37 protein-coding genes, 2 tRNA genes and 3 pseudogenes (1 of these 42 running past the window's edge) are annotated in these 41,107 nt (G+C 32.2%); 23 read left to right on the forward strand and 19 right to left on the reverse strand.

What is annotated here, in order from left to right; translation table 11 throughout:
• The 8 genes from pyrR to EVJ46_04035 all read left to right on the forward strand — a co-directional run.
• Positions 1-157 carry the 3' end of a bifunctional pyr operon transcriptional regulator/uracil phosphoribosyltransferase PyrR gene (gene pyrR, locus EVJ46_04000; protein ID RZD17396.1) on the forward strand. It extends 365 nt beyond the left edge of the window, so only the last 157 of its 522 coding nucleotides appear in the window; the start codon falls outside the window, past its left edge; the stop codon is at positions 155-157.
• An 84-nt stretch (positions 158-241) separates the two neighbouring features.
• Positions 242-1,168: an aspartate carbamoyltransferase catalytic subunit gene (locus tag EVJ46_04005; protein RZD17397.1), complete on the forward strand. Its 927-nt coding sequence runs from the start codon at positions 242-244 to the stop codon at positions 1,166-1,168.
• 65 nt (positions 1,169-1,233) lie between these two features.
• Entirely contained in the window at positions 1,234-2,511 is a 1,278-nt protein-coding gene (locus tag EVJ46_04010; protein ID RZD17398.1) for a dihydroorotase, read from the forward strand.
• A 112-nt stretch (positions 2,512-2,623) separates the two neighbouring features.
• Complete coding sequence (carA, locus tag EVJ46_04015) at positions 2,624-3,766, forward strand: carbamoyl-phosphate synthase small subunit (GenBank protein RZD17399.1); 1,143 nt, start codon at positions 2,624-2,626, stop codon at positions 3,764-3,766.
• Between the two features lie 19 nt (positions 3,767-3,785).
• Complete coding sequence (locus tag EVJ46_04020) at positions 3,786-4,691, forward strand: radical SAM protein (GenBank protein RZD17400.1); 906 nt, start codon at positions 3,786-3,788, stop codon at positions 4,689-4,691.
• 27 nt (positions 4,692-4,718) lie between these two features.
• Positions 4,719-8,213: a carbamoyl-phosphate synthase large subunit gene (carB, locus tag EVJ46_04025; GenBank protein ID RZD17401.1), complete on the forward strand. Its 3,495-nt coding sequence runs from the start codon at positions 4,719-4,721 to the stop codon at positions 8,211-8,213.
• 177 nt (positions 8,214-8,390) lie between these two features.
• Positions 8,391-8,825 (forward strand): transcription elongation factor GreA, encoded by a 435-nt coding sequence (gene greA / locus EVJ46_04030; protein ID RZD17462.1) that lies wholly within the window; start codon positions 8,391-8,393, stop codon positions 8,823-8,825.
• A 108-nt stretch (positions 8,826-8,933) separates the two neighbouring features.
• Complete coding sequence (locus EVJ46_04035) at positions 8,934-9,164, forward strand: NifU family protein (protein RZD17402.1); 231 nt, start codon at positions 8,934-8,936, stop codon at positions 9,162-9,164.
• Positions 9,165-9,342: 178 nt separating this feature from the next.
• On the opposite strand, the gene alr is transcribed toward EVJ46_04035, so the two are convergent.
• Positions 9,343-10,548 (reverse strand): alanine racemase, encoded by a 1,206-nt coding sequence (gene alr, locus EVJ46_04040; GenBank protein RZD17403.1) that lies wholly within the window; start codon positions 10,546-10,548, stop codon positions 9,343-9,345.
• A gap of 219 nt (positions 10,549-10,767) precedes the next feature.
• On the opposite strand from alr, the gene EVJ46_04045 reads away from it, so the two are divergent.
• From EVJ46_04045 to EVJ46_04065, 5 genes are all read left to right on the forward strand, one after another.
• Positions 10,768-12,168 carry a TldD/PmbA family protein gene (locus tag EVJ46_04045; GenBank protein ID RZD17404.1) on the forward strand — a complete coding sequence of 467 codons (1,401 nt, stop codon included), beginning with the start codon at positions 10,768-10,770 and terminating at the stop codon, positions 12,166-12,168.
• Between the two features lie 75 nt (positions 12,169-12,243).
• The gene (locus EVJ46_04050) at positions 12,244-13,665 is read left to right on the forward strand and encodes a hypothetical protein (protein ID RZD17405.1); all 1,422 of its coding nucleotides are present in this window, start codon (positions 12,244-12,246) and stop codon (positions 13,663-13,665) included.
• Between the two features lie 196 nt (positions 13,666-13,861).
• Positions 13,862-16,465: a hypothetical protein gene (locus EVJ46_04055; protein ID RZD17406.1), complete on the forward strand. Its 2,604-nt coding sequence runs from the start codon at positions 13,862-13,864 to the stop codon at positions 16,463-16,465.
• 216 nt (positions 16,466-16,681) lie between these two features.
• Positions 16,682-18,382 carry an ATP-binding protein gene (locus tag EVJ46_04060; GenBank protein ID RZD17407.1) on the forward strand — a complete coding sequence of 567 codons (1,701 nt, stop codon included), beginning with the start codon at positions 16,682-16,684 and terminating at the stop codon, positions 18,380-18,382.
• Positions 18,383-18,471: 89 nt separating this feature from the next.
• On the forward strand, positions 18,472-18,693 hold the full coding sequence (locus tag EVJ46_04065) for a hypothetical protein (protein RZD17408.1): 222 nt from the start codon (positions 18,472-18,474) through the stop codon (positions 18,691-18,693).
• Between the two features lie 107 nt (positions 18,694-18,800).
• Here EVJ46_04065 and EVJ46_04070 read toward each other — a convergent pair whose 3' ends face one another.
• The 10 genes from EVJ46_04070 to EVJ46_04115 form a co-directional block, all read right to left on the reverse strand.
• Positions 18,801-19,619 carry a hypothetical protein gene (locus EVJ46_04070; GenBank protein RZD17409.1) on the reverse strand — a complete coding sequence of 273 codons (819 nt, stop codon included), beginning with the start codon at positions 19,617-19,619 and terminating at the stop codon, positions 18,801-18,803.
• Positions 19,620-19,875: 256 nt separating this feature from the next.
• Entirely contained in the window at positions 19,876-20,262 is a 387-nt protein-coding gene (locus tag EVJ46_04075) for a hypothetical protein (GenBank protein ID RZD17410.1), read from the reverse strand.
• A 109-nt stretch (positions 20,263-20,371) separates the two neighbouring features.
• The gene (locus tag EVJ46_04080) at positions 20,372-21,421 is read right to left on the reverse strand and encodes a hypothetical protein (GenBank protein ID RZD17411.1); all 1,050 of its coding nucleotides are present in this window, start codon (positions 21,419-21,421) and stop codon (positions 20,372-20,374) included.
• Positions 21,422-22,684, reverse strand: a complete 1,263-nt coding sequence (locus EVJ46_04085) for a hypothetical protein (protein RZD17412.1) — start codon at positions 22,682-22,684, stop codon at positions 21,422-21,424.
• A gap of 5 nt (positions 22,685-22,689) precedes the next feature.
• Positions 22,690-24,351 carry a hypothetical protein gene (locus EVJ46_04090; protein ID RZD17413.1) on the reverse strand — a complete coding sequence of 554 codons (1,662 nt, stop codon included), beginning with the start codon at positions 24,349-24,351 and terminating at the stop codon, positions 22,690-22,692.
• 90 nt (positions 24,352-24,441) lie between these two features.
• Complete coding sequence (locus EVJ46_04095; GenBank protein RZD17414.1) at positions 24,442-25,026, reverse strand: prepilin-type N-terminal cleavage/methylation domain-containing protein; 585 nt, start codon at positions 25,024-25,026, stop codon at positions 24,442-24,444.
• 95 nt (positions 25,027-25,121) lie between these two features.
• On the reverse strand, positions 25,122-26,618 hold the full coding sequence (locus tag EVJ46_04100; GenBank protein RZD17415.1) for a hypothetical protein: 1,497 nt from the start codon (positions 26,616-26,618) through the stop codon (positions 25,122-25,124).
• Positions 26,619-26,645: 27 nt separating this feature from the next.
• Positions 26,646-27,113: a lytic transglycosylase domain-containing protein gene (locus tag EVJ46_04105; GenBank protein ID RZD17416.1), complete on the reverse strand. Its 468-nt coding sequence runs from the start codon at positions 27,111-27,113 to the stop codon at positions 26,646-26,648.
• Positions 27,098-27,835, reverse strand: a complete 738-nt coding sequence (locus EVJ46_04110; GenBank protein RZD17417.1) for a hypothetical protein — start codon at positions 27,833-27,835, stop codon at positions 27,098-27,100. The genes EVJ46_04105 and EVJ46_04110 overlap by 16 nt, the downstream gene beginning before the upstream one ends.
• A 109-nt stretch (positions 27,836-27,944) precedes the next feature.
• Positions 27,945-28,526: a type II secretion system protein gene (locus tag EVJ46_04115; GenBank protein RZD17418.1), complete on the reverse strand. Its 582-nt coding sequence runs from the start codon at positions 28,524-28,526 to the stop codon at positions 27,945-27,947.
• A 306-nt stretch (positions 28,527-28,832) separates the two neighbouring features.
• Here EVJ46_04115 and EVJ46_04120 point away from each other — a divergent pair.
• Positions 28,833-28,909, forward strand: a tRNA-Arg gene (locus tag EVJ46_04120).
• 275 nt (positions 28,910-29,184) lie between these two features.
• A pseudogene (locus tag EVJ46_04125) lies at positions 29,185-29,417 on the forward strand (hypothetical protein).
• Positions 29,418-29,735: 318 nt separating this feature from the next.
• Here EVJ46_04125 and EVJ46_04130 read toward each other — a convergent pair.
• Positions 29,736-29,936: a hypothetical protein gene (locus EVJ46_04130; protein RZD17419.1), complete on the reverse strand. Its 201-nt coding sequence runs from the start codon at positions 29,934-29,936 to the stop codon at positions 29,736-29,738.
• The gene (locus EVJ46_04135; GenBank protein ID RZD17420.1) at positions 29,933-30,496 is read right to left on the reverse strand and encodes a hypothetical protein; all 564 of its coding nucleotides are present in this window, start codon (positions 30,494-30,496) and stop codon (positions 29,933-29,935) included. The genes EVJ46_04130 and EVJ46_04135 overlap by 4 nt, the downstream gene beginning before the upstream one ends.
• A gap of 415 nt (positions 30,497-30,911) precedes the next feature.
• Here EVJ46_04135 and EVJ46_04140 point away from each other — a divergent pair, with 415 nt between their 5' ends.
• From EVJ46_04140 to EVJ46_04150, 3 genes are all read left to right on the forward strand, one after another.
• On the forward strand, positions 30,912-31,703 hold the full coding sequence (locus EVJ46_04140; GenBank protein RZD17421.1) for a class I SAM-dependent methyltransferase: 792 nt from the start codon (positions 30,912-30,914) through the stop codon (positions 31,701-31,703).
• 69 nt (positions 31,704-31,772) lie between these two features.
• Positions 31,773-31,967, forward strand: coding sequence for a hypothetical protein (locus tag EVJ46_04145; GenBank protein ID RZD17422.1), 195 nt, complete (start codon positions 31,773-31,775; stop codon positions 31,965-31,967).
• 238 nt (positions 31,968-32,205) lie between these two features.
• On the forward strand, positions 32,206-32,616 hold the full coding sequence (locus tag EVJ46_04150) for a hypothetical protein (protein RZD17423.1): 411 nt from the start codon (positions 32,206-32,208) through the stop codon (positions 32,614-32,616).
• A gap of 50 nt (positions 32,617-32,666) precedes the next feature.
• On the opposite strand, the pseudogene EVJ46_04155 reads toward EVJ46_04150, so the two are convergent.
• Positions 32,667-32,780, reverse strand: a pseudogene (locus tag EVJ46_04155) (type II toxin-antitoxin system VapC family toxin).
• Between the two features lie 28 nt (positions 32,781-32,808).
• Between EVJ46_04155 and EVJ46_04160 the strand changes: the two are divergent.
• Positions 32,809-33,093: a hypothetical protein gene (locus EVJ46_04160; GenBank protein RZD17424.1), complete on the forward strand. Its 285-nt coding sequence runs from the start codon at positions 32,809-32,811 to the stop codon at positions 33,091-33,093.
• Positions 33,094-33,095: 2 nt separating this feature from the next.
• Entirely contained in the window at positions 33,096-33,806 is a 711-nt protein-coding gene (locus EVJ46_04165) for a hypothetical protein (protein ID RZD17425.1), read from the forward strand.
• A 546-nt stretch (positions 33,807-34,352) separates the two neighbouring features.
• Here EVJ46_04165 and EVJ46_04170 read toward each other — a convergent pair.
• The 5 genes from EVJ46_04170 to EVJ46_04190 form a co-directional block, all read right to left on the reverse strand.
• Positions 34,353-34,541 (reverse strand): hypothetical protein, encoded by a 189-nt coding sequence (locus EVJ46_04170; protein ID RZD17426.1) that lies wholly within the window; start codon positions 34,539-34,541, stop codon positions 34,353-34,355.
• Between the two features lie 105 nt (positions 34,542-34,646).
• The gene (gene phnD, locus EVJ46_04175; protein ID RZD17427.1) at positions 34,647-36,599 is read right to left on the reverse strand and encodes a phosphate/phosphite/phosphonate ABC transporter substrate-binding protein; all 1,953 of its coding nucleotides are present in this window, start codon (positions 36,597-36,599) and stop codon (positions 34,647-34,649) included.
• Between the two features lie 277 nt (positions 36,600-36,876).
• Entirely contained in the window at positions 36,877-37,815 is a 939-nt protein-coding gene (locus EVJ46_04180; protein ID RZD17428.1) for a bifunctional enoyl-CoA hydratase/phosphate acetyltransferase, read from the reverse strand.
• Positions 37,816-37,839: 24 nt separating this feature from the next.
• The gene (locus EVJ46_04185) at positions 37,840-39,417 is read right to left on the reverse strand and encodes an acetate/propionate family kinase (protein ID RZD17429.1); all 1,578 of its coding nucleotides are present in this window, start codon (positions 39,415-39,417) and stop codon (positions 37,840-37,842) included.
• 43 nt (positions 39,418-39,460) lie between these two features.
• A complete protein-coding gene (locus EVJ46_04190) occupies positions 39,461-40,180 on the reverse strand; it encodes a hypothetical protein (protein ID RZD17430.1) in 720 nt (239 codons plus the stop codon).
• Positions 40,181-40,359: 179 nt separating this feature from the next.
• On the opposite strand from EVJ46_04190, the gene EVJ46_04195 reads away from it, so the two are divergent.
• The 3 genes and pseudogenes from EVJ46_04195 to EVJ46_04205 all read left to right on the forward strand — a co-directional run bounded on the left by EVJ46_04195 (position 40,360) and on the right by EVJ46_04205 (position 41,107).
• Positions 40,360-40,436 (forward strand) — tRNA-Arg (locus EVJ46_04195).
• Positions 40,437-40,580: 144 nt separating this feature from the next.
• Complete coding sequence (locus tag EVJ46_04200; protein ID RZD17431.1) at positions 40,581-41,027, forward strand: hypothetical protein; 447 nt, start codon at positions 40,581-40,583, stop codon at positions 41,025-41,027.
• Positions 40,999-41,107 (forward strand): annotated as a pseudogene (locus EVJ46_04205) (biphenyl 2,3-dioxygenase). The gene EVJ46_04200 and the pseudogene EVJ46_04205 overlap by 29 nt, the downstream one beginning before the upstream one ends.

Below are 41,107 nucleotides of genomic sequence, written 5' to 3' on the forward strand. Positions count from 1 at the left end.
GAGCATTAAATTGGCAGTTTTAATCGACAGAGGAGATAGAGAGGTTCCTATTTGCCCGGATTTTACAGGAAAAAAAATTAAAATATCGGATAAATATGATGTAAGAGTTGAATTAGATGGTAAAAATAAATTTATTGAAAAGATATTAAAGGTATAATATTTTATTTATGAATTAATTGCCGGATAATATTTTTTGTTTTGTTATATATTATATTTTTTTTAATAATGTAAAGCTAAAGCTATGGACTACGCTAAAAAAGACCTTATTTCTATTAATGACCTCAGTAAATCCGATATTCTTTATTTTATTGATACGGCAAAAGAATTCAAAAAAATTTCATTGCAGGATATTAAAAAAGTTCCTACAATGAGAGGCAAAACTATTCTTAACCTTTTTTTCGAACCTTCAACAAGAACAAAAACTTCCTTTGAGATTGCCCAAAAAAGACTTAGCGCAGACACAATTAATCTTTCTATCAGCCAAAGTTCTGTTGTAAAAGGAGAAAGTCTGAGCGATACCATCTTAAATTTGCAGGCTATGAAACCAGACGCTTTTGTCATAAGGCATTATGAATCTGGAGCACCGTTTTTTATTTCTAATATTACAGATGCCTCAGTTATTAATGCCGGTGACGGGATAAATGAACATCCTACTCAGTGTCTTTTAGATATTATGACTATTTTTGAACATAAAAAAGAAATTAAATCTTTAAAAATTGCGATTATAGGGGATATAGTTCATTCAAGAGTTGCCAGATCTGACATAGCAGGTTTGTCTAAATTAGGCGCAGAAATTTATCTTTACGGACCTCAAACTTTAATGCCAAGATTTATTAATTCCGATAATGTAAAAATAGCCGGCAGTATGGATAGTGCCGTTAAAGAAGCGGATGTTATAATTATGCTTAGAGTGCAAAAAGAAAGAACTGCTTTTTATTTTATTCCTTCAATAGAAGAATATAGAAATTATTTTAAACTAACGGAAGGAATTTTAAAATTGGCTTCGAAAGATGTTCTTGTTTTACATCCAGGTCCGGTAAATAGGGATGTTGAAATTTCAGGTTCAATTATAAATAGCGGCAAAACGGCTATTTTTGATCAGGTAGAGAACGGAATTGCAATAAGAATGGCTTGTTTATATATATTATTGGGCGGCAGGCATTCATAATTTCAGGATTATTAAATAAATATCGTTTAAATATAATAACTAATAGCTCTCTATACGTAAAATTTATGGAAAAATTATTAATTAAAAATGGAATCGTCGTAGACCCTTTCACTGATACGCAGGTTAAAAGAGATATTTATGTTGAAAACGGGGTGATAAAAGACGTTAAAAATGAAACTGTCGGCACAAAGGATATAAATATTATCAATGCCGATAATTTATTTGTTTTGCCCGGGTTAATCGATATGCACGTTCATCTGAGAGAACCTGGTTTTGAATACAAAGAAACGATTAAAACAGGTATGGAAGCAGCTATCGCAGGCGGATTTACCTCTATCTGCTGCATGCCAAATTCTAATCCTGCAAATGATTGCAAAGAAGTAAATTCGTTTATTATTAACAAGGCAAAATCTTTTGATTTATGTAACGTTTTCACTATAGGAGCGATATCCCGCGGCAATGAAGGTTTAAATCTTGCAAATATCGGAGATTTAAAAAATTCCGGAGCAGTAGCGATAAGTGACGACGGTATGCCTGTAGAAGACAGTTCTTTAATGGCAAGAGCCCTTTTATACGCAAAGACATTTGACATGCCGGTTATATCGCATAGCGAGGATATAAAACTGAGAGGAAAAGGAGTAATGAATGAAGGGATTACCTCTCATAAATTGGGCGTCAACGGGATTCCATCCGTTGCCGAAGAGATAGCTATTTTCAGGGATATAAAATTGGCTGAGTACTTTGGTGCTTCGCTTCATATTGCTCACGTTTCTACAAAAGGTTCCGTTGAATTAATTAAAATGGCAAAAAATAACGGAATAAATATAACATTTGAAACTTGTCCGCACTACTTTTCTATTACGGAAGAATCTTTATTGTCGTACAATACAAATGCAAAAATGAATCCTCCGCTGAGAACGCAGGAAGACGTCAATGCAATTAAAAATGCTCTAAGAGAAGGTCTGTTTGATGTTATAGCTTCCGACCATGCGCCTCATTCGGAAGACGAGAAAAACACGACATTAGACGAAGCGCCTTTCGGTATAATAGGATTAGAGACATCACTTGCTTTGACTCTGGGACTGTATCATGAAAAGTACCTATCTATGATTGATATCGCAAATTTAATGTCTTATAATCCGTCAAAAATTTTAAAACTGCAAAATAGAGGCGCAATTATAAACGGAAATGCAGGCGATATTACAATAATTAATCCAGAAAAGAAATGGACATATAAAAAAGAAAATATAAAATCGCTAAGTAAAAATTCCCCTTTTATCAATAAAAGCTTTAAAGGGGCTGCAATGTATGCTATAATAAACGGAAAGATTTTTAAATTATAAAAAAAGTACGCATGACTCTTAACTGTAATATCTAAGTTAATTTTCATAGTTATAATTATTATGAAAACCAATATAACCGGTACGTTAAACATTTAAAAATATCAAAACTGCCATGACATCTAATGCAAAGATCGCAGATAACGATAATGCAGGTAAAGAAAAAGCCGTCATAATGCTGGAGGACGGAACATCGTTTGAAGGTTATTATGAAGGCAAACCGATTGAATCTGGCGGGGAATTAGTATTTAATACCGCAATGAACGGCTATCAGGAGCTTATCACCGATCCCTCATACAATGGGCAGATAGTCATTATGACATATCCTATGATCGGGAATTACGGCATAAACAATGAAGATTTCGAATCTGAAAAAGCATGGCTTTCTGCATATGTTGCAAAAAATATTGTTTCCAAATATTCTCACTATACTGCGGTAAAGAGTTTAACCGATTTTCTTAATGAAAATAATATTCCTGTTATAACAGGCGTGGATACGCGCACATTAGCTATTTATCTTAGGGAAAAAGGTTCGACTAACGGATATATAGCCTTAAAATCAAAAGGCATAGATTACATAAAAGAAAAAGTAAAAAATGTGCCTAAAATGGAAGGTTTAAACTTAACGTCTAATGTTTCGGCAACCAAATTATATAAAAAATATGCAGAAAAACCTGAGTTCGATGTTACAATAATAGATTACGGTATTAAATACAGCACTATAGATTGTCTTAACGCTCTCAATGCAAATGTAACGGTAGTTTCGTACGACAGTTCAAAAGAATATGTGCTCGCTACAAATCCTGACGGAATACTTCTGTCTAACGGTCCCGGAGATCCAAAAACTCTTGCAGATGAAATAAAAACAATAAGAGAACTCATGGGGAAAAAACCTATTTTCGGAATTTGTCTCGGACATCAATTGCTTGCTCTTGCGTTAGGATTTAATACTTATAAACTTAAATTTGGACACCATGGCGTTAATCATCCAGTGAAAAATGTTAAAACTTCTAAAATAGAAATTACTTCGCAAAATCATGGTTTTTGCGTTGACATTAAAGACAGCCGTTCAAATGAAAATTTTAAAGATACTGAAATAACGCATGTAAGTTTAAACGATGGCACAGTCGAAGGCATTAAAAATGAATCGTTAAATGTATTTTCCGTTCAATATCATCCTGAAAGCTCACCCGGTCCGAATGATTCAAAATACTTATTCGAAGATTTTAAAAAATTATGTCTGAAAAACAAAATATAAAATAATTAATATACCAAAAATGACAGAAAAAGATTTTTTATATAAAATAAAATATCTTTATAAAATTGCCGAAAACTGCTCGCTATGTCCAAGATATTGCAATGCCAAAAGATTTCAAGCAGAAAAAGGTTTGTGCGGCGCTAAAGATAAATTGCGTATTGCAAGTTTTAATATACACAGAGGTGAAGAACCTTGTATTTCAGGGGAAAACGGTTCAGGCACTATTTTTTTTTCAGGCTGCTCTTTAAAATGTAAATTCTGTCAGAATTATCCGATAAGCAGATTTTATAACGGAAAAGATTATACCGTGTCAGAATTGAGCGATATAATGCTGGAACTTCAAAAAAGAGGAGCGCACAATATTAATCTGGTAACTTCGACGCATTTTATGCCGTTTATTGCAGATGCTTTATGCATTGCGAAAGATAAAGGTTTTATGATACCGGTTATTTACAACAGTTCCGGATACGAAACGGAAGAACTGATAGAAATATTAGACGGTATTATAGATATATATCTTCCGGATATAAAATATTCTAATAATAGGATTGCGCTTAAATATTCCGGAGTTGATAACTATGTTGAAGTCAACAGAAAAGCTTTAAAAAAAATATATAAACAAGCGGGAGAATTGCAGACTGATTTTAACGGTATCGCTATAAAAGGAATGCTTATCAGACATTTAATTTTGCCGGAAGGTATTTCAGGGTATCAGGAATCTTTTAAATTCATTGCTGAAGAGCTGTCGGAAAATATCCCAGTAAGTCTTATGAGTCAATATTTTCCGGCTTATAAAGCTTTTAATGACAATGCTGTAAGTAGAAAAATAACCGCAGAAGAATATATTGAAGCCATTGATTGTTTGTCTAATGCCGGTTTATACGGTTATTATCAAACAGATCTGATAAATGATTTAGCTATGTAGTTTAATGATTAACAGAAGGTATCTATTATGCCAAAACGAACAGATATAAAAAAAATTATGATTATAGGCTCAGGACCAATAATCATAGGACAGGCAGCAGAGTTTGACTATTCAGGAACACAGGGAGCAAAGGCGCTTGCTGAAGAAGGATACGAAGCGATATTGGTAAATTCTAATCCTGCCACCATCATGACGGATCCCGAGTACGCTTATAAAACTTACATAGAACCGCTTACCGCAGATTTTTTGGAAAAAATTATTGAAAAGGAAAGACCCGATAGTATTATTCCAACTCTCGGAGGGCAAACCGCCCTTAATTTGACTATTGAATTATATGAGAGAAAAATTATAGAAAAATTTGGTATAAAGATACTTGGAGCAAGCATAGATGCTATAAAAAAAGCCGAAGACAGAGAATATTTTAAAAAAAGCATGGAAAAGATTGGAGTTCCTGTATTACATGGCGGTTTTGCGCATGATATAGAAGAAGCATCCGCAGTGCTAAAACAGATAGGATTTCCGGTAATAATACGTCCTTCTTTCACCCTTGGAGGAACAGGCGGCGGCATTGCCTATAATATTGAAGAATTTAAAGAATATGCTCAGAGAGGTATCAACGCAAGTCCTACAAATGAGATTCTGATAGAAAAATCTATTATAGGTTTTAAAGAAGTTGAACTTGAGGTGATGACCGATAAAAATAAGAATACGATTATAATCTGTTCTATTGAAAATTTTGATCCTATGGGCATTCATACCGGAGATTCGATTACAATCGCCCCTGTTCAAACATTAAATAATAAAGACTTGCAAAAAATAAGAGACTGGACAATAAAAATAATGAGCGAAATTGGCGTAGAAACCGGAGGAGCCAATGTGCAATTCGCGTTGGACCCTAATTCTGACGACGCTTATGTGATAGAAATGAATCCGAGAGTTTCAAGAAGTTCAAGTTTAGCTTCCAAGGCAACAGGTTTTGCAATTGCTAAAATAGCAGCAAAATTGGCTGTAGGATATACCCTTGACGAACTGCCTAACGATATAACAAAAAAAACCATGGCATGTTTTGAACCTGCCATAGATTATGTCGTTACTAAAATTCCGCGTTTTACTTTTGAAAAATTCCCGCAGACGGATTCTTCTTTAACAACCCATATGAAATCAGTCGGTGAAGTCATGGCTATAGGCAGAACTTTTTGCGAATCGCTTCAAAAGGCGGCAAGGTCATTGGAGAACGGATATTATGGGATTGAATCATTATATGGTCTTGATCTGCTGTATGATTGCCAAAATAAGTCTGAATTAATTTTTCACTCAATAAATGACGCAGAAAATATAGACGTTCGAGGTCAGACTGTTTTAAAGGCGTCAGAATCGGCAGATAAATGCTTAGATATAAAAAACATAATAATAGGGCTTTTCGGCGTAAAAGAAGAAATAAAAACTTTAATTAAAAATGCAGATTACAGAAGACTTTTATTGATAACTGATTCTTTAAGGGCTGGTTTTACTGTTGATGAGGTTTATGAATTTTCAAAAATCAACAGATGGTTTCTCGAACAAATACAACAGATTGTAGATTTTGAAAAAAAATTGTTTCTGTGCAATGTTTTTAATACGGCAAAATCACCAAAGACAGATGAATTTCATAGCGGATCAGATAAAGAACGGCAAGATGCGGAATCAATTTTAAGAGAGGCAAAACAATTGGGGTTTTCTAATATGATTATTGCTAAATTAACCGCTGTCGATGAAAACGGTAACCATATTAAACCTGACGAATATCTGAAAAAAAACAGTAATGCATTTAAAATTATTAAAACACAGGAAAAATATTTAGAAAAGTTATTAGATGAATTTAAAATATGTCCGGTTTATAAAAAAGTAGATACTTGCGGAGCAGAATTTGAAGCCGCTACCCCTTACATGTATTCTTCTTATGATAAATCTAATGAAATTACCGCGCTTGAAGGCAAAAAAGCCATTATTCTCGGAAGCGGACCCAACAGGATAGGACAAGGAATAGAATTTGACTATTGCTGCGTACACAGTGCTTTTGCGCTAAAAGAGATAGGATATAAAGCGATAATGGTTAATTGTAATCCTGAAACGGTGTCCACCGACTACGATACGTCTTCCAGATTGTATTTTGAACCGCTCACGGCGGAAGACGTACTTAATATCGCTAAATTAGAAGAAAATCCTCCAATTATACTGCAATTTGGCGGACAGACTCCGCTTAAACTTGCCGGAGAATTTGAAAGCAGAAGATTTAATATTCTTGGAACGCCTTATAAGTATATAGATATAGCTGAAGATAGGGAAAAGTTTAAAGATATCATTCAAAAAATGGGACTTTTCCAGGCAGAAAGCGCAATGGCTTTTAATGAGGAAGAAGTCTATACAAACTCTATTTCAATTGGGTTTCCGGTTCTCCTAAGACCTTCTTATGTTTTAGGAGGAAGGGCAATGGAAATTATTTATAACGAAAGTTCATTAGATAAATATATTAAAAAAATATTTGCTCAAGATATTTCTTTTCCAATATTAATAGATAAGTTTTTAGAAGATGCTATTGAGATGGATGTTGACGCATTATGCGACGGGGAAGATATTTATATAGCCGGAATAATGGAACACATTGAAGAGGCAGGAGTTCATTCCGGAGATAGCGCATGCTCTATGCCTGCATTTTCTTTAAACAATGGCATAATAGAACAGATAAAAGAAATAACAAAAAAGATATGTTTAGAGTTTCATATAATAGGATTAGTAAATATACAATTTGCTATAAAATGCGATAAGATATACATCATAGAAGTTAACCCGAGAGCTTCGCGCACAGTTCCGTTTGTCAGCAAAGCTACAGGAATACCTGTTGCAAAATATGCTACGCTTGTAATGTTCGGCAAAAAATTAAAAGATATAGGATTAATAGGATGCTTTAATATTGATTATTATTGTGTAAAAGAAGCAGTATTTCCTTTTACAAAGTTTTCAAACGTAGACCCGATGCTTGGACCTGAAATGCGTTCTACGGGAGAAGTTATGGGGATAGATAAAAGTTTTGGTATAGCATATGCAAAATCGCAGATAGCTTCCGGACAGAATATCCCGAAAAACGGCAATATTTTAATAAGCGTAAAAGATGAAGATAAGAAATATTTAGAAGAACTTTGCACGCAATTAATAGGAATGGGTTTCAGTATTGTAGCAACCAAAGGCACTTCGGAATATTTGGATAAATTAAATATTAAAAATTTTAAAATAAATAAAGTTAAGGAAGGAAGACCTCATATCATAGATGCGCTAAAAAATAAAGAAATTAATATGATTTTTAATACACCGAGAGGTATGAAATCACTTGAAGATTCTTATGCTATAAGAAGAAGCGCAATTGAGTTTGCCATACCTTATTATACAACGATGAGGGGCGCATTTGCCGCTTCTTCGGCTATAAAATCGCTTAAAGAAGAAAAACTGTCTGTTAAACCTATTCAGGATTATTATAAAAGCATATAAAAAAATTTAACAGATATATAGCAAAACAGAGAAGCGAATATAACCAGAAAAACAATGAAAATTTATTATTAATTATTTTTATATGTTTTAAATGACTGCAAGGTTACTCATGGAGGTGAACTTTAATTGAGCATTAACAACGATTCTTGTCCTATTACTAAAGAAGGTTACGACAAAATGGTCAAAGACCTTAAGAGACTTAAGTCTGTTGAAAGACCTGCAAATATATTGGCGATTGAGGAAGCCCGTGCACACGGGGATTTGTCTGAAAATGCGGAGTATAGCGCTGCTAAAGAAAAACAAAGTTTTCTGGAAGGTAAAATTATAGAGCTTGAGGACAAAATAGCAAGGGCTCAAATAATAGATATATCAAAAATATGCGAAGAAAAAATTGTTTTTGGCGCAAAAATAAAACTTATGGATCTAGACATAGGCACGGAAGTTTCGTATCAGATAGTAGGCGATACAGAATCAGACATAAGCAAAGGTAAAATTTCGATATCTTCACCTATCGCAAAAGCGTTAATAGGAAAACATGTTGGGGATGAAGTAACTATAAACGTTCCTAAAGGCAAACGGGAGTTTGAAGTTCTTGACATTGTTTACAGTTAATGATATACTGATATATGATGTGTTTAGGATGAAAAAAATTAGTGCTTCATTATTTTAGTGAATAGCTATATTTAAATAATTATAAATTATAATAAAACGGGAGGATTAATGGCTATAGATAAAATAGCGGTAGAAAAAGTATTAGATGAAATTAGACCGTCTCTTCAGTTTGACGGTGGAGATGTAGAGTTGGTTAATATATTAGACGACGGTACGGTTAATGTCAGGCTTCAAGGCGCGTGCGCAGGATGCATGGGTTCAATGATGACTCTGAAAGGCGGCATAGAAAGAGTGTTGAAAGAAAGAATACCGGAAGTTAAAGAAGTTAATGCAGTTTAGTTTAGTAATAAGCAATAAAATAAATATAAAACAGATATAACATAAAAGACTTGTATATAATAATTTTAAAACGGTAAAGCGATGTTCCGGTTTTTGTTAGCCTATTGTGCGTTGCTTTACCGTTTTTAATCTTTGCTTTGCTATTTTTAATGTTTATTTTTTGCTGATATATTGTATTTTATTGTATGTTTATATATATCCGCCTATTGGATTTTCCTACATTCAGACATATTTCGTAAGGGATTGTGCCCGCATAATCGGCGATTTCTTCAACGGTTATTTTTTTACTTTTGCTTTCGCCAAGGATAATTACTTCGCTTTTTAATGATGCGTTTTTAATTTCCGTCATATCGACTATTGTCATATTCATAGTAATGACGCCTATTATATCGGCATATTGGTTATCTATTATGACTCGTCCTTTATTAGACAGCATTCTTGGTATGCCGTTGTCGTAACCGGCGTTAACAACGCCTATGGTCATATCGCGGGGAGCCTGAAATGTTTTGCCGTAAGAAACAAAACAGCCCTTTTTTATTTGTTTAATTTGAATAATACCGGTTTTTAGCGTCATTAATGGTTTTAGATCTAAAGTTGCTGCATCGTCGTATCTTTGTTTATTTTGTTTATTATTGGAAAGCTCGGCTGCATTACTACATTTAAGCCGCTGATTTATTGGGTTTATTCCGTATAAAGATATTCCTGGTCTGACAGAATTTGAAAAATCGTCTTTTATTTCGGCGCTGAGTATAGAAGAGCTTGCGCTTATATGACTGTATAGCGGCGTTAACTTTCTGCTATATATTGTTTTTAAAATGTTTTTATAATTATTCAGTTGAGATTTTGTATAATCGATATCTGACTCAGCAGAAGAAAAATGGCTGAAAATACCTTCAAATTCTAAAAAATTGTCATTTTTTCTAATTTCTTCAATATAATCTAACGCTTTATATAACTCGTCATCCTTGAATCCAAGCCTGTTCATTCCAGAATCGTATTTCAGATGCACGAGAACTTTCTTACGAGCAGTTTTTGCAGATGCATAAACTGACTTGAGATAATTTAAATCATATACGCAAACAGAAATATCCATTGCGGCAGCAACCGGAATATTTTTTTCATCGACGCCTGAGAGCAATAAGACTTTCGGATTGTTTAATTTGCTTTTTAGCAGGACAGCATCCTCTAATTTAATCACTCCAAAAAAATTAATTCCTTCTTTTTCCAGGATCAGCGCAACTTCCAGCAAACCGTGTCCGTAAGCGTCAGATTTTATTATTGCTATAATTGTTTTATTTTTATTGAATTCTAATAATTTTAATTGTTGAATATTATTAGATAAATTTTTTAAATTTATTTCCAGAATTGCTTCTTTTATGTCCATCTCATTTTAACGTTAAAAAATAATATTAATTGATGTATTGAAGAATATGAAGAGTATTTTAAATATTTTATGTTTTGCCTATTTATAAACGTTATGTTTTATGCTATACTTAACATAATTTATTATATTATTTATATCATTGTAATTATAGAATATAATTACAAATAATGATAGACTTAGTTTTTGTATTTTATCATAACAAAAAAATCAGGAGTTAAAATGCAGGTTAACGATATAGATTTCAATAAAATTTTTAAAATTATAGGAACGTCGGAAGATGATTTTATCGATATATTCTTTGAATCCAATATATCAAATTTTCTTTCAAATGAGAATAAAAAATTGGAAAAAGCCATATCTGGAGTTTCCGGAGGTGCAGGGTTAAGACTTATTTCAGAAAAAAAATCATATTATGCATTTACGAATAACATTGATGAGAAAAATTTATTAGAAATAGGCAAAAATTTAAATAAAATAGCAAAAACTAATAGAACAAATAATAATTTCAATAAGTTAAATTTGAATTTTAAAGAATCTAAAGCAAAAATAGATATCCCTGTTTTAAAAGAAGTATTAAATGTTTCCATGAATGAAAAAATAAAAAAAATAGACGATGCAGTAAAATTTTCATGGGGATATGATAAAAGAATTTTGCAGGCTAATGTTTTATACAGAGATTATAAACAGGATGTTATCATAGTAAATTCCGAAGGAAATATTGCTAAAGACAGCAGAGAAATTATTACTTTTTTTGTAAGTGTCGTAGCGTCTAACGGCAAAAAAACAGAAATGGGTTATGAACCTGTTTCGGCATTTATGGGATTTGAATTTTTCGATACGGTAGACCCTGCTGAAATTGCAAGAAAAGCATGCAGCAGAGCAATAACGTTACTTGATGCGCCTTTTGCCCCTTCCGGAACGATGCCTGTCGTTCTGTCAAGTGAGGCAGGCGGAACTATGATACATGAAGCAATAGGACATGGTTTGGAAGCCGATATAGCAGGCAGCGGTTTAAGCGTATATTCTGATAAGATCGGTAAAGAAGTTGCTTCAAAATTAGTTACCGTCATTGACGATTCTTCATTAATAGGGAAAAGGGGCTCATACAGATTCGACGATGAAGGTACCGTGTCAAATAAAAATATATTGGTCGAAAACGGTGTATTAAAAAAGTATATGTCTGACCGCTTGTCTAATATTAAGTATGGATATGAATTGACCGGCAACGGCAGAAGAGAGTCTTATGAACATCAGCCTATAGTCAGAATGTCAAATACAATGATAGCGAAGGGTAAAAGTATGCCTGAAGATATAATTAAAACTGTAGATAAAGGACTATTTGTCAAAAAAATGGGAGGCGGTCAGGTAAATACCGTTACGGGTGATTTTGTATTTGAAGTCATGGAAGGATATATTTTAAAAAACGGCGCAGTCTGCGAAGCTGTGAGCGGCGCAACTTTGATGGGTAATGGACCTGAAATATTAAATAATATAGATATGATCGGAAACGATATGGGTTACAGCGTGGGCACCTGCGGCAAAGACGGGCAGGGAGCGCCGGTGTCTGATGGACAGCCTACATTAAGAATACCTTCTATAGTTGTCGGCGGCAAAAATTGATAATAGACAATATAATAGCTTAAAATTCATAAAATAAATATTATATTACAGTATAATAAAACAAAATTATTAACGATGGAAAGAATAAAAGATTGGAAATCATATCAACATACTTTAAACAGAAGCAAAAGAAAAAATTCTAATATTTTAAGGCCGTTATATATTTTTATATTTATCATTGCATTTTTAGTTATTTCAATAGGCGGTGTAAAATTATTCTTTTTTTTAAAGAATTATTACGCAAAATCAGTATTAAACAAACAGCAGACCTTTTTAGGCACGGGAATAAGACCTATCAAATTTGACGGCGCCGGCAATAATAAGAAAATAAAAACGTTATCGGCATCTTCAAGCACAAATGGCGCAGCCGCACTCGGAAAAAAATATTTTAACAGTCATAATTTTTCTATTAAAGCGCTGCAAAGATATTTTGCATCACATTCTCCAAAATTTAATACCGTTAAAAACGGGCATTATGTGCAAAAGCTCGGAAAATATACAATAGTCTATACGCTCGACCCTGTTGTACAAAATGAGGCAAAAAAAGTATTAGCGGAATACAGCGTACCATTCGGAGCTGTTGCGGCAATCAATCCTGAAACAGGCGCAGTTCTCGGATTATACTCATATGCAAGCAATAAATCTAAAAAAACCGAAATTTCCGGTTTAAAAGCTTACAGACCGGGTTCGCTCGCAAAAATTGTTACGGCATCGGCAGCAATTGAATCTAAAGGATTTTATCCCGGCTTCAACGTGTGTTATAACGGAGGATTATATGGAACAAATAAAAATTACTGGATTCAGAATATAAATACGGGAAATAACAGAATATCTTTCAGATTAGCTTTTGCAAAATCATGCGATATTGCTTTCGGTAAAATTGCCGGATACTATGTTGGGCAAAAATTATTGCAAAAATATTTTGATAAATATTATTTTAACCGCAAGATACCTTTTATTCTAAATTTACAAGACAGTACCTCAAAAGTACCTCCTGCTTCGGAATTTTATAATCTGGAATTGACGGGCGCAGGTTTTAAAAACACCAGGGTTACCCCTATTCTTGCTGCACTGATGTCGGCAGCCGTGATTAACGGCGGAAAATTGCTTGACCCGTACATTATTAAAGAGGTAATAAACTCTAAAGGTCATATAGTATATAAACATAAAGGCGTCAGGGTTTTAGACAATCCTATTACTCCTTCAACCGCTGCTATTTTAAAAGAACTAATGATTAGTACTGTAACAAAAGGGATAGGCAGGTTTGATTTTTACAATACTTATAATCAATATATGCTTCCTGGTATTATAACCGGAGGAAAGACGGGGACTATATCAGGAAATAATCCTACCGGCTTATACCAGTGGTTTACAGGTTTTGGAGAAACGAAGAACAGAAAAATAGCAGTTTCTGCTTTAGTTGTTGAAAAACCGGTATGGAGGATAGAAGGCGGCGGAGTCTCAGAAAAAATTATCTATTCATATTTTTTTAAATGATGGGAAGATTGAAATATAGCAGTTGCAGGCTAAATAATGAGAAAAACCGCAATACAGCATTCGTCGTATGCTGATAGCTTTGCATATAGAGAAATAATAAATATTTATGGGTATTTAAATTTTGTCCATTCAATTTTGTTCACCTGTATAGTTTTTGCATATAGAGAAATAATAAATATTTATGGGTATATAAAATTTGCGAAAAAATAAGAGACTTGCCTTTTATGTTGATTACGAACGTTTTAAGTCAAAAGAAGCCCCGCCGATATTATTTTTTATAGCATATCTAAGGAATATAGGATTTTCCGTAGATTTTTTTATAAGCGAAGATGATTTGTTTAAATCGCTTAAAAAAGCTGAAAATAGCGGAAATGATAATGCGTACGGCATAAAAAAACTCCAAAGTTCAGATAATAAAAATTATTTCCAAAAATACGATGTGTGCCTGCTGTCCCTGATGAGCGCCGATAGTTTAAGAAATATACTTCAAACGGCTATTAAAATTAAAAATATAGATCCTTTCATCGTTAATATACTCGGAGGCACAGGTGTTTACGGCTATATTAAAGAACTTATCAATGCCGAAGGTATAGATATTGTGATAGAAGGGGACGCTGAAAAAACACTTCCTGCTATTTTAGATTCAATAAAAACATATGATACATATAGCAAGCAGAATAAATCGCAACCGAATTCAGGAATATTTTATTCAGAAGACTTTGAATCAGGAAGCTTTGAATCAGGAAGCTTTGAATCAGGAATCTTTAAAAAGTTTCCTGAGAATACAAAATCTAATATTAAAAAAGACGAAGCTTATTTTTGCACAGAGAGGCATATGGAGCTTTTATTTAAAAACAGGGGCAGTTTTTCTTCGCCTGTGCTGCAGATACCGGATGAAATTTTTTTTGAAAGGACAGTATCCGTATCCGCAGTAAACTCATTAAATCACGGCAGCTTCAATTCCCGTCATAATGCAGCTGACGCAGAGGATCCGGTCTGCTCGGATGACGGTTCTTCACCACGTTTTAAATGCAACGTGCCTGTATCTGATGCCGCCGTGAAGCTTAATGACGGCACTATACGGTATTTTGAAAGAATAAACCGGGGCAGCAGCGCCTTTATGAAATTTTATAATCCGTATAAAGATTTAATATCTGAGGCAGAATTTGAAAATTTAATGATGCCGCATCCTACGGAAGAAGAAATTAATGAGCAATATACGTCATATCCGTGGGATATCTATGATTATTATAAATTTGAGTCGGTCGGAATTTATGCGCAGAGAGGCTGCAGCTGGGGGAAGTGTTCATATTGCAGTATAGTAAATTATAATTATAGGAAATTAAATATACAATTTATATTGCAAATATTAAATGAAGCAAAAAATCACAATGTTTTCGGCATAAGTTTTGATGACGATCTTTTTGTGCAAAATAAAAAATGGATTAACTACCTTCTTGATTCAATTATTTTACATAATCTGGACAAAAGATTCAGCTTTACAGCTATGGTAAAAGTTGAGCACGTTCACGATATAGCCCTTCTCAATAAACTTAAAAAAGCTAATTTTTCAAAAATACAGATAGGAGTTGAAAGTTTTTTGCCTGAAAAAGTAAGTTTTTTCAGAAAAACAAAAGTAGGAAAAGAGGCGATTTATATAAAAAAAGCAAAAGAGATTATAATATACTGCGCTTCGATAGGACTAACGCCTTCTTCTTTTATAATTTTAACAACGCCGGAAAAAAAATTTGGGTTATTTGATATAATTAATGAAATTGGCGAAATTATAGATATGTTGATAAATGTTTACGGAAAGTATAAAGTTATGCCCATTTTTGGATATAATGATTTTATCACGGCTTATCCAAATGCTCCGCTGTTAAAAGAACATCCATATTCAAACTTTATGGTAGCGGTTTCAGGTTATATCGCTAATAAAGATATAGAGACGGATATTAATGATGCCGATACCGTTAGCGAAGGCGCTATAAATATTAGAAATGACAATGCGGCTGACGACCATACTGCTGACAAAAAAAACGCAGCCATTAAAATCCTGCGCAATAAAGATGAAATAAATCTGCTGAATTTAAAAACTATTAAAATTCCTTATATGTATAAATTTTATAATTTTCGCGTAACACATTTTATAGATGCGCTTTTTAAAAGTTATAACGAAAGAAATGCAGACACCGATGTTTCTTGCACAGTAAATGACGATGCAGATTCACCTCATATTATATCAGGAGGCGCAGTTTCCGATTCAAATATTGCCGATAATATTATTAATAACAATAAGAATAAAAAAGGAAATAAACCAAAGAAGAAACCGGAGGAATACATTAGGCAGGAACCGGAATCTGAAGAAAACACAATGTTTCTGCATACAGAGAAAATTTTAAATTCTTTGGATAATACATTTGATATGTACGGAACGCCGTTGTTTGTGCTTTATGAAATATTAGACGAGTTAGAATCAAATATAAAAGAAAATAAATACAGCGAAGATTTAATTAAAAAAATATTTAAAGAATATTTTAATTATAATAATAATGACAATGATATTGGTTTAAACAATTATATGGTAAACTTTAAAAAATTAATCGCAGCAAATAAAATTGAACCTGATAAAGCGCTTAATGTTTTCAAATATTTTTTTAAAGGCGTAGATTATATTAAAAATAGCCAGGAAAAGCAGAGAGACAGAGGAAAAGAAATTATAAAAATTCTTGACGGAAGGCTTGGCTATATTAAAAAGCTATATAATCTAAACGAGCAGAAAACAGCCTGTCGTAAATAGCAAACGACACAGTTATAAATATTAATAATTAATAAATAAAATTAATAATAAATAAAATTAATACAATTTAAACACAACCTTCATAATTTTGTAACATACGGATGATATACTTAAGTTAAGCAGCTTTATCTTATTATAGTTATAATGAAATAAAATTAATACAATTCGTAATTTTATTAACTTTATCGAGATATATTTAACTTAAATATTTTAATTATGATTACAAAATTATACAGCGCTACATTTTTTGGAATAGATGCGATTATTGTGGATGTTGAGGTATTTATTACAACCGGAATACCGGGCGTAATGATTGTCGGTTTACCTGATGCATCAACTAAGGAATCTAAAGACAGGGTCAAGGCGGCAATAAAAAATTCAGGTTTTGAATATCCTGCAAGAAAAATAACAATAAATCTCGCCCCTGCAGATATTAGAAAATCAGGACCTATTTTTGATCTTCCGTTAGCGTTAGGGATATTAATATCGGCAAGATTGTTAATTCCCGTGATTAATCTGGAAGATTACATAATAGCCGGAGAACTTTCTCTTAACGGAAACATTAATAAAATTGACGGAGTAATAGCTTTAAGCCTGTTAGCAAAAAAATTAAATAAAAAAATTATTGTTCCGTATGAGAATTTAAACGAAACAAAATATTTAGGCGTAGAATACTATTGTTTTAATACATTAATCGAAGTTTGTGATTTCATAGCCGATGCAAATAAAATGGATAATTTGTCCGTTAGCGATAATAGTGGCGGCAATGAATTGTTGAATAGCAAAATACAAACCTTCGAAGCAACAAACGGACATGATTTGTTTTATAGTAAAAACATTAACAGTCTTAACGCTGAATGTAATTGCGAGTGCAAATCAATTGATGGTTATAGCGCTGCAGTCATTAATAGCAATAATAGCAATAATAATAAGACAGCCGATAAAAATAATTATTACCCTGATTTTTCTAACATAAAAGGTCACGCGACAGTTAAACGAGCAATGGAGATAGCTGTTGCAGGACATCATAACATTCTTATGATAGGACCTCCAGGCAGCGGCAAAACAATGATTGCCCAAGGCGCAGCAGGAATATTACCGCCGCTGTCCCTTGAAGAAGCCATAGAACTGACTAATATTTACAGTTTTTCTCACAAAAAAATTAATACGGATAACGGTTTAATGACTTCAAGACCTTTTATGCCTGTTCATTATTCCGTTACAATACCGGCATTAATAGGAGGCGGCGCAAATCCTGTACCAGGAGATGTCAGTCTTGCTCATAACGGCGTGTTATTTATAGACGAGTTTTCAGAAATGAATAAAAAAACCCTGGATAGTTTAAGGCAGCCGATGGAAGATAAGATGATACATATATCAAGGAATAGATTTTCGGTGTCTTTCCCGTGTGATTTTATGCTTATCGCCGCAATGAATCCGTGTCCGTGCGGTTATTTGGGAGACCAGACACATGAGTGCAGATGTTCCTCTGCAGATATTTATAAATTTTACAATAAATTGTCGGGACCTATAATAGATAGGTTTGATATATTCGCAGAGGTATATTCCGAAAGTTTAAATATCATTTCAAATAATATATCCGAAGAAAGCTCTGAAGAGGTTAGAGATAGAATTAATAAAGCGGTTCAATTGCAGAATGGGAGATTTGAAAATATGAATAAAAAATTTAATTCTTCAATAACAAGTTCAGAAATAGATAAATTCATAAATATATCAGACGAAGCCCTTAGTTTTTACAAGTCTGCTGCCGAAAGTTTGAAATTATCTTCAAGAGGATATTTCAGAATTTTAAAAGTAGCCAGAACTATTTCTGATATTGACGGCAAAGAAAATGTTGACGAACCGTCAATACTTGAAGCGCTAAATTATAGAAATACAAAATTTTTAGGTGTATAATATCGATATTGTACGGATAAGTAAGAAGAAGTTTCAGTTAATTTATTGTTTTTGCAACAATATAAAAAAAATAATAACGGCGAATAGCTATGTTTAACGTAAATACAATAATAATTGAATCGGTCATATATATTTTTGTCAGTATAATAATAGGTGTTATTCTGCGGGGAGAAGATTTTAAAAAATTTAAAAGGCTGCTTTTATTAGCTTATTTAATTATAGGCATAGCTGTCTATTCCGTTCTATATTTTGCAATACTTTCTGCCGCCGCAATAGTATTTGCTTTATATATCTTTAAAATTTTGGAATAGCGCCTGCGGAGCATAAGACGTTTTCATACGGTGAAACAGGTACGTTTTTAAGCAGCTTTCAGACTGCTCGCCCGCCTTACCAAAATATCATATTACAAAATATCATATTAATAGATGTATATTTTTTTAATTTTAGCATTTTTAGCTACAGTAATAGAGTTTTTTCCTATTTTTAAAACCTGATAGCCATAAAGACGGCAGCCTGATTGAATAATAAAATCGGATTTGCCGATAGATATATCAGCAGATTTATTCGACACGCCGATTAATCTTATTGCGTTGCTATTGTTATTGTTATGTTTGGTATTGCTATTAAAATATTTCGAAAGCTCATTTGTTTTCTCTTTTAAAGGATTTATATACTGCCGAGGCGGCAAGCCGAATATGCCGCCGTCTAAATTATCCGGTGCGGTGTGAAAGTTAAGCTTTGACGTTGCGGCTGTATTTTTGCCGTCTTTTATAAGCGCAAGCTCGTGCTGTAATTTTTCAATTTCTATTTGTTCGTTAAGTCGGTATATAACAGAAGAATAGCTTCCAGTTTTGATTGTCATATTATTTAAATATTTTGTTTTTTTTATTTTAGAATTTTGTTTTACTGTTTTTAATTTAGCAGTTTTTATTATCGCAAATTTATTTAACGTTAGAGATTTTTTTAAAGTTGCCGACGGCAGCGACGGTTTTGCTTTATAAATAGTTTCAGACTTTAAATTTGACTTGTTTAGATGAAGGTTGAGCGCAGAATGAGGCAATACAATATGGCGCTCTTCGTTGATGTTGGCTATATATACATAAATAATCACACCTGATATTGCCATTAATATAAGACCCGGCAGCGCATATTTTTTACCGGATTTATTCTTAACATGTTTTGAACTGTCATTTTTTTCGATCTTTTTTTCAGATGTTCCTTTTTTAAACCACTTCATAATAAATTGCCCTCCTGATTTAATTAAAAGGTTATAGGTTTCTCAAAATATACTGTTTCCCAGATTTAATTTAACCAAACTTCATCGCTTTTATTATTCTGAAATTATAACCCATTGATATTATTATATTTTATTTTTTATTTTGTAGTCCCCATAGACATTTTTATTGCCCCATAATATAGCAATATCAACGTGTTATTAATAATTATGGTGAAGTTAAGTTAAATCAATTTAATATCATGTGATTTAATAGGGGTTAATACAATAATTTTATACTGCTATTTGAAACGCTCCTGATAAGGACATATTTTGGTATATATTTTATGAGCCGATAGTTGGCAGTTAAAAGCATAATGTTATTTTTCAGGAATTTATATTTAATTCCCTGTTTTTTCAAAAAACTCAAAAGATGGAATATAATCCTGTTTTTTGCAATGCCAAAGTTAATGCTATTCTGTTTATTTCTCCTCAGCAGATCTTTCTTTATTGATAAATTTTTTTTTCTAGCCGCGGTAATTTTAATTTTCAGCATATTAATATTTTGTTTTGTCTGTAAATATGTTTTATAAACAGGCAAAAGTTTTAAAAATATTATAAATAAAATAGCAGCAGTAAGCATGCCGTTTATAAATTTATAGAACATAATATCTTCCTTAATATTTTTTTGGGAATTAAATGTTGATAATTATATTTTATACAACGTAACTATTTAGTTTTTATTGTTAGTTTTTATTGTTAGTTTTTATTAATAATTATATTTTTAGTCTGCTAATTAGCCACTTAGATGTAGCGGCAAATATTATCTTATTTTGTTGTATTTTATATGTAAAATAAATTGGTGCGGCGTATTTTTTCTCGTAATTTTTTTTAAAATCAGATAAAATATTTTCAAAATTTAGCGGATTATTTTCAATATGAAAATTAAAATTAACGTTATAGCCATCATTAATTTCAGAGATATTTAAATTCAAAATATGGCAATCCAACGGTTTTACAATATATAATTGCTTAATTTTTTTATAAATATTAATTCGTTTTAATAATTTTAGGTACAAAATTCTATTATTTTCTGAAGAAATTGTTTCTAATTTCAATAAGGTCTGATGTTTTCCGTCGTAAACTATTTTTAAATTATTAGTCATATAGTTAAGATAAACGAACGATAAAACCAAGCTAATAAATAATACGGCGAATATTTTTGTTAATAAAAAATCAAATTTAAATTTTTCTTTGTTGAATTTTTTTTTTGAAATTATGTAATCTTGATTGTCACAAGAAAGAATATCAAATAAATCTATTTTCCTGAATGTGTTAAATAAATTTTTAAATTTTTCTGTATTTGAATACAGATGCGTTCTACCTTCCGTCAACATCTGATTTATAAATGGAAGTGTTAAATTTTCATCAACATCCAGTATATTTTTTCCGTCAAATATTCTTATTTTATTTTCATAATTTTCAATTAAAACCGATTCTGAATTTATGTTAAGATTTTTGTTTACAATATAAGAATATAGTGTTACATTTTTCTGGCAATATACGGAAATATCGGGAACTTCATATATGTAATAACGATTGCCTCTATTAAAATATAAAACTTGTATGCCTGAAGATTTTGTATATTTTTTCAGTAAAGATTTATTATTAAAATCAAATATTTTAGGTTCTATATCTTTTGAAATCAAAAACAATTCCCCGTTTTCTTGTTCCGGCAATCCTTTTGTAAATGCGGAAGCCCTTAATTCTTCGTCTAATATAATAGATTCATCTCTGTCTATATCGTATATTATTTTATATCGCATTTATTTGACCCCGTTTGCTAAAGAGCCTATTAGAGGCAGGTATAAATTTAAAAAGAAAAATATTATGAATCCGGCTGCTAAAAACAATGTTGTGTAAGTTATAAAATTTGCAAAAAAATTAATTTTGTCATCAGATAATTCCTTATATCTATCCTTTAATCTATCGAATGTATCATCTATTTTACCGGTTTTCTCACCTGCCGATATATAAGCGGCTACAAGCGGATTAATATCTAATCTTTGCAGGCTGTGAGATAAAGATTGACCAGACTCAAGTTCATTAATTAGTAGCTCTATATTTTTTCTCCAGTATAAATTTTTAGTATTTTCTTTAACGATACTGAATGATTCGATTAAGGTAATTCCTCCTTTTGTAAGGACATATAGCTGATAAAATAAAATAGAAAGGTAGCTTGAATTTATAACTTCCGATAGAATGGGAAGTTTTGAGATAATCTCATAGGTTTTAGATTTCAAACCTTTGTAATCTATAAAAAATAAAGTAAAAAACCCCAATAATAATCCTGAAAATGCTAAAAATATTGCAGGGACATACGGTTTAATATTAATCATTAATGTTAAAATAAGAGGGGGTTGGATTTTCGCGTTTTCAATGAAGTGCTTAAATCTTGGGGCAACATAGTATATAAATATAAAAATTGCTATGGTCATTAATAAAAATAATAACGAAGGATAAATTGCAACATTAATTAATTTTTTCTTATATGAATATACACTTTTGTAATAAATAGATACCTCTTTAAATCCTTTTTTCATATCGCCGTTTTTTTCTGCAGCGCCCAAAATTGCAATAACTTCTTCGGGAAAACCGAGTACGGGGTCTTTGAAAATATCCGTAAGATTTTTGCCGCGCTCAGTTTCGGATAATAACTTAGAAATTAGAATACTTATAGATTTATATTTATAATTTTTAAAAATTCTGTTTATATATTTATAAAAGTCTTCATTGTTTATCTTTTTTGTATTATACGAATAGACTTTGCGCATATTGTTTAAAGAGGATAATAAACCGCCGGAGCCGACATAAAACGACAGTTCTTCAAATAAAGAACCCAAGTCGCCGGTTTTTATTCTTTTTGCAAGCGGAATAGACAAAAATATATATTTTAAGTCCGGAAATATATATTTTACGACTAAACCGTCATTCAATAGTTTAGTTTTTGCCTGCATCCAGGAAGAGCTTTCTACGTACAGATAACTCGTCTTTCCTTCTCTATTCAAAACTATACCGATATATTTCATATTTTTTAATAACCTATTTTATAGTATTGGCTAATATCTATCGAGCCGCTAATTAATAACTCATAAGCCCTTTGCTTCAGCGTTCTATAATTTATAGACCGCTCTATATTAAAAATAGAATTTTCTTTCAACAGAGAAAGACGTATGTCGTCCGTAACATCAATTACCTCGATAACAGCTTTCCTCTGTACGAATCCGGTGCCGCCGCACGTTTTGCACTGCTTATGTCCTTTATCGTAAACTTTAAAATCAGAATTTATAGCCTCGCTTTTTCTGAGCGCTTCCATTATCAGATTATCCTTTATGTATCTTTCCGGATAATCTCTAATATTTTTATATTCCTTGCAGTCATGACATAATTCGTTATAAAGTCTTTGGCTCATAAGAATTCTTACCGAATCCAATAAAATATTTTTTTCTATGCCCAGATTTTCGAGCCGCCGTACGATTCCCAATGAAGAGCTTGCATGAACAGTCGCAAAAACAAGGTGTCCCGTTTCAGCTGCTATAATAGCCTGCTTCGCTACTTCTTTATCACGTATCTCGCCGATTACGATGACGTTCGGTGCGCTTCTCAATATGCTTTTAATTGATTTTTCATATGTTATAACATCGTTAATTTCCCCCTGCGCTACGTTTGAATTGGATAAATTAATTTCCACAGGGTCTTCTATCGTATAAATATACCTGTCCATCTGTTCGGCTATCATTTTAATTATGGCAAATACCGTAGTTGATTTGCCTGCCGATGTGGGTCCGGAGATTAAAACGAGTCCTGAATTGTAAAGCATTATCTTACTTAGCAGCTCCACTGTTTCATTGTTAAAACCTAAATCTGTCAGATTTAAAAGTCTTTTATTTAATCCCAAAAGTCTTAATGTTATTTTGTGTTGATTTTCCGTTAAATTTTTAACTCTTTCAGGATAAAATTCCGTTCTGATTTGAATCTGCCCCATCTCGAACATCATGCTTAACGTATCTTTAGGGTTAGCATTGCTTGTTATTCCGCCTTTATTTTTTATTATATTTTTTAGCTGATTAAAAAAAGTTAGGCTAATCGGACTCAATTTTTCTAAATTACCGTTTATTACCATATGACAGAACACTGTCTCACGGTCTATAGGATTAAGATGTATATCGGAAGCGCCCTTAGAAACAGCCATATCTATTATATTTTTTAAGTATTTTTCCGGATCTGTCTGCTCTTCTACTAAATAACCTAAATTTTTCAGAATAAATTCCGATGTTGCAATATATATCTTCGTTATGTCTGTCAACGCGGATAAATCTTTATAAATATTGATATTAAACATATTAACGATTAATAATATAATTTGTGATGAGTCAGACGCCGTATTAAACGGACTGATTTTTTTAAGTATAAGGCAGTTATTGACGGCGCAATATTCTTTCGATAAAAAATCAAATGAAACTGCAAAATCATCCGGTATAGCTTTTATATAGTCTATTCCCAGCTGTTTGGATACAGCTTCTACAATAATATCTTCATTAACGTATCTTAAATCTGTTATTATCTGCCCAAGCAATTTTTGAGATTTTGATTGTATTAAGATAGCCTCGTTAAGCTGCTTTTCATTCAGATATCCGCTGTTTATCAATATTTCGCCAAGTCTAGCAGGGCATTGTCCGCGTGTTAAATCGTTCATAATGATACCTTAAAATAAACATAAAAAAATCTTTTAGAATATTATTTATATGCCGGCTTTGATAGCTTCATTGCTATACATTTTTTGCAATTAAACCTTAAAATATAAAGTTAAAGTTCCTGCCGCATTAGATGTTGCGGCTGCCGTGTCATCCGGCGTTAAAGCGCTGCCGTTGAAAATCACGCCGCTTCCTAATCCGGAATCGCTATTGTCAACCGAATTAAACAAATCCTGAGCTATTTTATAAGCATCGTTTTCAGGCACAAGTCCAAAATTTATTGTGTAAACATTTGAAATGCTTGAGTCCTGTTCTACAGTTATTGCGCCGTTCCATGGGTCGCAATGGTATATTGAAGCCGCGTTTGAAGGACAGGCGGCACCTGTTGTAAATCCTGCCGATGCCGTCCATGATTTCCCCAGCACCCCGCTATTTATCATACTTGTTATAGATACATTTGAGATGTTTCCCTGATTTTGACTCATATAATTTAATACCGATGCTTTCATTGAGCTTATTTGATTTATTGTTGCCGTTACTCTGGATATGCCCATATATTTAGAATAGATATATAAGCCGCCGGATGTGAGTATTGATATAATTATCATAGCCACTATAAGTTCCATCATGGTAAAGCCGTTATTGCCATACGGCAGTCTATTTTGAGAATGTTTCATAACGCCTCCGTTTCAAATGTTATTTAATATATTAGTTAATAATTTTTAATACCAATTAAAAGAATTAATTCTGCAAGATAAATATCTAACTGTCATTATTTAATAATTTTAGGTTTTAATAATATATAAATTTCCGTTTTTGTTTTTGTATTGTTTATTCCGCTAAATAAGTAACCTATTACCGGAATATTGTCTAATATCGGAACGCCGTATTTATCAGTGCTCGCTGAATCTGTAGTGAGTCCTCCCAGCAGCACCGATGTATTTGATTTTACAGCAAAAGTATCAATCATTGTTTTTGTGTTTATGTTCGGAACGCTAAAATTATTACCGTTAGAACTAAAAGAGGAATATCCGTCGATATTGTTGTCTACCACGGCTATAGTTGCGTAAACTTTATTATTTTTTACCAGCGGCGTAAAAGAAATGGATAATCCCGTCTGCGCTTCGGATATTTGGGGATATGACAGTGTTGAATTCGAAAGACCTAACGATTCCACCTGCACTCCGGATTCGTAAGGTATCACACTGCCTGAAGATATAACCCTTGTTTGTCCGTTTAAAACCGATAACACTGCCGCATTAACAAGCTTAACTTTTCCGTAGGTCTGCAGGGCATTAATAACTGCCTGATTTGAGTTGTTGCCTGTAAACGATAAGTAATCCCCTGAATTATTTAAACCTGACTGAGCGCCTGAGTTTAATGAAAAATTTATATTAGATATTCCTAATGCATTGCTGCGCATTACGTCTTTAAATAATTCATTCATATTTATGCCGAATTGATATTGGTTATTAAGCTGAATTTCTAATATTTTAACTGTCAGAACAATCTTTTTTGTTGATAATTTTTTAAGCTCTTTAACTAATAAACCGACTTGCCTGATTCTTTTTCTGGTTGCATGCACCGTCAAAAGACCGTAATTTGGGACAATATTGTAATAAGATTGTTTTGAGTTTTTAAAGATATTTCTTAGATTAGCCGTAAGTACATTATAAAAAGATTTAGAGGAGGTGCTCATTGTATCCGACATCATTCCGGCAGGATTTGTTGAAGTCTGGCTGCCGATTAAAGAATTTGCAGGAGACTGCGTTCCTGACGAAATGCTATTTGTTGAAGCGGCAGTTTGCGAATTATTAGATGCGTTTGAAGTTGAAATGGAGCCGACTGAAAAATTAACTTTATTTGTTAGCGCTGTTATAGAAAATCTGTAAGTTTTATTTGTATAAGCGTGAACCGTTATTTTTTTTAAATGCGTACTGTAACGATATACGTAATTGTGTAAAATTATTGAAAGAATTTTATATAAAGGCTCATTATTAAAAACCAGCGTCATTTTTCTATGTGTATTGATATTTTTGGAATAATTGAAATTGATATGAGTATCTAATGAAAGCATGTAAAAAATAGAACCTAATGATAGTCTGCCTTTTAAGGATATCTTTTTTTGTAAAGCGTGTGGAATTTTTTTTATTTTACCGATATCCGGCTTAGCATATTTGATTTTTATTACAGGCAAGTTTATAGCCGCAGAATTTTTGACGGCAAATAAGAAAAATACTAAAATTATCGTTAATTTTTTAATAAACATGGGTAGATAAGACCGATTTAAATAATTTTATTTTGATAAAATTTGATAGTATCCGGCTATTTTCTTAATATATCTGTATGTCGAACGGGGCACTCCTCCATTTGGTCCGGCGTTATAACACGCCAATGCCAAGGCAATATTTTCATTTTTTAAATTTAAGCAATATCTTAAATAATAAACGCCGCCTATTATATTTTGCAATGGATTATAAGGATTGATGCCAATACTTTTTGCCGTCTGCGGCATTAGCTGCATAAGCCCAATCGCGCCTCTATCTGACAATGCATTGATATTGAAGTCAGACTCTTCTTTTATCATTGATAAGACTAATGCGCTTGGAACATTAAAATCTTTTGAAGCGGCAAAGATAGTTTTTGCTATCGTTTTATAAGAATAGCCGTAACTATTCGGAATGTTTGAAATTGGCATATCCAAGCATATCCATATAACTGTACCTGCGCCCAATATTGCAAGAGCCGTTAAAAATTTAACCATAAAATAATTCCTTTTTTATACCTTTCGGCGACTGTTAAGTTTTTAATAGTTTCCCATTTTTTTATTTTGAATGAATTGCCGGCATTGGAATACTTGAAATTCAAATTTATAAATCTTGGATTGCCGCAATTATTCAAACTTATAGAGACTATTTCATAGCCGTTTAAATATTTGAAGCGGCGGATAGTTATCGTTAAATGATTAGAAATAATCTTTTTATCTATTATTATTTTTTTCTTGGTATTTATTTTCAAATAAATGGTATTACTTCTTTCTATTAGCGTATATGGTTCTAATTGGACTGTCTGCAATGCAGATTGTGTTTTAATAGGCTTATTTTGTTTTAAATCAGTTCCGTTTATGTTTTTATTATTTAATTTTATAGCGTCTAATTTTCGATTATGTTTTAACTTTTTGGCTATCGATTTATTATTTATTTCAGTAATACCGAGCATATTTTTGGGTATATATAAGACTTTACGTTTTTTGTGTTTAATATTTTTAATTATATTTGCAGTAGTTAAGAGCGGAATATTGAGAATTGCAAACATTTCGCCGTTTAATTTATTTGCTTGAATCTTAGTCAAATTTTTATTAATTGCGTTATTATTGTAAGCGCAGCCGGACGCTGCTATTGCAATAAATAAGATTCCTGCAACCATGGTTAGAAAATATATACGCTTAAAATTAACGATTGAACTTTTCACTCTTTTTAATTTCATAATCTGTTTAACGTTTACAAGGTGTTGCAATATAAATATAACTTGTTTTAATATTTTCGTTCGGTCTAAAGATTAACTAAATGATTACATCAATGTTCTACGAGAATATCTAATCAAATCCAAAAAATATTTCAGATTGCGAAGAAGAGGACAACAAATTATTATTATCAGGCACTATTGAAGAGCATCTATATTGCGGTAAATTATAGCCGCTACCGTTAAAACCAACTGAGCTTATTGAATTTTCTAATGCTCTGCAGATACTTAAAGCCTGTAAATTTGTAATAGACGGCGAATATATACCAATTATATAGTCGCCTGAAACACCCCAGATATTTTGACCTATAAAGTATTTTTTGATTAAACCGTTGTTATTTAATGGGTATGTCCAATTTCCGTTTGTATTCCATGATGAAGGTATTAAATCGTCAGTTTGCATTTCTGAAGGTTCAATTGTTTTATAGCTTCCGCCGTTGATTTCGGCGTATGAATTTGCAGCAGTTTCCAGCGTAGCAATATTTTTTATAGTTGCCGTTACTTTTGATGATGAGATTAAACCTGAAGAAATATAAAGTCCGCCAGACGTTAAAATTGCAACAATAAGCGTAGCGAGAATTAGTTCAATTAAAGTAAATCCGCTGCCGCTGTTCATATTAAAACTTATATTTGCATTTGGCATACAAGATTGCATTCCTGTTTAAAAATTATTGTAAAAAAATTGTTGAATTTTTGTAATACATAAAATAAAAACGTTAAATTTTATTTCTGATTATTTTTTAATTTATTAAAAATCATTTTACAACTTTACTTTTACGGTTTTATGAAACAAATAATTCAAAATTATTAAACTTTTGTTAACAATTTGTTTCAATATTGGTTAAAATTATGTAATATCAATAAGTTGTTTTGCATTGTCTGAATAAGGTGCAGATATTTTATTGACAATAAATAATTTTAATAGTAAAATACTATAATATTCATATCAGAAGAACGATGTGCGTTCATAGCTCAGATGGATAGAGCAACAGCCTTCTAAGCTGTGGGTCGCAGGTTCGAATCCTGCTGGACGCACCATTAAAAACCGCAGTAAATAAGCACATTCAGCAATTCCCCTTTCTCTTGACAATATCTCCAAAATGGTAAAATTTGGTAAAATATTGTCCAAACTTGTCCCATTTTTAAGGAGATTAAAAATGTCAGATAATGTCAGATTGCGCGGTCAATATTACTACTACGATATGATGATTGACGGTGTCAGGTATAAAGGAACTACCAAAACCACAGATAAAAGCCTTGCCGAAAAGGTAGCCAGCACTATAAAGAGCGATATACTTAGACAATAGCATGACCTGCCGACTATCGTAAATTATAATGACCGTAATTTTTTAGATTTGTGGAAAGATTATATTAAAAACCTTACTAATTCAAGAGGAAGAAAAGGCGCCGTCAGATCATTTTTCTGTTTTGCAAAAGGAAAAGAAATAATTATATTGCATTTTTTTATTAAAAATCGCAGAAAACCACCAAAAAAGAAATTGATTTAGCTTTAAAAAGAATGTCGGAATATTTAATTGTTTTATAAAATAAAAACCATTCATTTGCTATATTTTTATATTTTTTCCATGAAGTTATTTATTCCCCTTCCTTATTATAATTTTCAAACTCACGCATAGCTTTAAATTTCTCTACGAATTTTTCGGCGATTTTTACAAAAACCTTTGCCGATAAAAAGCTTCTGCCGGTCTTTTTATAACCGCATTAGACCATATAAAAAGACAGATGGCGTGAAAAAAAATAATAATAAACACAGTGAAATATATATAATGGATTATCTTCGCGTCTACCTAAACTGTTATGAGGATTTGCCGAGTTTCGGCCACGGTTCTCATAATGAAAAAAGCTATAAATCGTCGCAATTTTTATAAATGTCCGGCGTTTCCGACGTAATTTCCCCGCTGGGCAATTCGTAATAAAGTTTGCCGTTTCTACTATAGACGTTTGGAATTCCCATTTCTAAATTCTCTTTCTGCGCATTTCTGACGGCATTATTACCAGCCCTTATTATATCGTCTCTTAATTTGATAAATTCATCATTGCTCATATAGAACCCCCAAATTGTTTATATAAAAATTCATTTAAAACCGTTAAATAATTTTCTTTGAAATATGCGATTTCTTCAAAGTCATCTTCGCCATTATAAAATAAAAACCATTCATTTGCCATATCTTTATATTCTTTCCAGAATAAATTCCTGCTTCTTTCAAATCTTCTTACGACATCGGACTTTGGAATATCATGTCCCCCCTTTAAAACTCTTCCTTTAATCCTCCGAAAATTTATACTTGGGTTATCGGTAAATATATAAATAATTATAACGTTATAACCTCTATCTTTAGATTCTTTAATTATTTTTTTAATGTACTTTCCCGATAAAGTAGTTTCAATTATAAAACTAATGCTTTTGGAAAGATAATCGTAAATATTTTTTAAAAAAATCTTTCCGGCTTCTATCCTTTTTTTATTTAAATCGGATGGACTTAAGGCTTTTGCAATTTCGTCGGCGTTGACGAAGGCGAGCCCTTTGTTTTTATTGAAAACATTAATAAAAGTGGTCTTTCCGCTTCCGTTTGCCCCAGCTATTATAAATATATTTTTTTCCATAAAGTTATTTATTTCCCTGCCTTATTATAATTTTCAAACTCGTGCATAGCTTTAAATTTCTCTACGAATTTTTCGGCGATTTTCACAAAAGCCTTTGCCGATAAAAAGCTTCTGCCGTTTTTGTGAAACTTTGTGATTCTACGAGAGTTTTTGAAATATTCAATTGAGTTAATGTCATGAGTAAATAATCATTTTAATTATAAAAATTATTCATTTGATTCATTATAAATCAAATCTTATAATATATTCAAGAGCACAGTTTGAAGTTTTTATAACGAATATAATCCGATGCATAAATATTTTATAGGTAATTAAATAAGCAGACAAATTATGCGATTATATATTTTAGATTAATAGTAATTTAATTATTAATATTACATATTAATGTAAATTAATATAAAAACGGGAGGGCAAAATGAAACAGAATTGGAATGCGGAAGATTACGCAAAAAATTCTCAATGCCAGCTGCAATTAGGCGAAGAGCTTATTGAAAAACTTTCTTTAACAGGCAATGAATCATTGCTTGATATAGGCTGCGGAGACGGAAAGATAACCGCAAAATTATCGAAAATTTTAAAAAATGGAGAAGTAGTCGGCATAGATGCATCAGAAAATTTAATAAATTTTGCATCAAAAGAATTTCCTAACGATAAATTTCAAAATCTGACATTTTATCAAATGGATGCATGCGCTATTAACTTCTCTGAAAAATTCGATATTGCTTTTTCCAACGCTTGTCTTCACTGGGTAAAAGACCATAGCGGCGTTCTTGGAAAAGTGCGTGCATGCCTTGAGCCAAAAGGCAGGATTTTATTCCAGATGGGCGGACGCGGCAATGTAGGCGAAGTCTTAAATGCCGTAAAATTAGTCAGCAGCAAAGAAAATTGGAGCATGTATTTCGATAATTTCGTTACGCCGTATTATTTTTACGATATAAAAGACTATGAGATATGGCTTTCGGAAAATCATTTTAAGCCTCTGCGTTTGGAACTGATTGAAAAAAATATTAAACATCCAAGCGAAGAAAGTTTTAAAGGCTGGTTAAGAACTACTTGGTTTCCTTTTACCGACCGCTTGCCGGAGGCGTTAAGGGAAACTTTTCTTGACGCAATATCGGAAACTTATAAAATTAAGCATCCGGCAGACAAATCGGGCGGTATTAATGTAAAGATGGTTCGTTTGGAGGTTGAAGCGTATGCCGTATAAATTTTATATATTGATATCAATGTGAATTCTTTTAAAATTATAGTGAACGTTATACCAGGAGGATTTATTATGCCTAAAGCAAAAGCTTTAGTAATTATCTCATCGAGCAATAACGATTCTGCAAAAGTTAAAGTAGGACTTAATTTAGCATATAGGACAAAAAACAGCGGAGCATTTGAAGATGTGAAACTTATATTTTTAGGTCAGGGAGAAGAATTTATCGCAAAAACCGAAGATAAAGAAATACTTGAAGCGTATGAATAGGTTCTATCTAATAACATCGTCCCTCAGGCGTGTGTTGCGGTAGCCGAAGCATACGGCGTATCTAATATTTTAATAAATAAAAAAATAGAACTTGTTCGAGCTGCTGGGTCAATAGCGCTATTTATGGCTGAAGGATATCAGCCTTTAACTTTTTAGTTTATTTTAATGCATAGCCAATATATAATAAAATAATGTTCAACTTAATCCTGCTTTAATGTGAGAGTTCTAGGAGGTAAAATTGGAAACAGCCGCTATATTTATCAGAACGCCGGAAACAGAATGGATACCTGCAAGTTCTATTTACGGCGAAAGCGTATTGCACGAAGGCAAAGAAATAGTATTCGTAAAACAATTGACTAACAGGCTTGATAAAGGCAAAGGGGTTGCTTATTTAATTAAATTTGTTCCACCGGAAGGCAAAATAATCAGAACCGTTGCCGTTGCCCGTTCCGATGAACACGTTTATATACTTGAAGGCGGACATTGCTACAGAAACGGAGAGCAAAGATTATTCCCAGGAGATTATGTATTAAATCCGGAAGGTCATCCGCATGGTAATTTAGTTAATATTGAAACCGTAGCTCTTGTAATATGCACGGGAGCAACGGATGAGGTTAAAGAAATAGCGGTAATAGAGCCGAAGCCGTAATATTTTTTAAGGTTTGTATAATTTATTTTTTTATTGTTTATTATAAGATATTTTTTATTATAAGTAAATAACGGCATTTCATTGCAAATAGATGTGGCGCCAATTAAGGCATCTGGTATTTTAAGACCGTGGCTTTTGGAATAAATTTCTATTAAGTTAAGGGAAAAAGGTCGGATATAGTATAATATGATTATGGCAAACGTGAATAAAATGGAAAATAATAAAAAAGATTTCAGTATGAAACACCGTCATATAAATGCAGATATTAAAAAAAGCCTTTCTTTAGAGGCAATAGACGATATTATCTCCAGAGGCGATATGCCGGAATGGCTGGAACTAAGGAACTATGCCTTGCGTCATTCTGAAATACTGGATGATATAATAAGAATTTGCAGCCATTACATAATAGATCCTTATGAACAGAAATATCATTTCTGGTATAATTTAGCTTTATATCTTAAATCAAAGGAGATATAACCATGAAAAACGATAAAGAAGAAGATTGGGAAAACGTTATTTCAAATATAGCAAGAATTAACGATATTTTGCCAGACGCTATTATAGTAGGGAGAACTGCATCTGCTTTATATTCAGAACACAGAACATCACATGATACGGATCTTGTAATTAAAGACCTAAAAGAAAGATTTAACGATATATTATCAACACTTGAAGCCGTATCCGGATGGAAGACATCAAGAATTAGACCGCCGGTATTAATCCTCGGCAGCCTTAACGGCATTGAAACAGGCATAAGACAACTTATAAGGACTAAACCTTTAGAAACAACCGATATAGAATATAAAGGGCAAAAATTAACCGTGCCTACTCCGGAAGAAATCTTAAGAATTAAAGGTTTTTTAATACTTGCCAGAAATGCTACGCGCGATTATATCGATTTTGTAGCATTAGCCGATCATCTTGGGATTAAAAAAACTAATAAAGCTTTAACGAGTTTCGATGAATTATACCCTCAAGAAAATAAGGCTTCCGCTTTAAGACAACTTATTGTTCAATTAACGAAACCGATGCCTTACGATTTAAAAGAAACTGATTTGACTAAATACAAAAATCTTGATAAAAAATGGCAGGATTGGCAGAATATAGAAGAATATTGCAAAAAGATTACTATAAATATTTTCACAAATTATAATCCTAAATTAGAACAAACTCAAACTCCAAATCCGTAAAAGACGCCTTTATCGAAGAACTAAACGAAAGGCTGGACAAAGACAAAAGCAAGGGGGTGGAAGCGGTAGTCGGAATTTGGGTTTTGGAATTATACCCGCCTTGCGAAATGCAAAACGGATATTTGGTATTCGTCTTCTACTCTTCGGTCGTAAAACTCCAAACATAATTTTTTGCAAGATGCTGATTTAAATTTCCTTCTATTTAAGTAGTTAGTTCCGCCGTGTATTCGGTATTCGGTCTTAGAGGTGTAAGAAGTGGCGTGAACGTTGCGATATAATTAGTTAATGAGTTGGGATTACAATAAACCTTCCATGCAACTTTCTTTTCGTTAGGAACGATTAATAAAAACGTGCCGTATGCAAATCAAGATGTTCTTTCGATAAAGCAGGAACGTTTGCGTATGTCTCTATATGCCTGCAAATCGTAATCCGTGAATTTAAATTTTTCGCACAGGTTAAAGGTTGCAGCGTTTTCTGTTATTTGTTTATTGCTGTTTTTAGGCAATGAGCGCGCATATTGACATTGTTTAGATTCTTTTATAAGACTTAAACGTTTAATGCGTCTTCGAGAACGGCATTATATAGCTTTCTCGCGGATTCAAATCTTATATTTAAAATATGTTCGTCCAAAACGGTTGCTATTAGCGGCATATCAAGGATAAACGAATGATTTTTCGGTTTATCACGTTTGCCAATTTTATTGGATTTCTTAATGTTATTGTTTAGTTTATTCATAATATTAGATAAAATTTATTAAAGCGCTGTTAAAACTTATTGCCTTATATCCCCATTGCTATATACTTGTAGGCTTTACGGCAATTATTCGGTAAAGTTAAATATTTAAACATTGAGCAATTTTTTAATAGGTTCAAAATCGCTATTATTTGCTTCAATGAATGCGGTATAATCCTTATCGATAGATTGCAGTATAGTTTTATCTTTAATATTTAAAATAGCATCTTTTATTTTTAATTTTAAATCTTCATCAATACCGGCAGCGGCGCAAATCGGGAATTGAGGTATAGGGTCAGAATAGGCTATAATTTTTAGGGAATCTTTAAAATCTTCCGCCGCAGAGTCCATTAATGCTCCTGCATCATATTCTCCTTCTATTACGGCATTGGCTACATTATCATGCGAACCAAGATAATCGTATGCGGCAAGAGATATAAGTTCAATGCCTGCCGCTTTAAGCATAGCTTTTGGGATGAGCGAAGAGCCTGTCGACATTTTAGAACCGAAAGCTATCTTTTTTGAATTTAAGTCCTGCAGAGAATTTATATTAGAATTTATCGGTGCGACGAAAACGCTTCTGTAAGTGGGAGAGCCATTTTTTATCGCATATGTAAGAGGTTCTACTTTGTACTTTTTTCTTGCCTCTATATATGTTGAAGGCGTCATGTAAGCAAAAGAAACTTTATTCGTACCTAATTCTTCAATAGAATCTTCATATGTAACTGCAACTAAGCTGCTGTAATTTAATTTTAAAGACTTGTTCAGATAATTTATTAACGGTTCAAATTTCTTTTTCATAACTAATGCGCTTTCTAATGGAACTATACCGAAAAGATCTAATTTTAGGGAACATAGTTCGACTTTTAAAAGATTAGAAGATTTTGCCAGCGATGAACTTATTGTTTTTGATTTTTTTGCAGCCTCTGTCGTGTTTGCAGAGACCTTTTGAACTATAGTAAGATTTTTTTCTACTTCTGTTACGGCAATTTCTAGTTGTTCCGCTGAAGAAGATATTAAATCGATGCTATTTTTTTCCTCGCCTGCAGCTTTCATAATATTATTAAATAATTCTTCCGCCTGCATAGATTCCGAACTTATTTTTTTAACGTTTTCTATTACGTCTTTAATAGCTTGAACGGTTTTTGAAGTTTCTTGAAACAGGCTTTCTATGATTTTTCTTGTGTCTGAGGTTGACTTACTGGTTCTTTCAGCTAATTTTTTAACTTCATCAGCTACTACGGCGAAGCCTCTGCCCTGTTCTCCGGCTCTTGCGGCTTCTATTGCAGCGTTTAATGCCAGCAAATTTGTCTGGTCGGCTATATCGCTTATCAGTGATATAACGTCCCCTATCTCTTTTGAGCTTTTATCAAGTTCAGTCATGGTAACATTGAGATTCTCGATAGAATTTGATACTGTTCTTATTTCGGTTATAATATTTTCTATCATTGCATTTCCTTTATTTGCTCTTTCAAGAGAAGTTTTGGAAGATTTTTGTGAATCTTTGGCGCTTTTAGTCATTTCTTTGTGCGACATGCTAATTTCGTCAATTGCACTGGAGATAGAAGCAACCTGCCCTGATAGCGATTCATTTTCTTTATAAATCTTATCCATTGAAGCGCTTTCAATATTTGCATCGACTGCAACAATGTTTGTAGAATCCAGAGCTTTTTGGAACGTATTGTAAAGATAATCAAACAAACTATTGATTTCACGGTCTATATTATACAAATCAACGTAAGGCAGCCGTTTCCTTAAATCTTTATTCTCAGTTAAAAAGTCATTTAAAAAAACATTGATTTTATTTGCTTTTGTTTCAGTTATTTTATTAGAAATAAATATATTAGCATAATACACAATAGCAATGATGACTACCGCAACGGACAGCATAGAATTATGCTGAATAAAAGAAATGGCAAGAAAAAAAAGAGCTACAATTGCAAATACGATTATTAGCCCTGTTTTCAATATTGCGTTAGTATGTTTGTTTGCATTTTTATTAGTATATAAGATACTATTTTTTTTAATAGTACTATTATTGCTTGCAAAATTGCTTTTCATAATATATTATTGTCCTCCCAATGTACTGTATCGATATACGGTATAGTTAATTACAAGTCAATATAGCCGATTGGCGCTAGTCTAGTATAATAAATTTGCACTTGATAAACAGCAAGTGATATTTCTATATTTAATAAAATATTAATATCAGTTTGTAGCTCTTCATCATTCTTTTTATTATTTGAAATTACAAAATTATCGTAACATTGTACTATTTTTTACTTTGTAATTCTACCACAAATTACGCCGCTATGTAAATAATAAACAAAACCCGCTATTAAAATAAATGATAATTTAAGAAAGATTTATAATCATTCGAAGCTATAATTGCCATCGCTGCAGAATACAATCTGGCTTTAGGAGGGTCAGACCTTGAAGTTAATATAACAGGCACGGCTGCTCCGACCACAATTCCTGCGACGGTGGCTCCTGCAAGGTATTCTAAATCTTTAAATAAAATATTTCCCGATTCTATATTTGGCACAAGAATAATATCTGCATCGCCAGATACGGAACTTTTAATGCCTTTCTCTAAAGCCGCTTCTTTTGAGATAACATTGTCAAAGGCAAGCGGTCCGTCTACTATTCCGTTTTTAATCTGCCCTCTTTCAGCCATTTTGCTGAGTAAAGCAGCGTCTATTGTTGACTGCATTTTAGGATTAATTTCTTCAGTTGCCGATAAAATAGCTGCTTTAGGAATTTTAATGCCTAAAATAATTGCAAAATCAATTGCATTTTGAAGTATTTGCGCTTTTTCAGAAAGATTTGGGCTTATGTTAATTGCAGCATCTGTTATTATCAGCAGTTTTTTGTATGTTTTAATTTCCATTAAAAACAGATGACTTATAAGTCTGTTTGTTCTAAGACCATTTTCTGAGGATATTACGGCATGCATCAATATATCCGTATGGATATGTCCTTTCATAAGCACGTCTATTTTCTTATTTTTAGCAAGTTCGCATGCAATTTTCGCTGAATATTCGTCGGTTTCTGAATTTATAATTTCAATATTTTCTTTTTCAACAAGCAGTTCGATTTTTTCGGCAATTTTTTTTATATGATTACAATTGCCTATAAGGGTAGGTATTATCAAGCCAGCGTCGAACGCTTCTTTAACCCCTAAAAGTGTTAACTCGTCAGCGCTGCCGACTACGGCAGTTCTTTTAGGATTTATTTTTTTTGCATTGTCAAGGATTTCATCCAATTTTTTTAACATTTTTAATCCGCCGGTCAGTTTATTTTATTTAACTTTTAAAATTTTTAACGCATTCTCTGCCATCATTAATTCTTCGTCAGTTTTAACGGCAAGAACAATAGTTTTGCCTGAGCTTATTTTTATCATTGAATTTGTAATATTTAATGATTGTAATTTAGATCTGCTGTTGAAAATTTTTGTTACGCCGTTATTTTTTGATTTATTAAGTTTTATACCTAAGAACGAAAGATTTTTACATATTTCTTGCCTGATAAACGATGAATTTTCACCTATGCCCCCTGAAAAAATTAACGCATCTATGCCGTTTAGCGCCGCAGAATACGCTCCTATATATTTTACGATCCTGTAACAAAACATTTTAATCGCTAATTTTGAATTATAATCGGAATTCGTCAAAAGTTCTTTCACATCATAGGTTTTCTGAGAAATTCCAAGCAATCCGCTTTTTTTGTTATATATATTATATAGCTCTTCTTCAGATAATTTTAATTTATTTTTTAAAATAAAAGATAACGACGGATCGACATCCCCTGTTCTTGTTCCCATCATCAATCCTTCTAAAGGCGTATAACCCATTGACGTGTCTATAGATTTACCATTTTTAACCGCCGCAATACTTGCTCCGTTTCCAAGATGGCACAGTATCATTTTTTTAAATTTGTATCCGGACAGCTTCAGAATATTAGAAATAAAAGCATAGGAAATGCCATGGAATCCATATTTTTTTATTTTATGCTGCTCGTAATATTCTATAGGAAGAGGATATATTGAAGCATAGTCTGGAATTGCAGAATGAAAAGAGGTGTCGAATATGCAGATTTCGGCTGCTTCAGGTATGAGCTTTATTGTAGTTTTAAGCCCAAGTAAATTTGACGGGTTATGAAGAGGAGCAAGTTCGTTAAGTCCGGCTAATTTTTTTAAATCAGGAAAATTTATATGTAACCCGGTATCATTATCATATTTATCTGCAGCGTCTTTTATTTCAGCGCTTTGCGTATTTCGTTGAGAAGGCAGCGTGATGTTTTGTGTTGATTTAGAATTAGAAACGCTATTTTTAACGTTTTTTAGCAGTTTGTTCTTATTTAAAATTTCAAGAGGTTTAATTACAGGTTTAATTACAAGAGGCTTAATAAAAACATTGCCTCCGTGAACAAATCTGTGTACTACTACGTCAATTTTTTCATCTTTATTATCTATATCTATATTTATATTTTTGTATATTAATTTATTAATTATAAAAAATAATGCATCATGATGATTTGCAAAATTTGTTTTACCACTTTTTTTGCCGTCTGCATTTTCATAGCGGTATGAAGAAAAGGATGTTCCTATTTCTTCTATCTCTCCGTCGTACAATCTATTAAGCGAAAGCAGTATCGGCAGTTCTGATGCCGAGCCTTTTTCAGATGGACATCCTTTCTCGTTATTTTTACAGCTTGTTTTAATTTTATTTATGAAATTAATATTATTAATACTTTTATTAATCTTATTATTATCAATTAGCTGCTTATTATTATCAATTACTTGAGATGTTTTTTCTATATACTTAAAATAAGCAAATTTAACAGAGGAACTTCCGGAATTTATAGACAGTATATTCATATTAATTTTTATTTATTTATTAAAAATAAATTATAATGATAAATTATAATGCGGCATTTTCAATAATTCTGTATGAGAATACCGCAATTTCTCTTAAATAAGAAACTATTAATGAATAATATATAATTTGACTTTTGACATCATATCCGTACGTATGAGCTTCTACGGTTGAAAGATCTTTTATTATTTTATCACAAATGAAATCAATATTCTTTACCTCCTGCCATGTTTTTTTTAGTATTTGCTGTTTATAAGTTTTATCATTGATTTTATTGCCGTATAATTCGCGATTTTTATTATTAAAATTTAATAAAGTATAGAATGTGTCTATAGTATTTTTAACTATTGAACTTATCATTAGCGCAAGTTCGGGAATATAAGACTGTTTTTTTAAAGCAGGATACCGAGATATATTTTTAATATTAAGTTTTATTAGAAGATTTAATGTGTAGATATTTTGCATTGAATTGCAAAATGGACTAAATTTAAGTACATTTTCATAAATACAGAGCTTGCTTTTGTCTTTTGATTGCCTTAATCCTTTGTTGGTTATAACGCCTATAATTAGCTTATAAATTTCGTTATTAAGTTCCGTTATAATATTATCTTTAATATCGTCTATGCCTGTTTCTGAGTCAACTATATTAAATTTATTATTAATAATAGAATTGAGGTCTTTTTCCAGATTGTTTTCCACAAAACCGGATAACACTATGGAATTGTCAGATAGTTTCTTTATTATGTTTTCTGTAAAAATAGCCATTTGAAAATTATTTATCATTATTTTATTTTAATGTTATAATAAAACAGATTAATCAAGATTATTCTTAAAAAATTATAATATATTATAATTATGATTATATCATAAAACAAGCAAGCATCGAATTGATTTATAGATTTACGGCGAAAGCCAAAGTACATTGCGGCTATAATTTCTAAATTGTGTCCGTAGCTCATCTGGATAGAGCGCAGGACTCCGACTCCTGAGGCAGCGGGTTCGAATCCCGCCGGACACACCAGTTAAAAATAGTTGACAAAATCATCTGTAAGTTCCAAAAGTTATTGATACTCTGCAAAAGATAATGAAACTCTACAAAAGTTATTGCAACTAAAAAATTTACGCTGAAGTCGGAGTCAGCTTTTTTCGGGTTTAATATAAATATATGCCGAAATTAAGCGACTTAAAACTATCCAAATTAAGCAGCAGTAAATATAAGGACGTAATATTCAAGCTGCATTATATAACCGATATATCGACCAGGCCCGGCGAAAATTATTATAACGCAATATTTAAAAGCGTAAAAGCAAAAAAAGATTTTTATTTGCAGGAGAATATATACCCTGAATTATTAAGCCGTTACGTTATAGGAACTTATTATCAGAACGGCAAAAGAATCGGAAAAAATAAAAATTTAGAATTAATGAATATTAAATTTCCGATTGCCGGCGGCCAAGCACTAAAGATAAGGCAGATAAACAATATAACCAAGCCTAATGTCAGTATAGAAAAGTCAATTTATTTAAACGATATAAAAAATCAGTATGCCTATTTCGGCATATTAGACGATTATTACGTCATAATTTCTTCAGGGCAAAGATACCGACCATGATGCCGTAGATAAAATTCGGAAAGCTATTAAAGCAGGAAATGAAATAACTGTAACGCTGCTCAATTATAAAAAAGACGGAA

This window comes from Candidatus Acididesulfobacter guangdongensis, assembly GCA_004195045.1.
GTDB classification, from domain to species: Bacteria; SZUA-79; SZUA-79; order Acidulodesulfobacterales; family Acidulodesulfobacteraceae; genus Acididesulfobacter; species Acididesulfobacter guangdongensis.

What these genes read in the sequence shown, in the direction of transcription:
- EVJ46_04005 (RZD17397.1), top strand. Translation starts at nt 242, where the DNA reads ATGGACTACGCTAAAAAAGACCTTATTTCTATTAATGACCTCAGTAAA.
- EVJ46_04010 (RZD17398.1), top strand. Translation starts at nt 1,234, where the DNA reads ATGGAAAAATTATTAATTAAAAATGGAATCGTCGTAGACCCTTTCACT.
- carA (RZD17399.1), top strand. Translation starts at nt 2,624, where the DNA reads ATGACATCTAATGCAAAGATCGCAGATAACGATAATGCAGGTAAAGAA.
- EVJ46_04020 (RZD17400.1), top strand. Translation starts at nt 3,786, where the DNA reads ATGACAGAAAAAGATTTTTTATATAAAATAAAATATCTTTATAAAATT.
- carB (RZD17401.1), top strand. Translation starts at nt 4,719, where the DNA reads ATGCCAAAACGAACAGATATAAAAAAAATTATGATTATAGGCTCAGGA.
- greA (RZD17462.1), top strand. Translation starts at nt 8,391, where the DNA reads ATGGTCAAAGACCTTAAGAGACTTAAGTCTGTTGAAAGACCTGCAAAT.
- EVJ46_04035 (RZD17402.1), top strand. Translation starts at nt 8,934, where the DNA reads ATGGCTATAGATAAAATAGCGGTAGAAAAAGTATTAGATGAAATTAGA.
- alr (RZD17403.1), bottom strand. Translation starts at nt 10,548, where the DNA reads ATGGACATAAAAGAAGCAATTCTGGAAATAAATTTAAAAAATTTATCT.
- EVJ46_04045 (RZD17404.1), top strand. Translation starts at nt 10,768, where the DNA reads ATGCAGGTTAACGATATAGATTTCAATAAAATTTTTAAAATTATAGGA.
- EVJ46_04050 (RZD17405.1), top strand. Translation starts at nt 12,244, where the DNA reads ATGGAAAGAATAAAAGATTGGAAATCATATCAACATACTTTAAACAGA.
- EVJ46_04060 (RZD17407.1), top strand. Translation starts at nt 16,682, where the DNA reads ATGATTACAAAATTATACAGCGCTACATTTTTTGGAATAGATGCGATT.
- EVJ46_04065 (RZD17408.1), top strand. Translation starts at nt 18,472, where the DNA reads ATGTTTAACGTAAATACAATAATAATTGAATCGGTCATATATATTTTT.
- EVJ46_04070 (RZD17409.1), bottom strand. Translation starts at nt 19,619, where the DNA reads ATGAAGTGGTTTAAAAAAGGAACATCTGAAAAAAAGATCGAAAAAAAT.
- EVJ46_04075 (RZD17410.1), bottom strand. Translation starts at nt 20,262, where the DNA reads ATGTTCTATAAATTTATAAACGGCATGCTTACTGCTGCTATTTTATTT.
- EVJ46_04080 (RZD17411.1), bottom strand. Translation starts at nt 21,421, where the DNA reads ATGCGATATAAAATAATATACGATATAGACAGAGATGAATCTATTATA.
- EVJ46_04085 (RZD17412.1), bottom strand. Translation starts at nt 22,684, where the DNA reads ATGAAATATATCGGTATAGTTTTGAATAGAGAAGGAAAGACGAGTTAT.
- EVJ46_04090 (RZD17413.1), bottom strand. Translation starts at nt 24,351, where the DNA reads ATGAACGATTTAACACGCGGACAATGCCCTGCTAGACTTGGCGAAATA.
- EVJ46_04095 (RZD17414.1), bottom strand. Translation starts at nt 25,026, where the DNA reads ATGAAACATTCTCAAAATAGACTGCCGTATGGCAATAACGGCTTTACC.
- EVJ46_04100 (RZD17415.1), bottom strand. Translation starts at nt 26,618, where the DNA reads ATGTTTATTAAAAAATTAACGATAATTTTAGTATTTTTCTTATTTGCC.
- EVJ46_04105 (RZD17416.1), bottom strand. Translation starts at nt 27,113, where the DNA reads ATGGTTAAATTTTTAACGGCTCTTGCAATATTGGGCGCAGGTACAGTT.
- EVJ46_04110 (RZD17417.1), bottom strand. Translation starts at nt 27,835, where the DNA reads ATGAAATTAAAAAGAGTGAAAAGTTCAATCGTTAATTTTAAGCGTATA.
- EVJ46_04115 (RZD17418.1), bottom strand. Translation starts at nt 28,526, where the DNA reads ATGCAATCTTGTATGCCAAATGCAAATATAAGTTTTAATATGAACAGC.
- EVJ46_04130 (RZD17419.1), bottom strand. Translation starts at nt 29,936, where the DNA reads ATGAGCAATGATGAATTTATCAAATTAAGAGACGATATAATAAGGGCT.
- EVJ46_04135 (RZD17420.1), bottom strand. Translation starts at nt 30,496, where the DNA reads ATGGAAAAAAATATATTTATAATAGCTGGGGCAAACGGAAGCGGAAAG.
- EVJ46_04140 (RZD17421.1), top strand. Translation starts at nt 30,912, where the DNA reads ATGAAACAGAATTGGAATGCGGAAGATTACGCAAAAAATTCTCAATGC.
- EVJ46_04145 (RZD17422.1), top strand. Translation starts at nt 31,773, where the DNA reads ATGCCTAAAGCAAAAGCTTTAGTAATTATCTCATCGAGCAATAACGAT.
- EVJ46_04160 (RZD17424.1), top strand. Translation starts at nt 32,809, where the DNA reads ATGGCAAACGTGAATAAAATGGAAAATAATAAAAAAGATTTCAGTATG.
- EVJ46_04165 (RZD17425.1), top strand. Translation starts at nt 33,096, where the DNA reads ATGAAAAACGATAAAGAAGAAGATTGGGAAAACGTTATTTCAAATATA.
- EVJ46_04170 (RZD17426.1), bottom strand. Translation starts at nt 34,541, where the DNA reads ATGAATAAACTAAACAATAACATTAAGAAATCCAATAAAATTGGCAAA.
- phnD (RZD17427.1), bottom strand. Translation starts at nt 36,599, where the DNA reads ATGAAAAGCAATTTTGCAAGCAATAATAGTACTATTAAAAAAAATAGT.
- EVJ46_04180 (RZD17428.1), bottom strand. Translation starts at nt 37,815, where the DNA reads ATGTTAAAAAAATTGGATGAAATCCTTGACAATGCAAAAAAAATAAAT.
- EVJ46_04185 (RZD17429.1), bottom strand. Translation starts at nt 39,417, where the DNA reads ATGAATATACTGTCTATAAATTCCGGAAGTTCCTCTGTTAAATTTGCT.
- EVJ46_04190 (RZD17430.1), bottom strand. Translation starts at nt 40,180, where the DNA reads ATGGCTATTTTTACAGAAAACATAATAAAGAAACTATCTGACAATTCC.
- EVJ46_04200 (RZD17431.1), top strand. Translation starts at nt 40,581, where the DNA reads ATGCCGAAATTAAGCGACTTAAAACTATCCAAATTAAGCAGCAGTAAA.